At 45.2% G+C, this 57,671-nt stretch carries 54 protein-coding genes, 1 tRNA gene and 1 pseudogene (2 of these 56 running past the window's edge); 31 read left to right on the top strand and 25 right to left on the bottom strand.

Annotated elements, in window-relative coordinates:
- The 5 genes from V7M78_RS04690 to V7M78_RS04670 form a co-directional block, all read right to left on the bottom strand.
- A protein-coding gene (locus tag V7M78_RS04690) for a glycoside hydrolase family 88 protein (protein ID WP_333646923.1) crosses the window boundary here: on the bottom strand, positions 1-872 show its 5' portion. It extends 241 nt beyond the left edge of the window; only the first 872 of its 1,113 coding nucleotides appear in the window; it begins with the start codon at positions 870-872; its stop codon lies beyond the left edge, outside the window.
- A gap of 17 nt (positions 873-889) precedes the next feature.
- Positions 890-1,771: a carbohydrate ABC transporter permease gene (locus V7M78_RS04685; RefSeq protein WP_333646921.1), complete on the bottom strand. Its 882-nt coding sequence runs from the start codon at positions 1,769-1,771 to the stop codon at positions 890-892.
- Positions 1,772-1,784: 13 nt separating this feature from the next.
- Positions 1,785-2,732, bottom strand: coding sequence for an ABC transporter permease (locus V7M78_RS04680; protein WP_333646918.1), 948 nt, complete (start codon positions 2,730-2,732; stop codon positions 1,785-1,787).
- 40 nt (positions 2,733-2,772) lie between these two features.
- Positions 2,773-4,416, bottom strand: a complete 1,644-nt coding sequence (locus V7M78_RS04675; protein ID WP_333646916.1) for an extracellular solute-binding protein — start codon at positions 4,414-4,416, stop codon at positions 2,773-2,775.
- 175 nt (positions 4,417-4,591) lie between these two features.
- Entirely contained in the window at positions 4,592-6,826 is a 2,235-nt protein-coding gene (locus tag V7M78_RS04670) for a helix-turn-helix domain-containing protein (protein ID WP_333646914.1), read from the bottom strand.
- 257 nt (positions 6,827-7,083) lie between these two features.
- Here V7M78_RS04670 and V7M78_RS04665 point away from each other — a divergent pair, with 257 nt between their 5' ends.
- The gene (locus V7M78_RS04665) at positions 7,084-8,199 is read left to right on the top strand and encodes an alginate lyase family protein (protein WP_333646912.1); all 1,116 of its coding nucleotides are present in this window, start codon (positions 7,084-7,086) and stop codon (positions 8,197-8,199) included.
- Positions 8,200-8,345: 146 nt separating this feature from the next.
- Here V7M78_RS04665 and V7M78_RS04660 read toward each other — a convergent pair whose 3' ends face one another.
- Positions 8,346-8,612: a hypothetical protein gene (locus V7M78_RS04660; RefSeq protein ID WP_333646910.1), complete on the bottom strand. Its 267-nt coding sequence runs from the start codon at positions 8,610-8,612 to the stop codon at positions 8,346-8,348.
- 290 nt (positions 8,613-8,902) lie between these two features.
- Here V7M78_RS04660 and V7M78_RS04655 point away from each other — a divergent pair, with 290 nt between their 5' ends.
- From V7M78_RS04655 to V7M78_RS04645, 3 genes are all read left to right on the top strand, one after another.
- Entirely contained in the window at positions 8,903-9,868 is a 966-nt protein-coding gene (locus V7M78_RS04655; protein ID WP_333646908.1) for a helix-turn-helix transcriptional regulator, read from the top strand.
- Between the two features lie 243 nt (positions 9,869-10,111).
- Positions 10,112-10,561 (top strand): hypothetical protein, encoded by a 450-nt coding sequence (locus V7M78_RS04650; RefSeq protein ID WP_333646906.1) that lies wholly within the window; start codon positions 10,112-10,114, stop codon positions 10,559-10,561.
- 607 nt (positions 10,562-11,168) lie between these two features.
- Positions 11,169-11,375, top strand: coding sequence for a hypothetical protein (locus tag V7M78_RS04645; protein ID WP_333646903.1), 207 nt, complete (start codon positions 11,169-11,171; stop codon positions 11,373-11,375).
- On the opposite strand, the pseudogene V7M78_RS04640 reads toward V7M78_RS04645, so the two are convergent.
- Positions 11,344-11,711 (bottom strand): annotated as a pseudogene (locus tag V7M78_RS04640) (glycoside hydrolase); the annotation flags it as partial. The gene V7M78_RS04645 and the pseudogene V7M78_RS04640 overlap by 32 nt on opposite strands.
- 462 nt (positions 11,712-12,173) lie before the next feature.
- On the opposite strand from V7M78_RS04640, the gene V7M78_RS04635 reads away from it, so the two are divergent.
- Both V7M78_RS04635 and V7M78_RS04630 read left to right on the top strand, forming a co-directional pair.
- Positions 12,174-12,653, top strand: coding sequence for a Panacea domain-containing protein (locus tag V7M78_RS04635; RefSeq protein WP_333646901.1), 480 nt, complete (start codon positions 12,174-12,176; stop codon positions 12,651-12,653).
- A gap of 2 nt (positions 12,654-12,655) precedes the next feature.
- Positions 12,656-13,846 carry a hypothetical protein gene (locus tag V7M78_RS04630; protein WP_333646899.1) on the top strand — a complete coding sequence of 397 codons (1,191 nt, stop codon included), beginning with the start codon at positions 12,656-12,658 and terminating at the stop codon, positions 13,844-13,846.
- A 212-nt stretch (positions 13,847-14,058) separates the two neighbouring features.
- Here V7M78_RS04630 and V7M78_RS04625 read toward each other — a convergent pair whose 3' ends face one another.
- A complete protein-coding gene (locus V7M78_RS04625) occupies positions 14,059-15,198 on the bottom strand; it encodes a glycosyl hydrolase family 18 protein (RefSeq protein ID WP_333646897.1) in 1,140 nt (379 codons plus the stop codon).
- Positions 15,199-15,338: 140 nt separating this feature from the next.
- On the opposite strand from V7M78_RS04625, the gene V7M78_RS04620 reads away from it, so the two are divergent.
- Together V7M78_RS04620 and V7M78_RS04615 are read left to right on the top strand one after the other, a co-directional pair.
- On the top strand, positions 15,339-16,034 hold the full coding sequence (locus tag V7M78_RS04620) for a response regulator transcription factor (protein WP_333646895.1): 696 nt from the start codon (positions 15,339-15,341) through the stop codon (positions 16,032-16,034).
- A gap of 8 nt (positions 16,035-16,042) precedes the next feature.
- A complete protein-coding gene (locus V7M78_RS04615) occupies positions 16,043-18,310 on the top strand; it encodes a sensor histidine kinase (protein ID WP_333646893.1) in 2,268 nt (755 codons plus the stop codon).
- On the opposite strand, the gene V7M78_RS04610 is transcribed toward V7M78_RS04615, so the two are convergent.
- Positions 18,300-19,661 carry an MATE family efflux transporter gene (locus tag V7M78_RS04610; RefSeq protein WP_333646891.1) on the bottom strand — a complete coding sequence of 454 codons (1,362 nt, stop codon included), beginning with the start codon at positions 19,659-19,661 and terminating at the stop codon, positions 18,300-18,302. The two genes, V7M78_RS04615 and V7M78_RS04610, sit on opposite strands and share 11 nt — an antisense overlap.
- 15 nt (positions 19,662-19,676) lie before the next feature.
- Positions 19,677-21,200 (bottom strand): peptidoglycan-binding protein, encoded by a 1,524-nt coding sequence (locus V7M78_RS04605; RefSeq protein WP_442914626.1) that lies wholly within the window; start codon positions 21,198-21,200, stop codon positions 19,677-19,679.
- Between the two features lie 172 nt (positions 21,201-21,372).
- Here V7M78_RS04605 and V7M78_RS04600 point away from each other — a divergent pair, with 172 nt between their 5' ends.
- The 4 genes from V7M78_RS04600 (at position 21,373) to V7M78_RS04585 (ending at position 24,329) form a co-directional block, all read left to right on the top strand.
- On the top strand, positions 21,373-22,179 hold the full coding sequence (locus tag V7M78_RS04600; protein WP_333646886.1) for a ZIP family metal transporter: 807 nt from the start codon (positions 21,373-21,375) through the stop codon (positions 22,177-22,179).
- 193 nt (positions 22,180-22,372) lie between these two features.
- Positions 22,373-22,747 (top strand): GntR family transcriptional regulator, encoded by a 375-nt coding sequence (locus tag V7M78_RS04595; protein ID WP_333646884.1) that lies wholly within the window; start codon positions 22,373-22,375, stop codon positions 22,745-22,747.
- Positions 22,744-23,451 carry an ABC transporter ATP-binding protein gene (locus tag V7M78_RS04590; RefSeq protein ID WP_333646882.1) on the top strand — a complete coding sequence of 236 codons (708 nt, stop codon included), beginning with the start codon at positions 22,744-22,746 and terminating at the stop codon, positions 23,449-23,451. The genes V7M78_RS04595 and V7M78_RS04590 overlap by 4 nt, the downstream gene beginning before the upstream one ends.
- Before the next feature lie 17 nt (positions 23,452-23,468).
- The gene (locus V7M78_RS04585) at positions 23,469-24,329 is read left to right on the top strand and encodes a hypothetical protein (protein ID WP_333646880.1); all 861 of its coding nucleotides are present in this window, start codon (positions 23,469-23,471) and stop codon (positions 24,327-24,329) included.
- A 65-nt stretch (positions 24,330-24,394) separates the two neighbouring features.
- Here the strand turns inward: V7M78_RS04585 and atpC are convergent, their stop codons facing one another.
- Genes atpC through V7M78_RS04545 form a run of 8 tightly spaced genes read right to left on the bottom strand, consistent with a single transcriptional unit; the run spans position 24,395 to position 30,585 of the window.
- Positions 24,395-24,811 (bottom strand): ATP synthase F1 subunit epsilon, encoded by a 417-nt coding sequence (gene atpC / locus V7M78_RS04580; RefSeq protein ID WP_333646878.1) that lies wholly within the window; start codon positions 24,809-24,811, stop codon positions 24,395-24,397.
- Between the two features lie 16 nt (positions 24,812-24,827).
- A complete protein-coding gene (gene atpD, locus V7M78_RS04575) occupies positions 24,828-26,222 on the bottom strand; it encodes a F0F1 ATP synthase subunit beta (protein WP_333646876.1) in 1,395 nt (464 codons plus the stop codon).
- A 6-nt stretch (positions 26,223-26,228) separates the two neighbouring features.
- Positions 26,229-27,125, bottom strand: coding sequence for an ATP synthase F1 subunit gamma (gene atpG / locus V7M78_RS04570; protein ID WP_333646874.1), 897 nt, complete (start codon positions 27,123-27,125; stop codon positions 26,229-26,231).
- A 3-nt stretch (positions 27,126-27,128) separates the two neighbouring features.
- On the bottom strand, positions 27,129-28,637 hold the full coding sequence (atpA, locus tag V7M78_RS04565) for a F0F1 ATP synthase subunit alpha (protein ID WP_333646872.1): 1,509 nt from the start codon (positions 28,635-28,637) through the stop codon (positions 27,129-27,131).
- Positions 28,638-28,642: 5 nt separating this feature from the next.
- A complete protein-coding gene (gene atpH / locus V7M78_RS04560) occupies positions 28,643-29,146 on the bottom strand; it encodes an ATP synthase F1 subunit delta (RefSeq protein WP_333646870.1) in 504 nt (167 codons plus the stop codon).
- A complete protein-coding gene (atpF, locus tag V7M78_RS04555) occupies positions 29,127-29,627 on the bottom strand; it encodes a F0F1 ATP synthase subunit B (protein WP_333646868.1) in 501 nt (166 codons plus the stop codon). The genes atpH and atpF overlap by 20 nt, the downstream gene beginning before the upstream one ends.
- 46 nt (positions 29,628-29,673) lie before the next feature.
- Positions 29,674-29,898, bottom strand: a complete 225-nt coding sequence (gene atpE / locus V7M78_RS04550) for an ATP synthase F0 subunit C (protein ID WP_333647074.1) — start codon at positions 29,896-29,898, stop codon at positions 29,674-29,676.
- Positions 29,899-29,922: 24 nt separating this feature from the next.
- Positions 29,923-30,585 carry a F0F1 ATP synthase subunit A gene (locus tag V7M78_RS04545; RefSeq protein WP_333647071.1) on the bottom strand — a complete coding sequence of 221 codons (663 nt, stop codon included), beginning with the start codon at positions 30,583-30,585 and terminating at the stop codon, positions 29,923-29,925.
- Positions 30,586-31,206: 621 nt separating this feature from the next.
- Here V7M78_RS04545 and pta point away from each other — a divergent pair.
- From pta to V7M78_RS04530, 3 genes are all read left to right on the top strand, one after another.
- The gene (pta, locus tag V7M78_RS04540) at positions 31,207-32,178 is read left to right on the top strand and encodes a phosphate acetyltransferase (protein ID WP_333646866.1); all 972 of its coding nucleotides are present in this window, start codon (positions 31,207-31,209) and stop codon (positions 32,176-32,178) included.
- Between the two features lie 55 nt (positions 32,179-32,233).
- Entirely contained in the window at positions 32,234-33,040 is an 807-nt protein-coding gene (locus V7M78_RS04535; RefSeq protein ID WP_333646864.1) for an alpha/beta hydrolase, read from the top strand.
- Between the two features lie 261 nt (positions 33,041-33,301).
- Positions 33,302-33,802: a CarD family transcriptional regulator gene (locus V7M78_RS04530; RefSeq protein ID WP_333646862.1), complete on the top strand. Its 501-nt coding sequence runs from the start codon at positions 33,302-33,304 to the stop codon at positions 33,800-33,802.
- Between the two features lie 303 nt (positions 33,803-34,105).
- On the opposite strand, the gene V7M78_RS04525 is transcribed toward V7M78_RS04530, so the two are convergent.
- The 3 genes from V7M78_RS04525 to V7M78_RS04515 form a co-directional block, all read right to left on the bottom strand.
- On the bottom strand, positions 34,106-34,543 hold the full coding sequence (locus tag V7M78_RS04525; RefSeq protein WP_333646860.1) for an acyl-CoA thioesterase: 438 nt from the start codon (positions 34,541-34,543) through the stop codon (positions 34,106-34,108).
- Positions 34,544-34,719: 176 nt separating this feature from the next.
- Positions 34,720-36,141, bottom strand: coding sequence for a bifunctional diguanylate cyclase/phosphohydrolase (locus tag V7M78_RS04520; protein ID WP_333646858.1), 1,422 nt, complete (start codon positions 36,139-36,141; stop codon positions 34,720-34,722).
- Positions 36,142-36,176: 35 nt separating this feature from the next.
- Entirely contained in the window at positions 36,177-38,396 is a 2,220-nt protein-coding gene (locus V7M78_RS04515; protein WP_333646856.1) for a methyl-accepting chemotaxis protein, read from the bottom strand.
- Positions 38,397-38,725: 329 nt separating this feature from the next.
- Here V7M78_RS04515 and V7M78_RS04510 point away from each other — a divergent pair, with 329 nt between their 5' ends.
- The gene (locus tag V7M78_RS04510; RefSeq protein ID WP_333646854.1) at positions 38,726-39,346 is read left to right on the top strand and encodes a recombinase family protein; all 621 of its coding nucleotides are present in this window, start codon (positions 38,726-38,728) and stop codon (positions 39,344-39,346) included.
- A 59-nt stretch (positions 39,347-39,405) separates the two neighbouring features.
- Here the strand turns inward: V7M78_RS04510 and V7M78_RS04505 are convergent, their stop codons facing one another.
- From V7M78_RS04505 to trmB, 4 genes are all read right to left on the bottom strand, one after another.
- Complete coding sequence (locus tag V7M78_RS04505) at positions 39,406-40,383, bottom strand: helix-turn-helix domain-containing protein (RefSeq protein WP_333646852.1); 978 nt, start codon at positions 40,381-40,383, stop codon at positions 39,406-39,408.
- 341 nt (positions 40,384-40,724) lie between these two features.
- Positions 40,725-40,797: transfer RNA gene (locus V7M78_RS04500), tRNA-Lys, on the bottom strand.
- A gap of 106 nt (positions 40,798-40,903) precedes the next feature.
- Entirely contained in the window at positions 40,904-41,140 is a 237-nt protein-coding gene (locus V7M78_RS04495) for a hypothetical protein (protein WP_333646850.1), read from the bottom strand.
- Positions 41,141-41,144: 4 nt separating this feature from the next.
- Positions 41,145-41,783, bottom strand: a complete 639-nt coding sequence (trmB, locus tag V7M78_RS04490; RefSeq protein WP_333646848.1) for a tRNA (guanosine(46)-N7)-methyltransferase TrmB — start codon at positions 41,781-41,783, stop codon at positions 41,145-41,147.
- Positions 41,784-41,995: 212 nt separating this feature from the next.
- Between trmB and V7M78_RS04485 the strand changes: the two genes are divergently transcribed.
- The 15 genes from V7M78_RS04485 to V7M78_RS04415 all read left to right on the top strand — a co-directional run.
- A complete protein-coding gene (locus tag V7M78_RS04485; RefSeq protein WP_333646846.1) occupies positions 41,996-43,096 on the top strand; it encodes an SH3 domain-containing protein in 1,101 nt (366 codons plus the stop codon).
- A 158-nt stretch (positions 43,097-43,254) separates the two neighbouring features.
- Positions 43,255-43,566, top strand: a complete 312-nt coding sequence (locus V7M78_RS04480) for an ATPase (protein ID WP_333646844.1) — start codon at positions 43,255-43,257, stop codon at positions 43,564-43,566.
- 4 nt (positions 43,567-43,570) lie between these two features.
- On the top strand, positions 43,571-44,614 hold the full coding sequence (locus V7M78_RS04475; protein ID WP_333646842.1) for a V0D/AC39 family V-type ATPase subunit: 1,044 nt from the start codon (positions 43,571-43,573) through the stop codon (positions 44,612-44,614).
- 16 nt (positions 44,615-44,630) lie between these two features.
- The gene (locus tag V7M78_RS04470; protein ID WP_333646840.1) at positions 44,631-46,553 is read left to right on the top strand and encodes a V-type ATP synthase subunit I; all 1,923 of its coding nucleotides are present in this window, start codon (positions 44,631-44,633) and stop codon (positions 46,551-46,553) included.
- A 24-nt stretch (positions 46,554-46,577) separates the two neighbouring features.
- A complete protein-coding gene (locus V7M78_RS04465) occupies positions 46,578-47,009 on the top strand; it encodes an ATP synthase subunit C (protein WP_333646838.1) in 432 nt (143 codons plus the stop codon).
- A gap of 2 nt (positions 47,010-47,011) precedes the next feature.
- Complete coding sequence (locus V7M78_RS04460; RefSeq protein ID WP_333646836.1) at positions 47,012-47,320, top strand: V-type ATP synthase subunit F; 309 nt, start codon at positions 47,012-47,014, stop codon at positions 47,318-47,320.
- A gap of 16 nt (positions 47,321-47,336) precedes the next feature.
- Complete coding sequence (locus V7M78_RS04455) at positions 47,337-47,939, top strand: V-type ATP synthase subunit E (RefSeq protein WP_442914624.1); 603 nt, start codon at positions 47,337-47,339, stop codon at positions 47,937-47,939.
- Positions 47,932-49,698: a V-type ATP synthase subunit A gene (locus V7M78_RS04450; RefSeq protein WP_333646832.1), complete on the top strand. Its 1,767-nt coding sequence runs from the start codon at positions 47,932-47,934 to the stop codon at positions 49,696-49,698. Before V7M78_RS04455 ends, V7M78_RS04450 begins: the two co-directional genes overlap by 8 nt.
- A gap of 14 nt (positions 49,699-49,712) precedes the next feature.
- On the top strand, positions 49,713-51,116 hold the full coding sequence (locus tag V7M78_RS04445) for a V-type ATP synthase subunit B (RefSeq protein ID WP_333646830.1): 1,404 nt from the start codon (positions 49,713-49,715) through the stop codon (positions 51,114-51,116).
- Positions 51,117-51,127: 11 nt separating this feature from the next.
- The gene (locus V7M78_RS04440; RefSeq protein ID WP_333646828.1) at positions 51,128-51,748 is read left to right on the top strand and encodes a V-type ATP synthase subunit D; all 621 of its coding nucleotides are present in this window, start codon (positions 51,128-51,130) and stop codon (positions 51,746-51,748) included.
- Between the two features lie 136 nt (positions 51,749-51,884).
- The gene (locus V7M78_RS04435) at positions 51,885-52,496 is read left to right on the top strand and encodes a TetR/AcrR family transcriptional regulator (RefSeq protein WP_333646826.1); all 612 of its coding nucleotides are present in this window, start codon (positions 51,885-51,887) and stop codon (positions 52,494-52,496) included.
- Complete coding sequence (locus V7M78_RS04430; RefSeq protein WP_333646824.1) at positions 52,496-54,976, top strand: phosphoenolpyruvate synthase; 2,481 nt, start codon at positions 52,496-52,498, stop codon at positions 54,974-54,976. The genes V7M78_RS04435 and V7M78_RS04430 overlap by 1 nt, the downstream gene beginning before the upstream one ends.
- A 117-nt stretch (positions 54,977-55,093) precedes the next feature.
- Positions 55,094-55,951, top strand: coding sequence for a MurR/RpiR family transcriptional regulator (locus V7M78_RS04425; protein ID WP_333646822.1), 858 nt, complete (start codon positions 55,094-55,096; stop codon positions 55,949-55,951).
- Positions 55,944-56,843, top strand: a complete 900-nt coding sequence (murQ, locus tag V7M78_RS04420) for an N-acetylmuramic acid 6-phosphate etherase (RefSeq protein WP_333646820.1) — start codon at positions 55,944-55,946, stop codon at positions 56,841-56,843. Before V7M78_RS04425 ends, murQ begins: the two co-directional genes overlap by 8 nt.
- A 33-nt stretch (positions 56,844-56,876) precedes the next feature.
- Positions 56,877-57,671 carry the 5' portion of a PTS transporter subunit EIIC gene (locus V7M78_RS04415; RefSeq protein WP_333646818.1) on the top strand. The gene runs 636 nt beyond the window's last position, so the window shows 795 of its 1,431 coding nt (coding positions 1-795); the start codon lies at positions 56,877-56,879; its stop codon lies beyond the right edge, outside the window.

The raw sequence follows: 57,671 nt of genomic DNA, 5'->3' as shown, positions 1-57,671 counted from the left end.
AGCAGGCCGCAAGCCGCACACGCTCCTGCAGTGGTGTCCCAGCTGACCGGCTCCTCAGGTGCCCTGAAATCCGTAAGGGGCACATATCCGGTAAGAGCTATATTGGACAGGAAATAATGGGCGGTCCGTTTGGCAGCATCCAGATATTCCTGCTGCCCCGTATGCATAAACGCCAGTGCAAAGCCGTAAATGGCCCACGCCTGGCCTCTGGACCAGGATGATCCGGGCCCGTACCCCTGCCCTCCCGGGCATTCCAGCATCTCTCCGGTGGCGGGGTCAAAAATGGCGATGTGGTTGCAGGAGCCGTCTTCTCTTTGCAGAACCCTGATAGCAGTATGGGCATGACGGTCAGCAATATCTGCATACCTGGGGTCATTTAACTCATTTCCCGCCCAGTACAGCAGGGGAATGTTCATCAGACTATCCACAATCATCCAGCCGGACCGATCTAAATTCCAGGCGCGAAGGTATTCTCCCGTCACATTGAACCTTCCTGCCAGAAGATTGGCGGCATGAAGCCCCGTAACTTTTGCCTTCTCCTTTCCGGTCAGCCGGTAATCTGCCACTGCCGTATGGAGAAACTGAAAGCCTACGTCGTGATGAAGCCCTACGTATCTTTCCATGGCCTTGGAAAGAGCAGCCTCCGAATATTCCGCTGTCTTTTTATAAGCTTCATTTCCCGTACTTTGATACATCTGCCACAGCATACCGGCCCAGAATCCATTGGTCCACCAGGAATCGTTTACCTCCCGCATATCCTTCCGGTAACGTCCGTTTTCAGGGATATAAGGAATGCTCTCCCCCACTCTGGCGCATTCTGCCTGGAGCTTTTGATCCAGTTTTTCGTAAATATCCTGCAATTTCTCCTTCATTGTTCTCTCCTTTTTATTTATTCTTTTACTGCTCCCACCATGGTTCCCTTTGTAAAGTGTCTCTGCAAAAATGGATATACACACAGAATGGGCAGAGTGGCAACGATAATAGTGGCATATTTGATGGTCATTCCAATGGCTTCCGTATCCATAGCCCCCGCACCTGCTGTCATGGAGCTGACATCATTCTGCATCAGGATTTCCCGGAGGATGACCTGGAGCGGATACATTTCTCTGGTGCGGATGATAGCAGACGCCCAGAACCAGGAGTTCCAGATGCTGACACCGTAATACAGAACCATAACCGCCAAAATGGCCTTGGACAGCGGAATCACAACCTGAAGCAGAATAGTTAAATGCTCTGCCCCGTCAATCTGAGCCGCCTCAATGAGACTTTCCGGTATGCTCTCAAAAGAAGTCCTTAAAATAATCAGATTATAGGTGCTGATCATAAAGGGAATTATCAGTCCCCACAGGGTATTAGTCAAGTGCAGATCCTTTAAGTTCAAATAAAACGGAATCATGCCCCCTGAGAAAAACATGGTGAATACAATGAGCATCATAATAGGTCTTTTAAACATCACCCTTTTTCTGGACAGGAAATAAGCGCCCAGAGATGTCATCACCAGATCCAGAAACACGCCGATAACCAGAATGAATAAGGTATTTAAATAGCCTTTTCCGATCATGGGATTTTGAAATACCTTTTTATATGCTTCAAAGCTTAAGCCTATGGGCTTTAACAGAAGGCCCGTATGCTGTGTCAGAAGGTTGCTGTTGCTGATGGAAGCCACTGCCACATACCACACCGGGTAGAGACACATGATGATGATTCCCGTCAGAAATATATAATTAAACAGGGAGAAAACCTGCTCTCCTTTTGATCGTTTCACTTTCATTCTTAAGTCCTCCTTACCATAAGCTGGTCTCGCTGTAACGTTTGGACAGCTTGTTTGTAAGCAGCAAAAGTCCGAAGTTAATCACCGAATTAAATAAACCGATTGCCGTGGAATAACTCCAGTCCTGCTCTAAAAGGCCGATCCGGTAAATATAAGATGAAATAATATCGGCTGTTTCATAGGTGGACGGATTGTATAACAAAATAGTTTTTTCGTACCCCATATTCATCAGAGAGCCCATCTTTAAGATGAACATGATGATAATAGTGGGTGCAATACCCGGTAGGGTCACATGAACTAACTGCTTCCATTTTCCTGCTCCGTCAATCTGGGCGGCTTCATAAAGCTGGCTGTCTACGCCTGCAAGAGCGGACAGATAGATGATGGAGCCCCAGCCCACCTCCTGCCAGATTCCGGATATAACGTAAATGGAGCGATACAGCTTGGGATTTTGCAAAAGCGGAGACCTCTGGCCGCCGAATATTTCCACTATGTCGTTAAACAGTCCTGTGGTCATGCTGAAATCCGTCAGCATTCCTGTCACTACGATGAGAGAAATAAAGTGGGGCAGATATGTAATGGTCTGGGTCACGGTTTTAAATCTTCTGTTTCTCACCTCATTTAACAGCAGGGCAAGGATGATGGGAGCTGGAAATCCCACCGCCAGATTGTAAAGACTCAACAAAATGGTATTCTTAATCAGTCTGATAAAATAGACACTCTTAAAAAACCTGGTAAAGTTATCAAATCCCACCCAGGGGCTTCCGGCAATTCCCAAAGCCGGACTGTATTCCTTAAAGGCGATGATTGCCCCATACATGGGCTTATAATGAAATAAAATATAAAATGCCAGAACAGGAAGTATGATTAAATACAACGAGCGGTTCCTGGCCCAGTCCTTTTTTATGCGGTAGCTTAGCTTCATGCCGGTCTGCTCCTTTTCTCTTTCTTCTTTCATCATAAAGGACTGTTGCTTCCAACAGTCCTTTATGGCTTTGCTTTTATCTTGAATTGTAGCGTTCAAAAGCCGCATTTTGAATTTCCAGTGCACGGGCCAAGCCCATGTTTTCGATATTCTTGACATAGGTATCAAAGTTATCCAGACTCTCTGTGCCGAACATGAATTTCAGAGTCATTTCATCACGGTAGGTGTTGATTTCATTCATGATGGTGGAAAATTCCTTGCTCTCCTCTGAGGTAGGTGTAATCGGAGGAATGATGTGGGCACTTCCATTGGACTGACCCCATACAGTAGGAGTTTCTCTCTGCTCATCCAGAGTATAATACTGCTCCAGATAACGCACATCCTGTACAAATGGTCCGTTGTAGTTGCCGCGGATGTAGGCGGACATGGCCTGGGATACGGGAAGTCCGTCAGGATTCTTCATAACCTGGTCGGTATAGGTCGGATAACCGTTGACCAGGGTGTAGGATTCCCCTTCAATACCAAAGTTAAAATACATATGTCCTTCTTCGCCGTAAGCATAATCCATCAGTCTTGCCGCACGCTCTACATCCTCGCAGGAGGAGGTAATCGCCACACTGGCTCTTCCTGAATAGGGAACCTCGATCTGTCCAAACTCTGCCTTTTCTCCTTTTACCAGAGTTGGAGGCGGAGCTGCCACCAGCTTAAAGGAAGGGTTTGTCGACCGGGCTGCTTCCGTCCAGGTTCCCATACGGCTTCCTGCCTGGCCCATAGAGGCTCCGGAAAGACCATTGGTCATCTTGGCACTTACCTGGTCGCCTTTTAAGGTGGCAAGGTCTTTGTCAATCAGCCCTTCGCTGTACCACTGATTCATGGTTGTCAGAAACTGTCTGTAGCCTTCTTCTACTGCTCCGAAATGAATCGTTTTGTCACTTCCCACATAGAAAGAGCGGTTTGTTCCGTAAGCATAAGCAAATGGATCACTGGTTAAGTAAGGTGTATTGGTATACTCAAAGGTATATGGAGCTTCGGCTCCATTTTTCTCCTTAAATGCCGTAAGTACGGTATGCCATTCATCCATGGTGGTGGGAACCTCCAGGCCCAGCTCATCCAGCCAGTCCTGACGAAGCATCAGTCCAATGGTATTGAGCAGCATTTCATCTCCTCTGACAAATGGGAATGCATAATAATTACCGTCATCGGTTTTGATCATGCCGTCTATGACCGGATTTGCTTCCAGATAAGCCTTTAAATTGGGGCAATACTTGTCAATGATATCATTTAAGGGAACAATCACTCCATCCTTGATGGCCTTTTCCGGTCCGCCGGGATAATCCGTTACCCAGTTGTATTCCATTAAATCCGGCAGGTTTCCATCTGCCATAATCAAGCTGAACTGTTCCTTTAACTGGCCTGACGGCGGATGCAAAAATTCGATGTCCGCTCCTGTCCGATCCATCCAGCCCTTTCCAAAAGGCGTATCTCCTAAATTTGCATAGTTTGCAGAAACTGTGCTGGTCAGTTCGCACCAGTATTGAAGCTGATCTCCCTTATCCATTGGATAAGAAAAGCTTACTGCCTCTGCCCCCGTCTCTCCTGCCGCCGCAGTAGTCTCTGCCGCAGGTGTTGTCTCGGGTGCCTGCTTTGCCGTACTGCAGCCCGCCAGTGTTCCGGCTGCCATTGCGGCTGTCAGCAGCAATGATAATCCTCTTTTCTTCATTGCCTCCCTGTCTCCTTTCGATCATACAGTTATTTTGGGCCGGGGAATTTACGCCCCAGCTTTTGTGCCCCTATCATAGCATTGGACAATGCCAGGAAGATATAGAAAAAATGCAAACTCCATTGGCAAAATCTCCAATTTCCATTTGCATTTTTTCAAGTCAATGCGTTATTTCTCAAATTTTCTTCTTTAACTGCCCCGGTGTAATGCCGTATTTCTTCTTAAAAGCCCGGATAAAGGTGCCACTGTCCCGGAAACCTGTCTGCTCTGCCGCTTCCACCACACTTTTTCCTTCTTCCAGCAATCCTTTGGCATGTTCCAGCCTCATGGTATTGATATAATCCAAAAGACTTTTTCCAGTCTGCTTCTTATAAATCGAAGAAAGGTAATTAGGGGTCATGTCAAAATGCTGGCTGGTCAGGGAAATGTTCAAATCCGGGTCCATATAATTTTCCAAAATATATTTTTGGACCTTTTTGCTCAAGGTTCTGTCCTGGCTGGTTTCCTTTTCCAGAAGCAGAATTTTTTCACATATTTTCTCCAGGAGACTTTCAAACTGGCATTTCACCTCTTCTACAGGCTGCCGCACCTTGGATTGGTCCGGAAACTCCAATTCTCCTGCCGCCTCCCGGTAGCCTCCTGAGTTGGCACCCTTTAAAAGGGTTCCGATCATGTCATAAATCAGGCACCGGTAAATATTGGCCGACACATGGCCGGTTAAATTCCGGTCAAATACCTGGCGCATGGTCTGCCCGGCCTGCCGGCTGTCTCCTACCTTCATGGCATTGATGATCTTTTCTTCCATTTCCGTCGGATAATCGTATTCAGGCTGAATATTTTTCACTTCATCATAAAGGATAAGGGTGGTATCCAACAGGTTTAAGTACTCCTCCATATCCCTGGCCTGAAGATAGGATAAATGGATTCCCTCCAGCCCCTTGGAAATGGAACCGGCAAAAATCCTCACTGTAAATCCAAAGGATTCCTCTGCCATCTGCTGGAGATTTTCTGCCATTTCCTTCACCGTCTGAATGTGCCGGATTTCCTCAGTAGGAAGGTTGATGATTGCCGCCGTCCGTTCACCGATTTCCACCATTTCCACGCCAAAATGGTTTAAGCACATTTCTTCAAACACGTTGGTAACAACAAATTTTTGCAGGGCATTTTCTTTTGCATCATCTTTTTTCATCTCAGGCTCAAACAGCATGACCATGTTGTATTCCATGTGCAGATGGATTCCGTAGGGCTCCATAGGTCTGCCGTTGTAATAATCCTGAAGAAGCTGGATTAAATAATAATTCTTAAGATTCTTCCTGTTTTCAGCCAGAAGCCGCTCTGAGTTCACCTGCTCCTGGAAAAACTGGTTGATCTGGCGGTTCAGCCATTGGTATTCGTTCTCATTTTCATCCATTTCCCTGCTGCCATGATTTTTTACGGTTTCCAGAAGCATTTTCACCGGATTATAGTTCTTTTTGGTCAGATAACCGGAAATGGCAAATCCTGAAATAATACAGAGAAACAGACCAGCCATCGCTATGTTTTGAATCGCCCTGGCCTCTTTCTCAATCAGAGCCACGGGAGCTGCTGCCACGTATTTCCAGGCAGTCTTATCCGAATCCAGGACAGAGATCATATAGGGCTTTCCCTTGCTGTCCTTTTCAATCCTGCTGCCTTCCGGCAGACTGTCATAAGTCAGTCCATGGCTGCGGGCGTTCTCTCCTCCGGCAGAAATAATATCATTGTGCTCATTGATTACCAGAATATCAATCCCGCCATCCCAGCGCATGGATTCCAGCCTTTGGAGGATCGTATCATAGTCCACCGCAATTCCCACAGTAGCAGACTTTCTTCCTACGGCGTAGTCCAGCACCGTCATGGTGAAAATCAACCGTTCTCCTCCAGCCTTTTGGTAAAAGGAAATCATGTCATTATAATGAGGAAGTGCCATGTATTCCCTGAATACATCAAAGGGAAGCTTCTTGCTGTCATAGTAAAGATCATAATACATATTTGAAGACATATTTCCATTGATGCAGGTGACTCTTTGGGTATTGTTGAAATAAATGAATACATCTTCAATAAATTCCTCCGACATGGCAATGGACTGTAAATCATTGAACAGGTAATATAAGGTCATCTGGTCTTCATTGCCAAAGCTTCCCTTTACCTTGCTTGCTAACTGCACTCCCGTATCCATAGCCATCCTTGCTGAAATCTTCTGTATGTTATCAATTTCTTTGTCCAAGTCCCTTTGGATCATGGTCAAAAGATTGGTGTTCATCTTCTCTTCCTGACGGCGCACTGAACGGAATGAATAACCGTAAATAACAGTTCCTAAAAGAATGGGAACCAGAAAAATCACCAGATATGATAAAAACAAGTGGAGATACACCTTTGAACGTTGCTTCACGATTTTCCTTCCCTTTCCTTTTGTTTAATTTCCTGATGTATTTTGATGGATTAAATATCCTGCTGCTCAGGATAACTACCTATGAAATATCGGTTTTTTACATTAAAACTTTACAAAAAACCGGGATGTTTTAGGAATTATGTACAAATTGCTAATGGTTTGAGGGTTTTGCCTATTGGTTTTTTCTCCTGACTGCCTTAAGCTAAGACCATATGAACCAACAGCATAAGCAAAATTTTAGACGAGGTGAACATTCCATGACAAGCAATCCGAAATGCTCTGCCTTCTTCTTGTCCTGTCCGGACAAGAACCAGATTCTCAAGCAGGCAAAAGCAGCTCTTGACGCACCCATACCCCATATCACCGATGCAATCTGTCCTCAAAGCCCCGGCTCTGTCCACGACTACTGTTCCAACGGGGACTACTGGTGGCCTGACCCGGCATCCCCGGACGGTCTTCCCTATATCCGCCGGGATGGAGAGTCCAACCCGGACAACTTCCATGAACACCGACGGCTGCTGCGCCGCATGGGTGATCTGGTTGTATCTCTTTCCTCCGCCTACTCCCTGACAAAGGAAGAGCGGTTCGCCCGGCAGGCAGTTACGGTGCTGAAGGAATTCTTTCTGGATGAGGACACGAAAATGAACCCTCATCTTTCTTATGCCCAATCCATTCCAGGGATATGTACCGGGCGGGGAATCGGTATTATTGACACCATTCATCTGGCGGATATTCCCTATGCCTTTCAGGCTTTGTGTAAAAGTCCGTCTGTTACGGAAGAAATCCGGCATGGGATAAAGGACTGGTTTTCACAGTATCTGGGATGGATGCTCACAAGCGAAAACGGAATCGAAGAAATGAATACCAGCAATAATCACAGCGTCTGTTTCTTTATGCAAGCCGCTGTATTTTCCCTATTTACGGGTAATGAATTGCTGGCCGGTCTTTGCCGCAGACATTATAAGGAGGTGCTGTTAAAGCAGATGGAAGTCAATGGGGCATTTCCGCGGGAACTGGACCGAACCAAGCCATATAATTATTCCATATTTATTGTAGATAATTTAGCCGCCATTTGTCAGGCCTTGTCCACGCCTGAGGACAATCTGTGGGAATATGAGGACTCTGACGGGAGAAGCATGAAAAAGGCGGTATCTTTCCTGCTTCCTTATTTGCTGGATAAATCCCTCTGGCCCTATCCTCCGGACGTCATGCATTTTGATGCATTTCCGGCCCGGGCCTCTTTTATGATGTTTGCCGGATACAGGCTGGGCATTCCCCAACTGGTTAAGCTGTATGAGAAGCTTCCATTTGAATCGGATAATGAGGAAGCCAGGAGAAATGCGGCTATCAGGCAGCCGTTTTTGTGGATGTAAATAAAATTTTAATCGGGTGTAATGTGAATCATCATAACTGCAAACGGGTGCTGTCCCACAATCCTTGACAGCACCCGTTTTAGTATTCTCTTATACTCTTAATTTCAAACATATCATCAAACCTGGCTTCGTGTTAAGTTTGATTATTATTTGATTTTCCCATTTATAATTGCATTTGCCTTTTCATAGTCTATCTTTTTAACGTATATAATATATTCGTATGCCAGCTGTAAGTTCTCTCCAAATGTCCCGGTTCTGGCTCTGGAACCCGCACTAAAGGGGGACGGGCTTCTTCTATTAATTACTTTGTATGAATAGGGGATCTTATATCGTGCCATCAGGTCCCGTACCTCAGCCTGTCTTTTCATATCAAATGTACTAGTCAATTGCTTACGGTTAAATATCGTAATCATTCTTGAGCCGCCTCCTTATTCTTTTTAATATCATAATACATGAAAAGCCGGCAGCTATCAATAAACAATCTTAATAAATTACCCTCTGTTATCTTCTGAATTCAAGCAGTATAACCTTGATGTCTAAAAACATACAAGGCATTGCGGAAGGAATAATCTGTACTTTCTCTATTTGTTGCCACAAACTAATCTTCCGTTTATAATACGAATAAGAGCAAGTAAAATCAAGCAATCATCTCTCTATTTCTTTATAATAAATATAGGGTGGTCGAAATGAGGTAAACAGGCGCATGTATGAGTGGCAAAAGCAAATTCAAATAATTGTTGATGAAATTGACAAGTGTATTAAAAATTATAAAGGCGAAGACTTGACACTACGCGTTCTTTCTCACAGTCTGGGTTATTCCGAGTTTTATACAACCAGAAAGTTCAAAGAAATATCGGGTATGCAATTCAGGGATTATCTTCGGCATAGAAAATTAGCCTTTGCACTAAAGGAAATTCGGGATAGTGAAAAAAGCCTTTTAGATATTGCTTTTGATTATGGCTTTTCATCACACGAAGCTTTTACCAGAGCTTTCAAGAGAACATATGGTATAACTCCAAGTGAATATCGAAAAAATTCTAAACCTGTCGTTCTTCGTACAAAAATAAACCCTTTTGACCGCTACTTTTTAGGATTAGGAGAGATTGGAATGATGAAATCCGTGGATGATATTAAAATTTATTTTGTAACCATTCCCAAACACAAATTTTTGCATATTAAAAATTATGAGAGTAATGGGTATTGGGACTTTTGGGAAAAACAAAGTCTTATTCCAGGGCAGGATTGCGAAACAATTTCCGGACTGCTTGATAGTATTAAAGGCAAATTGGATGATAATGGCGGGAGTGAATGTAACAGCGGCGGCGGTCAGATTATGGCGTACATTAACGACCCAAACGGAAGGCTCTGCGATTGGGGTATTCCGCGTACAGAGTGTTATGGTGTACGGCTTCCTTTTGATTATAAGGGTGAGATACCACCACAAATGCTCATGATTGATGTTCCCGAAGACGAGTATATTGTTTTTGAACATGGAGCATTCAATTATGAGCAGGAAAATCGCAGTGTGGAAGAAAAAATTGAGAAGGCAATGGCAGCTTTTGATTTTGCAGGCACTGGTTACTGCTTTGATACCTCCCCCGGTAGAATCATTTACTTTTATCATGATCCGGAACGGTTTTTCAAGTATATCAGGCCAGTACGGAAGTAAATAAAATTAAACACTATGATATAATTGTGCATCTGTATTTGCCGGACTATCATTAATAACCACCGGATGAATTGGATAGCAAAACAAATTTTCTTTAGTTACCGGGATGTTGGCATTGGCATATCCGACCTGGGGCAGAATCAGTCAGCCACTGTTATTTTCTGACTTCTCGTAATATAATGATATTGTAAATAGCATGAAAATATTGATAATGAACTCATCGAAATCAAAGGGAGCAGGAAGATGCGTAAATCTAAAACAGGAAAAATTATAGGGTTTGCAATTGCATTACTGTTGGTGTGTGGCATTTTTTCAATTCCGCTGGTAAATAACTACAGTGCAGTCAAGGTAAGTAAAGAATTGCGTGAATTACCTTTGCCAGAGGGAACAGAATTGATAGAATCTGTTTCAAAGGCAGGCAAGCTTGTTGGAAACGGAAATGGGATGCAGTTTTGGGGAGCAATGTTAATTAAAAGCACATTATCCATTGAGGAACTTGATAACTATTATGCAGATTATCGAAAAAATGATTGGGACTGTATTGTTGAAAAGCAGGAAGGAAAGGCCATTGATGTGATTGAACATGGAACTCTTGAATTTTCGGAAGAAATCCAAGACAGTGGCTATTATATTGTCTATTCATGGGGAAGCGGTATCAAGTTATTTGAGGAATTGGATATTCGGGGGCATTGATATAGTTTAAATATAGAAATGATTAGGGGGCGCTTTATGATTACTTATTTTGCGATATTTCTGCAATTATAGAAATCTTCAAATATATTGTTTACTTTATGGCCTTCCTGTGCTACATCAAATATTTAAAGAAATAGCATATTTCAAACAGAGGAACTTTGCTGCCCATGATTATTGTACCAGCTTAAGGTTCAGTCTGAGCCGGTTTCTTCTGGTGTAAATATGACACCCGCTTTTCTTTATGGTTTAGCTTTCTGAATTCGTTTCATTTTGTTTCATTGTGATATTGCGCCTTCTCAACACTCGTGATATGATGAAAATATCATAGACACTAATAATCTTTTAAAGGGGATGCCATGCAAATAATATACAAAAAGTCTGCCTCAAAATTCTTGAAATCAACCGATAAGGTTACTGCGACAAAAATACTGTACAGCTATTAAACGGTTTAACCAAAATCCCTCCAGAAGGGGACATTAAGGTTCTGTAGGGAAGAATCGATGAATATAGACTGAGGTAGGAAAATATCACATCATTTATGGATATGAAAATAATAATATTAGACATTGGCTCACGCGGCGACATATATAAATAGGAGGAATAGGATATGAGCGAACAAATCACTAAAACACTTGAATTATTAGAAATGCTTCCCGAAGCAGACCAGCTTTTTGCATATGAATTTGTTAAAAAACTCGTATTGGCATTGGACCCTGATTATACAAAGTTAACAGCTGCAGAGAAAACAGCATTAGAAAATGCATTAAATTATAATAGCAGCATCACCCATGAGGAATTAATGAAAGAGCTTTGATCAACTTCCAATAACCAACCCCTGTAGTCCATATTCCTTAATTAATTCGAACTTAGCTTTATAGCTTCTCACATCCTCAAACCACACCTCATGCTGAACTCCGTACTGCCAGTAGCGAAAGTACGGACTCATGGCCACTTCATCAAACTGAATCTCCGCTCCATGGTCAATGGCAAGACGGACAGCCTCCAAATTGCTGATAGTCTGGGCCACTGTGGTTCCTCTTTCATAAGGCAGGGGTCAGTCATAGCCGTAGTTGGGAATTTCACTGAGAGCATACTCCAACCCTTCTGACCGTGTTGATGGGGCTACGGCCATGGGAGAGTCGTATGTATATGGGCCAATAAGCTATAGGCATTCTCACAGTAAGCCTGGAACCGTAGAGGGCTCTTTATTATCTTATTTAAATTGTGCAAATGCAACACTTTATAGCACAAAATATAGCAACTTTACTATTTACTCGAGAACATACGTTCTGTATAATATCATCATAGGAATATACAAACATATTATTATTAAGTTCATAATAATATAATAAAAAATATAAAATCAAACAAAAAAGCATTGCGCATATTATATAAATTGACAATAGTTTTTTGTGCAATATGCCGTATAATATAATTATTTATTATATATTATTTTAATACGCATATTGAAAAAATTTCACTCTTAATTTATTGAATATCGTTCTATTATATGAAAAGACATTATCACTTATCAATTCTATAAATAGTAAAAATCTAATTAAACTTTTTTGATGACTTTCTATTTTAAAATCTAATGAAAGGTGGTGTTTTTATGTATAAAGTCATGGATGTGGCACGATACATTATTAATTACTCTTATGAAATAGGAAGGCCTGTTAGTAATTTAAAGTTACAAAAAATATTATATTTTATACAATCAGACTTTCTTGCTAATACAGGTCTTCCATGCTTTTATGAAGAGATTGAAGCTTGGGACTTTGGCCCTGTAGTTCCAGAAGTGTACTATACATACAAAAAATATGGTAGTTCTATTATAACTAAGATAGAGAACTACATAGATTTTTCTAAAGGATCATGGAATGCAAACAAATTTAATTTCACTAAAAACAATATATCATCTGAAGCTGATCGAATTCGAATAGAGAGAATGGTAGAACTTTGTTCAAACTATACCGCATCTCAATTGGTCGAAATTACTCATAATCAATTACCTTGGAAGAAAGCTCGCCAATCACTTTACAATAAAATTATAAGTAAAGAATCAATTGCACGATATTTTACAGAGGGATAGATATGACAAATGATACTCTCACATCTGTATTAGATAAACAAGACAAAATTAAAATACAAGATCCCAGGCCTATAGATCCTGAATTTGATATTTCAACGATGTCTGCAGAAATAATTAAAATTTGCAAAAACTTATCTGAAGAAAATGATAGTTTTGATAAAGTCCAGACCACTATATTAATTGAAAATTATATACTTTGTTACAAAAGATTTTTATATAACGTTATCAGTCATCATATATTTAGTGGCAATGACCCTGGTACTATTCACTCCAATATTGAATCTTTACTCTCATATGTAACCAGTAACGACTATAAAACAGCTTTTAATAGTCGCAATAAAAGCAGTAATCAAACTGACGAACTATACTGCATCAAAAAATCAGTAATAAAATTATTAGATCACGCAAATCTGGCAGAAATTCAATATGTAAATTTGAAACAATCCGATAATGATTATAAAGATAAATTTAATCTAAATATCATACCTGTAAAAAATGATATTGAAAAACAACTTTCTGGGTTCACTAGAGATATGACTTCGCAATTAATATCACTAATTGGTATCTTCACTGCTATGTCTTTCTTAGTATTTGGAGGAATTAACTCACTAGATAATATATTTAAAAGTGCTGACAATATCCCTATACTCAAATTAATGATTGTGGGTTGTATATGGGGGATTTGTATATTAAATTTAATTTTTGTATTCATGTTCTTTATTTCTAAAATGACTCAGCTTAATATAAAATCAGCACCTGAAGGAAACCTAATTCAAAAATATCCGTTAGTTTGGTGGAGTAATTTAATTATCTGCACCATTTTACTCTTAACCATATGGCTATTTTACATTGATTATTACAATATAGGCTCCTGGTTTTTAAGTCTAAACAAAGATAATACCTATACCAGCACTTTAGGGTTCATTATCATTATACTTTTCTTTGTTATTAGTAGCCGCTTTATATTAAAAAAATATAGTGAAATTCCAGGCTCTGTTAAACCAACTACTAATGAAAATCAGCCAATAGTAGACGATTTTCAAGATGCAATACAACCTATCATAATTGGCGATTCACCTCTGATCACCCAATCTTCTAATATAAATCATGAACTTGCAGCGACGTCTACTAATAAAAAAGCGAAACAGCGAAACGGAAAAGTATCTCATAATAAAAATAAGAAGAAAAAGTGATACAATTAACTCTAGGTTTCATATAAGAGTTGTGCTATAGAGGCATAAAAATGTGAAAGTAATAATTGGTGGAACCTACTGCAATTGGATACCGCCTTATTATTTTCCCCCGCCAGTATAAGATATGAAATCTCAGCCCAGTCTAACATCAGTATCCTTCGTCGCAAACGGGTGCAGTCCCTCAACTCTTGACAGCACCCGTTTTAGTATTCTCAAATCCGCTCAATTTCAAACATATCATCCAACAGCAGCCAGTTGCTGCGGAAAAACTGCATCAACTGCCAATAACCGGCCCCCGTCAGTCCATATTCCTTAATTAAATCGAACTTAGCTTTATAGCTTCTCACATCCTCAAACCATACCTCATGCTCAACTCCGTACTGCCAGTAGTGAAAGTACGGACTCATAGCCACTTCATCAAACTGAATCTCCGCTCCATGGTCAATGGCAAGACGGACAGCTTCCAAATTGCTGACAGTCTGGGCCACTGTGGTTCCTCTTTCATAAGGCAGGGGCCAGTCATAGCCGTAGTTGGGAATTCCAAGGCTGATTTTCTCTCTGGGGATTTCAGTCAGGGCATATTCTACCACCCTTCTGACCATATTAATAGGAGCTACGGCCATGGGTGGGCCGTAAGTATACCCCCATTCATAAGTCATCAACAACACCCGGTTGGCTGCCGCTCCCAGCAATCCATAGTCAACTCCCTCATACAAAAGCCCCGTCTGTGTAGCCGAGGTCTTGGGAGCCAGGGCCACTGATACCTGATAACCAAACTGGTTCATCACTTCAGTGGTCCGCCTCACAAATTCAACATAAGCCAGCCTGTCTTCTGCCATAATATATTCAAAATCAATATCCAGCCCCCCATATCCTTTCTCCGCCATTTCAAGGCCCAGGTTCCAGATAAGCCGCTGCTGGACTTCCATGTTATGGACTGCCGTTGTAACCAGGTTGTTATTAAAATGCCCATCAGGCCCTAAAGGCGTCAGCGTCAAAATGGGCCTGACTCCAAACTCCAGGGTCCGCTGTATCATCCATTCCGGCGGGCTTTCCGGAGGGACCAGCTCTCCCTCCTGGGTAAACCCGTAGGAAAAAACATAAAGCCCCGTCAGAAATGGCAGGGTGTTGTTGAGATTTTCTGAAGTTATAAAGGGATAAGCGTAGCCAAACACATAAAGAGGCGTTCTGTCTTCTGCAAAAGTCCCATCATCAATATAGAGAGCCTGACCAACTGCCAGGCGGTACGGAGGTGCAATTTGATTATCAAATACCAGCGTTCCCACAGGAATTCCCTGAGACCGGGCAATGGAATCCACATCATCCCCCTGCTTTACCACATAAATTTTCATAGCAGTATCCTTTTTCCGGAATTGGTAAAACATATGTGGAAAAAACATGAAATATTCAAGTACCTTTTTGTTTCTTCAGAAAAAAGTAATATGCTTTTTGACCGTCTTCGTTGTATAATGTTGAAAAAGGAGGTTTTGGTATGCAGAATATTTTAGTATGTGATGATGACAAACAAATTGTAGAAGCCATTGATATATATTTGACTGGAGAAGGTTTTCATGTGATCAAGGCTTATGACGGCTTTGAGGCCCTGGAGCTTTTGGAAGACAATGAAGTGGACTTAATGATCCTGGATGTGATGATGCCTGGCCTTGACGGCATCCGCACCACCTTAAAAGTGAGGGAAACCAGCAGTATTCCCATCATCATCCTTTCCGCAAAATCTGAGGATACGGATAAGATTCTGGGATTAAACATCGGGGCGGACGACTACATTACCAAGCCCTTTAACCCTTTGGAACTGGTAGCCAGAGTAAAATCCCAGCTTCGCCGCTATACCCAGCTTGGCAATATGAACCAGCAGCCTTCCGGGCAGGTCTACAAATGCGGCGGCCTGGCTATTAACGACGACAACAAAGAGGTTTTTGTGGATGGAGAGCTGATCAAGCTGACCCCCATTGAATACAACATCCTTCTGCTTCTGGTGAAAAATGCCGGAAAGGTATTTTCCATTGATGAAATATATGAACAGATCTGGAATGAGGAAGCCATTGGAGCGGACAATACTGTGGCCGTTCACATCCGCCACATCAGGGAAAAAATTGAGATCAATCCCAGAGAGCCCCGCTATTTAAAAGTGGTATGGGGAGTTGGTTATAAGATCGAAAAACAATAGGAGTGCCCATGAAAAAGAAAAAAGAAGCTGCGGTTTTCCTGCATGTGCTTTTCTCCCTTTTTATTGTCATCGGTGTCACCATCATGTACAACAATGTACATTACGGAGAAGGCATCCGCTGGATCACCCAGGAGACCTATGAAGACACCCCAGCCTTCACCCGGCAGTTTAAATCTGACATCGATGAAATTTTCAACTATGTAAAATATAAGGAAGTGTTTGAAACCGACGGAAAACTGGATTACACAAAGCCAATCGTCCAGGTCACGGAAGGCCCCGGAATGGTCAAGCAGTATACGGTGGATGAAATGATCCGCCGTGCCAAGTCCCTTGGCCTTTATCTCAATGAGCAGTTTAAGGTGAGCGGCAGCCGCCCTGCCTCCGAAGAGGGAAACTTAGACGTAAGGGTGGATTACAGGGCCTATGAACCTGATTTTCAGGCCGCAGAGCCGGGAGATTCCTTTCTTTCCTTAGACCAGCTTTCCTATGAGGTCCTTTCCCACCTAGGCAATTACTATTCCTTTTACTACCGGTTTATCCAGAATCCCAGTAACTTAAAATTTGAAGTCCGCTATGAGAACACGAACCAGGATTTTAAGCTCTACAGCAATGTGTCCGGGAAAACTTTAGGGGATTTCAAGGCCATGGGAAAATATATTTACGTCACCGGGGAAGCCCTTTACGTGGACTCTAACCTGACCATTGTCCCTAAAAATATTTCTTCCCAGCTGGAAAACAGAAACCCCTATAACAACAGCAACTACCACATGACCGCCGCAGTGGATACTTCTTATCCTTACACAGATGCTTATACCAAGGCTGCTGCCGATTATGAGCATATGCGCCTGCTGTTCATCATCGGAATCATAAGCCTGTGCCTGGGAATATTAGGCTGTATGGCCACTTTATACAGTTTGGTGGGTTTGACCATCCAACAGGTCCGCAGCCAGGGTCCGGGCCAGCTTGGCGCCATGGACCGGCTCCCTGGAGAAAGCTTTCTCCTTCTTCTCCTGGCGGCCGCCGCTCTTGCCGTATTTATTTCCCGGTTTCTGGCCTATAAAATCATCCACCTGTTTCTCTCTGATGAACAGTGGCATTACGGAGAGCTGGTGCTGCAGGTCTTGATTTATTACACATCGGGCCTGATTGGGGCTTTGAGCCTTTTAAAGAGATATCACGCCGAAACCCTTTGGAGCGGCAGCCTGACCTTCAGAATCCTTAAAAATATGTCCCTCTATGTGAAGGACCGGCGCTTTACCGCCCGGATCATGCTTTTTTACAGTCTGTTTATGGTCTTTAATACGGTTATGGTCCTGGCCTTTTCTTCCCTTTTATTTACCTATGACAATCTGCCCTCCCGAATCCTCATGGGTGCCATAGCCCTGGTTTTTCTTTCCCTTAATTTTCTGATTTTCCACCAGATGTATAAAAACGCCTGGGAAACAGACCAGATCAACGAAGCCCTGATAAACATTTCCCAGGGCCAGACTGCTTATAAAATCGATACGGAAAAATTTAACGGAAAAGAACGGGAGCTGGCGGAAAATATCAACCACATCAGTTCCGGACTGGAAACAGCCCTTCAGGAAAAGGTACGGAGTGAGCGGTTAAAGGCGGATCTTATCACCAATGTATCCCATGATATTAAAACCCCTCTCACCTCCATCATCAACTATGTGGACCTTATCAAGAGGGAACAGATTCAGGAGCCCAGAATTCAGGGATATTTAGAGGTTCTGGAGCAGAAGGCACAAAGGTTAAAGACTCTGACCGAAGACCTGGTAGAAGCCTCCAAAGCCAGCTCCGGCAACTTAAAGCTGGAAATGACTAGCATTGACTTTGTGGAGCTGATCCATCAGACCAACGGGGAATTTGAAGAAAAATTCGCCCTCCGGCATTTGGATCTGGTATTCTCCCTTCCCGATGAGTCCATGCTGATTGAAGCTGACGGAAGATATTTATGGAGAGTCCTTGAAAACCTCTATAACAATGCCTCCAAATACGCTATGGAACGAAGCCGGATATATGTGGATATGAAAAAAGAAGAAGACATGGCAGTTTTTACCATGAAGAATATTTCTGAAAATCCATTAAACATCCAGGCGGACGAACTGACTGAGCGTTTCGTCCGCGGTGATGTTGCCCGGACCACAGAAGGAAGCGGCCTGGGAATTTCCATTGCAAAGAGCCTGACAGAGCTTCAGGGCGGAACCTTTAAGCTTTATATTGACGGGGATTTATTTAAGGCAGAGGTGGCATTTCCTATTAAGAAATGAGCCGTATCCTCTCCCATTTTCCCGTAAGATACCTGAAAAATGAAATGAGATAATTAGCCAGCCAGCCGATGGGAACTGCAAACCATACAGCCTGGACTCCGATGACAGGGGCAAACACCGCCGCAAAGGACACGCGGATAGCCAGGTTCACCAGATTGGCCACCGTAAATACGGCAACATCTCCGGCTCCCCTTAAAAGTCCGTCGGTAACCGACTTAAGCCCTATGAGAGCATAGAAAAATGAAATGAACCGGATATAGTCCATTCCCGTTCCAAAGGAGGCATCTCCGCTGCCTTCCTTTAAAAAACTGCGGACCAGAACATCTCCCCAGAGAATCATCAGCAGACAAATCACCACTGCAAAAACGCCTATCATGGCATAGCAGTACCGGTAACCCTTTCTCACCCGGTCCGTTTTCCCTGCTCCCATATTCTGGGCCGTATAGGTGGACATGGCGCTTCCCAGGGCCAGCATAGGCACAATACAGGTGGATTCAATGCGGGTACCTGCTGCAAATCCTGCCATGACCGCAGAGCCGAACACATTGACCACCGACTGAACCAGAAGCATTCCCACATGGACGATGGACTGCTGCAGGGTGGAGGGGATAGCCACCCGCATCATTTGAAGAGTGGTACTCCAGTCATAAAGCCGGAAGGGTTCTGCCGCCTTATAGGATTTTAAGCGTTTTCTTAAAACCGAAAAAGACAGCACAGCGGACATCCCCTGGGCAATGAGAGTTGCAATGGCGACCCCGGGAACGCCCATGGAAAAACGGATTACAAAAACCAGGTCCAAAACCACGTTTAAGGCCGAGGAAAAAATCAGCAGATACAAAGGTGTCCTGGAATCTCCCATTGACTGAAAAACCGATGCCTGCACGTTGTAGAGGAATAAAAAAGGCAGGCCCACAAAGTAAATGCCCAGATACATGGCCGCATCATAAAAGACATTTTCAGGAGTGTTCATCCACCTTAAAATATGAGTATTAAAAAGAAGCCCAAGACCGCCCAGCACCACTCCCACAACCAGAAAGTTGATGAGAGTGGTGGATATGGCGGTCTTCATATTTCCAATCTTCCCTGCCCCCAAAAACTGGGAGACAACCACAGCGCTCCCGATGCCTCCTCCTACTGCAATGGCAATAAAAACATTGGTGATGGAAAAAGAGGCTCCTACAGAAGCCAATGCCTCCTCGCCTACAAAACGTCCCACCACCACTGAGTCTATAATATTATAAAATTGCTGGAACAGATTCCCAAGGATCATGGGAAGGGCGAAGAGGAGAAGGGCCCTTCCCGGAGGATCTGTTATCATATTGATTGTTTTTTTCTGCATTTTCATACCCATTATTCTTAACCGTTCTTATCCGAATATACGCCAGCCGCAGATAAAATTGTTTCTCCACCAGGAGCTGAGAGAACGCTCCACCACCCGCCCGTGGCTGGAGGATGCGTCGATAACGGTTCCCCCTCCTGATACAATTCCCACATGGCCGCTGACCACAATGATATCGCCTGCTTTTAAGCTGCCAAAGCTGGTGATTTTCGTGTATTTTCCAACATTTCTCCAGCCGGAGGAGGTTACATAGCTCTGTCTCACTCCTGCCTGATTTAAAGCCCAGTACACAAAACCGGAGCAGTCAAAGGAGCTTGGCCCCTTGGCTCCCCATACATAGGGCCGCCCCAGCTTAGTCCTGGCTATGGATAAGAGACCGCTGACCCCGGAGCCGCCTTTAACGGTTCCGCCTTTTTCTGAGCCGCCTGAAGAGCCGGAGGAACCTGCAGACTTAACGCCGCTTCCCGTAAGTTTGCCCATGGTCTGCTGGCCCACAGAACCGTCTGCCTGAAGTCCGTTTGCAGCCTGGAAATTCTTTACGGCTTTTTCCGTCACTTCTCCGTAATAGCCCGTCACATTGGCGGAAGCCAGATATCCGTATTTATTTAAAAGCTGCTGAATTCTGGTAACAGCATCTCCCTGCTCTCCCAAAGACATGCCGTTTGGCTGGGCCTGGGCGCTGGTTAAGGTAATTCTGGTGGAAGGCCCCAGATAGCCATCTACCACCAGGTCATTTCGGGACTGGAACTGCTTGACCGCTATTACCGTATCAGCTCCGTATGCACCGTCCGGCTCTGTAGTCAGATACCCCAGCTCCTTAAGGCGTTTCTGGGAGGATAAGACCACCTCACTCTTCTCCCCGTAGGCCAGGAAGTTGGGCTTTATTTCATCGCTGTAAAGCAGGTTTGTGGTCTGACGTCCCACCTTGCCGTCTATTGTAAGGCCGTTGATCTCCTGAAGCTTTTTAACAGCTCCTTCGGTTTCATCTCCAAAGCTTCCGTTTACCTGACCGGAGGCGGCCAGATATCCCAGCTCATAAAGGCGGGTCTGGATTCTTAAAATATCATCACCTTCCACGCCCTTTGATACGGCGTAGTATTTGGCAGAAGGGGACATAATGGCGCTTAAGGTCTCAGGCCCGACGATTCCATCCTGAGCCAGGCTGTTCTGGCGCTGGAAGGTCCGTATGGATGCCTCCGTCACATTTCCAAAGTAATGGGTCGGTTCATCATTGTCCATAAAACCCAGAGTCATCAAGCGCTCCTGAAGGCTCGCCACAATGGGGTGTTCTACTCCGTTTCTCAGATACTCAGGAATGGGATTTTCCTTTAAATCCGGGACGTCTTCTATTTCCGGCAGCAGCCCTCCGCTCTGATCCAGGATGCGGATCGGCTGTTCTTTTTTTTCTTCTGTTATGGTAACAATGGAAGGCGTGGCTTCCTGGCCGGAAACTGCCGCTTGATCCGTCTTTTCACAGCCGGATAACAGTGTCATGGCCGCTGCCGCCATCAGGGCGGAGTGGGCAAAACGCCTTTTCCATAATATATTAATATCCATTGAACTGATTCCTTTCCTATGTAAAATCAGGTCTATTTTACCACAAATATGTCGAAAAAGGAAAGAGAATTTAATGTCATTGTACTATATGGAAGATTGTGCTATATTAAAAAAAGAAAACTCTCAAATGAAAATAGATTGATTAAATGCAAAAAGGAGGATTTATATGACACCAATTTTATGGGCTGCCGGAGGCACCGGCTTCACATTTCTTATGACAACTTTAGGGGCTGCACTGGTATTTTTCTTCCAGAATGAGGTAGGTCAGTCCATCCAGAAAATATTTCTGGGCTTTGCCGCAGGAGTTATGATCGCGGCTTCCGTCTGGTCCCTTCTCATTCCGGCCATTGAAGAAGCAGAGGCTATGGGACAGATCGGCTGGATTCCGGCCGCAGGAGGGTTTATTCTGGGAGTGGCATTCCTCATTATTTTAGACTCTCTCCTGCCTCATCTCCATCCGGATATGAGCCAGACAAGGAACAATGAAGCGGAGGGAATCTCTTCCACCTGGAAACGGACTACTCTTCTTGTTATGGCAGTTACCCTTCACAACATTCCGGAAGGCATGGCAGTGGGCCTGGCCTTTGCCCTTGCCGCCCAGCAGGGAGGCGATTCTTCCGGACTTTCTGCCGCCATTGCTCTGGCAATCGGAATCGGAATACAAAACTTCCCGGAAGGAGCCGCCATCTCCCTTCCTTTAAGGCAGGAGGGTCTTTCCTCAGGAAAAGCATTTTTCAGGGGAAGCATGTCCGGCCTGGTAGAGCCGGTATTCGGCATTCTTACGGTAATTATTGCAGGAAGTGTGGTGCCTCTCATGCCATGGCTGCTGTCCTTTGCCGCCGGAGCCATGATATATGTGGTAGTAGAAGAACTGATTCCAGAAGCCCACTTAGGGGAGCATTCCAATGCTGGAACCCTGGGAGTAATGGCAGGATTTTTGATTATGATGATTTTAGATGTGGCTCTTGGATGAGCCGGAATAAAACCGCTGAAAAGACGGAGGTTTGGCAGTTCAAAAAGCTGCCGGACCTCCGTTTCTGTATAAAAAAAGGGAATTTGCTTAAAGTAAAAATAAAATTTTTTTCTGATATTTGTTGACAAATAAATAAAAAGATCATATTATTGTATTAATCACCTAATACAACAATACAGAAGGAGGCGGCATTATGATCTGGAAACTGACCGATGACCGGCCAATCTGGATACAGCTTACAGAGCAGCTCACGCTGCACATCGTATCCGGAATATATGCTCCCGGCGCAGCCGTACCAACGGTACGGGCTTTAGCCGCTGAAGCAGGCGTTAACCCCAACACCATGCAGCGGGCTCTGGCGGACTTAGAAACCAAAGGGCTGGTGGAAACACGGCGTACCGCAGGGCGGATGGTGACAGAAGATCTGTCCCTGATCCATGACGTGCGTCAGAAGCTGGCCTATTCGCGGATGGAGGAATTTCTTGCTTCCATGCGGGCTCTGGGCTACACAGACCAGCAGACCTATGAACTGCTTGCAGAGCAGAATAAAAAGGAGGAATATGTATGAATCAGGAACTCATTCTCGCCCAGAACCTGACCAAGACTTACGGTGCAAAACCTGCCCTTAACCATATTGATCTGACCGTGGGAAGAGGCCGCATTGTAGGCCTTCTGGGACCAAACGGTTCTGGAAAAACCACTTTTATCAAGCTTTTATGCGGACTTTTACAGCCCAGCTCCGGCACCTTACAAATCGGAGGGAATGCACCCGGCGTGGAAACTAAATCAATTATTTCCTATCTGCCAGACCGTATGTACTTTGCCGACTGGATGAAGGCCAGTGATTTAACGGATTTCTTTGCGGACTTTTATGCAGACTTTGACCGCCCAAAGGCTATGGAGATGTTTCAGGCCCTGGGAATCGGGCCTAAGGACCGTCTTAAGACCATGTCTAAGGGCACCAAGGAAAAGGTGCAGCTGGCCCTTATTATGAGCCGCAAGGCCCAGCTTTATCTTCTTGATGAGCCCATCGGCGGCGTTGATCCGGCGGCGCGGGACTTTATTTTAAATACCATTTTAACCAACTACAACGAAGACGGCACAGTCATGCTGTCCACACATTTGATTTCCGACATTGAGCGGGTTCTGGACGAAGTTATTTTTCTCAAAGACGGCCAGGTTGTACGCCATGATACCGTAGACAATATCCGCGAGCAGGAAGGCAAGTCTGTGGACCAGCTCTTCCGTGAGATCTTTGCCTACAGCAATTGAGAAAAGGAGGAAATAACATGTTCGGCAAACTTTGTAAATATGAATTCAAATCCATTGTGCGCACCCTTGTGCCCATTTACCTGGCGGTAATCGCCGTATCCATACTCAACGCATTTGTGGGTATTGGCTCCCTGTTCACGGATTACCTTAACGACCTGGGATTTGTCAGCAGCCTTCTTGGCCTGATCCGGGGAATTTCCATATTCGTCTACTTCGGCGTTATGGTTGCCTTAAGCGTTCTGACTCTGATCGTCATTATACAGAGGTTTTATAAAGGGCTTTTGTGCGATGAAGGCTACCTGATGTTCACCCTTCCCGTAAAGCCCTGGCAGTTAATCGCTGCAAAGGGTACGGCGGCATTCGTAATGTCACTGGCCAGCGGCTTGACAGCCATCATATCCATTGTCATTCTCATACTGGGCTCCGTAGGTCCTGCAGATTTTTTTAAAGCAATTACTTCTCCTTATGTGTGGGATTCCATTGGCCGTGTGCTTTCCGAAGTCCCCTCCTGGCCCCTGCTTTTACTGGAGCTGATCCTTATGGTCATCATCAGCGGAATGATCCAGCTTTATCACATGTACTTTTCCATGGCTTTAGGCCATTTATCAAGCAGTCACCGGATCATGATGTCTGTTGTTGCTTATATCGCAATATCCATGGCGGTCAGCTTTATCAGCGGATTTTTAATGATTATAGCAAGCGTTACACCTTTTACAAGATCACTCCTTGATCTCCTTAATACCATGCCCGCTGCGGAAAATATAACCTATGTATTTCACTTTGCATTTATTTATTCCATTATTTTCAATGGAATTCAGTTGGCGGTGTTCTTCTTCGGAACGGAACGCATTCTGTCAAAAAGACTTAATCTGGAGTAAAAATAAAAACGGCTGGAAAAGACAACACTCTTTTCCAGCCGCTTCTAATTTATACTATTTCCTCATCATACGTGATACTTCTCTTTAGCCCGCAGTCTTGCCAAAGATCTTGCCAGGGACGCTTCAAAATGAGAATGTTCCTGCATGCTCTTCCCCTGTCTCAACTGCTCCTCTGCCCTTTCTCTGGCTTCCCGGGCCCGCCGTTCATCGATTTCATCGGGATGCTCGGCGGTGTCCACAATCATGGTCACACGGTTGTTGACAATCTGTACAAAACCGCTTCCCACCACCCCGTAAATCCACTGCCCATTTTCATCAAGCAGACGGATTTCTCCGGGAGTCAGGGCAATTACCATGTCCTCGTGGTGGGGAAGAATTGCCTTTTCCCCGTCTTCCAGAGGCAGAACCAGGGTCTGGCAGAGGCCGTTGAAGAATTTCTTGTCACTGGCAATCACGTGAAGGTAAAATGTTTTTGTACTCACAGACAGCACCTCCGGCCTAAGCCTCTAAACTTCCCGCTTTTTCAATGACCTCGTCAATGGTTCCCACATTAAAGAATGCCGTTTCCGGATACTGATCCATGTCACCGTCCACAATGGCCTTAAATCCCCGTATGGTCTCCTTAAGAGGGACGTATTTTCCTTTTACTCCCGTAAAGTTTTCCGCTACCGTAAAAGGCTGGGATAAGAATCTCTGAATCTTTCTGGCCCGGTAAACCGTGGTCTTGTCATCATCTCCCAGTTCCTCCATGCCCAGAATGGCGATGATATCCTGAAGCTCCTTGTACTTCTGAAGGATTTCCTGCACCCTGCGGGCCACCTCATAATGCTCATCACCCACCACGTCGGGCTCCAATATACGTGAATTGGATTCCAATGGATCAACAGCCGGGTAAATACCCTGCTCCACGATCTTTCTGGACAATACCGTAGTGGCGTCCAGATGGGCAAAGGTTGTGGCAGGAGCCGGGTCCGTCAAGTCATCAGCAGGCACGTAAACCGCCTGGACGGAAGTAACGGAACCATTCTTAGTAGAAGTGATTCTCTCCTGCAATTCTCCCATTTCCGTCGCCAGTGTAGGCTGATAGCCAACGGCAGAAGGCATACGCCCAAGAAGGGCGGAAACCTCAGAACCGGCCTGGGTGAAACGGAAGATATTATCAATAAACAGAAGCACGTTTTTATGCTCTTCATCACGGAAATACTCCGCCATAGTAAGACCTGTTTCAGCCACTCTCATACGGGCGCCCGGCGGCTCGTTCATCTGACCGAACACCAGGGCAGTCTTTTCAATAACACCGGACTCACCCATTTCAGTCCATAAGTCATTTCCCTCACGGGAACGCTCTCCGACACCGGTAAAAATAGAATATCCGCCGTGCTCTGTAGCAATATTGTGAATCAGTTCCTGAATGAGAACCGTCTTGCCTACACCGGCACCGCCGAACAAACCGATCTTTCCGCCCTTTGCATAAGGAGCCAGAAGGTCGATGACCTTAATTCCCGTTTCCAGAATCTCTGCAACCGGGCTCTGTTCCTCAAAGGAAGGCGGCTCTCTGTGGATGACCCATTCCGGGCCTCCTTCCAGCTTTTCTCCGTTGTCAATAGTCTCCCCAAGGACATTGAAAAGCCGTCCCAGGGTCTGTGCTCCTACGGGCACCTTGATTCCGTCTCCCGTGGCAGTCACTTCCATATCTCTGCACAGGCCTTCGCTGGAGGCCAGCATAATGCATCGGACCGTATTATTGCCCATGTGCTGGGCCACTTCCATAACGCAGCGCTTTCCCCCGTTATCCACCTCAAGGGCATCCTTCAAGCGGGGAAGGTCACTGCCTTCTAAAAATTCTACATCTACGACAGGTCCCAGGACCTGAACGATCTTTCCCTTATTCATAGTTGATTACGCCTTCTTCCTTTTCTTCTTCTGGGCCTTTGCACCGCTGATCACCTCAGTGATCTCCTGGGTAATGGCCGCCTGCCGGACCCGGTTATAGGTAATAGCCAGATCGTCAAGCATATCCTGGGCGCTTTTTGTAGCAGCCTGCATTGCCATCATTCTGGAGTTCTGCTCGCTGGAATAGGATTCCACCAGACCTCCGTAAATAAATCCCGCGATGTAATTGGGCACAATGGAATTGATAACTGCCTGGGGAGAGGGCTTCATGGCAATCTCCTCCAGATGAACGTCAATGGGGATAGGCAGGGTCAGACGCTGTCTGGGAATGGGGAGAAGCTGGATGATTTCAGCCTCCATCTTCATGGCATTGACCATTCTGGTGTAAATTAAATGCACCTCGTCAAGCCTGCCTGACAGAAAGTAATCTACCACATCTTCCTCGATGATCCTGGCCCGGCTCATATTGGGATTCTGCACCGTATAGCGGAAATTCTGCTCCATGGGTATGCCCTTTTTGGCAAAATACTGCCGTCCCAGATCACCTACCACAAACAGGAAAGGTTTTCCCCCCTTGTCAATCTGCTCCTGAGCCAGCTTGAAAATATTGTGATTATAAGCCCCTGCCATCCCTTTATCTGCGGTTACCACAATGTACCCGATTTTCCGGTCCTCTTTCTTGATTTCCGGCCTGGTATCCAGATAAGGGTCCTCAATATCAGGAGTATGCCTGATAATCCGGTCAATGGTTCGGTGAAGGGCGTAGAAGTAAGGCTCCGTATCCGTCAGAGCCTTTCTTGCTTTTTTTAGCTTTGACGAGGAAATGGTATACATGGCATTGGTTATTTTCATGGTGCTTTTGATGCTGTTCATCCTGCTTTGTATTTCTCTCGCATTTGCCATATCCTACACCCGCTTCTCTTTAAATTCAGCCACTGCCTCAAGAATTTTCTGTTTCAGATCATCAGACAGGGCCTTGCTCTCTTCGATTTCCTTTCCGATTTCCGGATGGGACTCCTCAAAGAAAGCCAGCATTTCCCTCTGAAACTCCTTGATCTTTGGAATCTCCACGTCAAGAAGCATCCGTCCTCCTGCCGCAACCAGGCTGATCACCTGATCCCGCAGACTTAAAGGATGGTACAAAGGCTGCTTTAACAGCTCTGTAAGGCCTCTTCCATATAAAATTTGCTCTCTGGTAGCCGCATCCAGATCAGAGCTGAACTGAGTGAATACCTCCATCTCACGGCACTGGGCCAGATCAATACGAAGGCTTCCTGCCGCCTTTTTCATCGCCTTGGTCTGAGCCGCTCCGCCCACACGGGATACGGAAAGTCCCACATTGACCGCCGGTCTCATACCGGAGAAAAACAGGTCGCTTTCCAAAAAAATCTGTCCGTCAGTAATGGATATAACATTGGTGGGAATATAAGCTGAAACATCTCCTGCCTGAGTTTCAATAATGGGAAGAGCTGTCAAAGATCCGCCTCCCAGTTCATCCTTTAACCTGCTGGAACGCTCCAAAAGCCTGGAATGGAGATAGAATACGTCACCGGGATAAGCCTCACGGCCCGGAGAACGCTCTAACAGCAGGGAAAGAGCACGGTAAGCCACTGCATGCTTCGACAAATCATCATAAACGATAAGTACGTCTTTTCCCTTATGCATGAAATATTCTGCCAGAGCCGTTCCCGAATAAGGCGCAATATACTGCATGGGAGCCGGTTCACTGGCTGTCGCTGATAACACAATGGTGTAATCCATGGCTCCGTGGTGGTTTAAGGTGTTCACCAGCTTTGCCACTGTAGAAGCCTTCTGGCCTACAGCCACATAAACGCAGATCACATCTTTTCCCTTCTGGTTCAATATGGCATCCACTGCGATGGAAGTCTTTCCCGTCTGCCTGTCTCCGATAATCAGCTCTCTCTGTCCCCGTCCAATGGGAAACATGGAGTCAATGGCGAGAATTCCCGTTTCCATGGGCACAGACACACTTTTCCGGTCAATAATGCCGGGAGCTTCATTTTCAATGGGACGGTAATCATCGGAAATAATATCTCCCTTTCCATCCACCGGGGCTCCCAAAGCATTGACCACCCTTCCCAGGAAGCCTTCTCCCACCGGAATTCCTGCCCGTTTTTTCGTTCTGGTCACCTTGCTGCCTTCCCTTACCTCCCGGTCCGGTCCGAACAGAATGCAGCCGATATCCTCTCTTCTGATATCCTGCACCATGCCCTTTAAGCCATTTTCAAAAATAACGATTTCGCCGTACATTGCATGGTCAATTCCATAGACCGCTGCAATGTCGTCGCCGACGCTGATGACAGTTCCCACTTCCTGGTCCCTGGCATGAGTGTCATAATCTTCAATTTCACTTCTTAATATAGAAATAATTTCATCTGAATTAATAAAAGCCACGATTTTCACCTCCCCGTGATTTTCTGCTCCAACTGCCTGATACGGCCCTTTAAGCTCCAATCCGTCTCCACATCTCCCACCCGGAGAATGAATCCGCCGATTAAGCTTAAGTCCTGGACCAGGCTAAGCCTGACATCTTTTTTCCCGTATTTCTTGCACAGCATAGCTTTGATTTCCCGAAGCTGTTCTTCTTCCGGCTCTGTCACATAGAAAAGGGAAGCTTCCAAAATCCCCTTCTGTTCACAGACACTGGCCTGCCATGCTTTAAAAATATCCTCTGCCAAATCCATACTCTGATGGTCTGCCAGAACCTTTAAAAAGTTTCTGATCTCCGCCGGAAATACCCGGTCAATGATCCGGCGCCTGCTGTTTTTTCCTACCACCGGACTGCAAAGGGCCTCCTTAAGCTGAGGAACCGTTCTTAAGATCAGGGCTGTTTCTTCTACCGTCTCTTCCGGGATAGAAAGCTCATACAGCACCTGCCCGTAATTAATGGCTGCCTGTGTCATAAGAATCACCTGCTTCTGCTAAAAACGAGTCGTAAATGGCCTGATTGGTCTTTGCACTCACTTCCTGGTTTACCACCCTGGCCGTTGCAGCCAGAACCAGCCCTGCAATCTGGGCCTTTGCTTCCCGCATGGCCCTTTCCTGATCGGCTTCCGCCTTTTTCCGGGCATCCTCCATGAGGCGTCCGGCATTCTCCTGGGCCTCCTTTAAGATGCGGTCATACTGCACCCCTGCCTGGGTTCTGGCGTCTTCAACCAGCTTCCGGCCTTCCTCTGAGGAAGCTGCCAGCTTTTCTTCGTAATGTTTCTTAAGAGCCTCTGCCTGCCCTTCTGATGCTCTGGCATTTGAAATATTCTGCTCAATCATTGCCTGCCGTTTGTTCATCACATCCATGACCGGCTTCAGCAGAAAATGCTTCAGCAAAAGATACAGGACTATGAGATTTATGATGTTCCATACCAGATTCATATCCAGTCTAAGCATCCCTGCCACCTGCCTTTCTTTCTGATTCCTTCACTCCCGGTACTTATTATTTCAGGAATAAGATGATAAGAAGGGCGATAACGAAACCATAGATGGCAGTTGCCTCTGCAAGGGCGCAGCCTAACAGCAATGCCTTGCTGATCTTGCCTTCTGCCTCCGGCTGTCTTGCAATGGCATCCACTGCCTTAGAGGTTGCCATACCAATTCCGATTCCTGCTCCAATACCTGTAAATACTGCGATTCCTGCTCCAATTGCTATTAACATAATAATCTCTCCTTTTAATTTACGTTTCGTTTACTCCACTGACTCTTTAATGAAAAGAGCGGTTAAAAATACAAATACATACGCCTGGATCAATCCGTCAAAAATATCAAAATAAATGGAAAACGGAATTGGTACAAGGGGGGCGGCCAACTGTTTCAGCAGCTCCATCACAACGAAGGAGGCTAACACATTGCCGAACAACCGCATGCACAGAGAAAGCGGTTTAACAAATAACTCCAGGATGTTGATGGGAGTTATAATGGCTGCCGGCTCTGCAAAGCTTTTAATAAAGCCCTTTGTTCCTTTCTTATGAAATCCCGCATATTCAATCAGAACAATGCTCATAACAGCAAGCGCTGCCGTGGCATTCAAATCCTTGGTTGGCGGCTTAAAGCCCACCAGGCCGATCAAATTAGCCACTCCAAGATAAATTGCCACTGAGATCAGATAAGGAATATACCGCTTTCCTTCTTCTCCTACCAGATCTTCAAAAAAACCATACATTCCGCTGACTGCTGTTTCCAGGGCCATCTGCTTCTTTCCAGGGTTCTCTACTTTTAAATTTCTTACCAGGACGATGGAAAGGAGAGTCAGGGCAGCCATGATGATCCATGTTACCACTACGGACTCAGAAATGGGAATGCCGCCGAATAAGGGAATGGTAAACACTGTTTCGCAATTCAGCTCTTCCATCAGCTTTTCTGCCAAATCCTCCGTAACGCTCACTTCCTTTCTTAATATAAAATGGTCTTTCCTTAGGTATATCATGCCAGCTTTTTAAAATTGTACTCGTAATAATACAATTGCGCTGTACAGAATGTATCATACGTTCATCTTTTTTAAATGTCAACTTTTCGGGAAAATCACGGCACCATGGGAAAAAGCGTAATTGTTTGAATAATTGGAACAATTTATACGGTCATATTTTTGAAATTCCTGTTCAATATTTAACCCTTCATGGGGCACAATCCTATGGACATCCATTTTCAGAGGTATTTTTTCAGGTTTTTTCATTTAAAAAAATATTATAATTTGTCACTTTGCACATAGTTTTTCTTTACACCTTTTCATTTCCTTGTAATTACTGACTAACAGGCAGGGAATTATTGCAGAATTAATGAAAAAAAGGAGCTCATACACCCCTCACTTTTGTTCTTATGTCAACAAATTCTACAAAACGTTTAAAACCCTTTTCGGTTTTTGTATTTTTTTAGGACCAGTCCTGAAAAAGAGGAAAACTTTGTTGATTTATATATGTCTTTAGGTATATACTTTAATAGTATAAACACTATTTGAATAACGGAGGAAAAAAACATGTTTGAGCATATGATTTCCAAACTGAAAGAGCAGGAAAGAAAAATCGTCTTCACGGAAGGCACTGATCCAAGAATCCTGGAAGCAGCAAGCAGACTGCATAAGGATGGCATTCTGGCCCCTATTCTTCTGGGAAAAGTTGATGAAATAGACGCAGCAGCTAAGGCTTGCGGCTGGTCTGTCGACGGAATCGAAAAAATAGATCCTGAACAGTATGAAGGATTGGACAAGATGGCATCAACAATGGTTGATTTAAGAAAAGGAAAGATGGACAAGGAAGCTTGTCTGGCAGCTCTGAAACAGGCCAACTATTTCGGCACCATGCTGGTTAAAATGGGGCTGGCAGACGGCCTTCTCGGCGGTGCTACCTATTCTACTGCTGATACCGTAAGACCGGCTTTACAGCTGATTAAAACAAAACCGGGCAGTCAGATTGTTTCCAGCTGCTTCATTCTCTCCCGCCCTGCTGAAAACGGCGATGAGCTGCTTGCCATGGGCGACTGTGCCATTAACCTGGACCCTAGTGAGGACGAACTGGTTGAGATCACTCTGGAAACAGCCAGAACAGCTAAAACCTTCTCTATTGAGCCAAAGGTAGCTCTGCTTTCCTACAGTACTCTCGGTTCCGGAAAAGGAGAAACCGTTGATAAGGTCCGCAATGCTGCTAACCGTTTAAAACTTATGAACCTGGATTTTGCAGTAGACGGAGAGTTCCAGTTTGATGCTGCCATCTCCCCTGAAACAGCTAAGACAAAAGCTCCTGATTCTCCAGTAGCAGGACAGGCCAACACCTTTATCTTCCCTAACATCAACGCAGGCAACATCGGCTACAAGATCGCTCAGCGTTTAGGAAACTTCGAAGCTTTCGGTCCTATTTTACAGGGTCTGAACGCTCCCATTAATGACCTTTCCAGAGGCTGCAATGCGGAAGAAGTTTATAAAATGGCAATTATTACGGCAGCTCTGATCTAAATCTGCCGGGTTTCTATAGAAGGAAAGACGATTCTTATATGAGGGAGGGTTATATATGGGCGAAATGATTTCTTCATTTGACGGAACAAAGTTATTTTTAAACAGAGAAGTACCTGATGGAGCCCGTGCCGCCGCCGTTTTAGTACACGGCCTATGCGAGCATCAGGGACGGTATGACTACGTTGCAGAAATGTTTCACAAAGCCGGAATAGGAACCTACCGCTTTGACCACAGGGGACACGGCCGTTCAGAAGGGGAGAGGACTCATTACGAAGACTTTAACCAGCTTCTTGACGACACAAACGTGGTGGTCGACATGGCTTTGGAAGAAAATCCAGGCATCCCTGTATTCCTTATCGGACACAGTATGGGAGGCTTTACCGTCTCCTTATACGGTTCAAAATATCCGGGCAAAAAGCTTCGGGGCATCATCACCAGCGGAGCGCTGACAAAGGATACCGCAGGCCTGATCACCGGTGTTCCCAAAGGTCCGGACCCCCACATGCCTCTTCCCAATGAACTGGGTGCAGGTGTGTGTTCTGTGCCGGAGGTAGTGGACTGGTACGGAAAAGACCCCCATAACTCCAAAACCTTTACTGCAGGCTTATGCTACTCCATCTGTGACGGTCTGTCCTGGTTTGAAGAAAAGGTAAAAGAATTCCAGTTCCCCGTTCTCATGCTCCACGGCGAAAAAGACGGCCTGGTAGGTGTTCAGGACACCTATGACTTCTTTTCCAATGCCTCATCGGCAGATAAGCAGATGAAAATTTACGGCGGGCTGTTTCATGAGATATTCAATGAATACTGCAAAGATGAAGTAGTTAAAGATGTGCTTTTGTGGATGGAAATGCGGATTTCCTGATGATGATTTAAGAATGCTTTTATATGGGCGGGACCGGAATACCGGATACCCGCCTTTATTCAATACAATCGTATTGGGGATCATTTATCACCGCTTTTATTAATTAGTCCTTAATATAACCGTTATCTTTGGAGAACATTACCGTATAATTTCATCTGTAACTGTGCTATAATAGAAATAGTAACTGTGTGGTTTGCTTTGCGGGTATGTAAGCCCGGTTTTAGTGAACCACTCTTTTTTATTAGAAAGAGGTGAAATATTATGAACATAGGTGATGTCATCATATACGGAAGTCATGGTATTTGTGAGGTTACCGGATTACAGGATATGTGCATGGATGAAAAAATCCGCCCATATTTTATACTCAAACCCGTTTACCATAGTACCTCGACAGTATATATCCCAGCTATAACCAGCAAAAGAAAAACTAAAGTTCGCCGCCTTCTCTCTGCCGATGAAATTTTCTCTCTGGTCAGGAAAATGTCAGGGAATGATTTCGTTTGGATTAAGGATAATCGTGAGCGCAAAGAATTGTACAGCAAGATTCTTGCAGATGGTAACCATTCCGAACTTGTAAAAATGATAAAAACTTTACGTTGGCACAGGCAAGAGCTAAAAAACACAAGTAAAGACAAGAAACTGCAGATTTCTGATGAAGACTTTCTCAAAGATGCTGAAAAAACGCTTTGCGAGGAGTTTGCTTACGTATTGAATATTAAGCGTGAAGAAGTTATTCCATTTATCTATGAGCAGAGAATTTAACCCATTTTATTATCATTCCTTATCAGCATGTCAAGACCACTTCAACTCCTATAAATCAACCACTATTTTAGTTATTTTCCCCTACAAATAAGATCTCTTAGTGATCTGCGCAAACAACCCCGATTATTATATCTACAATTTTTACAAGCTTCTTTTTTGTTACAATCTGGCCTTAAATTAAAACGAGTGCCTGCTCCACAGGTAAATGTGGGGCAGGCACTTGTTAAATCACTCATAAGTAAGATCATTAGAGGCAATAATAAATTAGAGATTTATTGGACGTTTTACTTATAAAAAGCGTTCTTAAACGATACCAGACTCTTCTGCGCAAAGGGAAGCAAATAAATCATACAACTCCGGCAGAACCTTTTTCAAAGAAACCGGGCGTTTTTTGTTTGCATCAAAATAGCAATGTCTGCTTTCTCCCACGGCCCGCAGCTTGCCGCTTTCCGCATCAGTGATCTGATATTCCACGGTCATTTTAGCCGGCGTCAGAGAGGTTATGGAGACCTGGATGTTCACTGTCTCGCTAAACCGAACCATGGACTTGTATTCGCAGGATATGCCAAGCAGAGCAAAGTCAATTCCGGAACTGACGGCACGGTCATAGCCAAAGCCCATCTGCTCCATAAAATCTACCCTGGCCTCTTCAAGCCAGTGAATATAATTTGCATGATGAATAATTCCCATCTGGTCAGTTTCATAATACTGTGCTTTTCTGGAATATGGTTTAAGATTCATAAAGTATTTCTCCTTCTTAAATGCAGCTTTTCCTGGATCATATAACATTCATTCTTCCATAATATCACACATTTATATGCAAAAAAAGACATACCTTCCTTTGGCGGAAAATATGTCTTTTGGTATGCCCTCCGAAACCGGCCCCGGAAAAGCATGTTTTTGTACTGGAAAGCACCTCACTTCATAACATGCTTTAAAAATACATCTGCAATCTCAGGATCAAACTGGATACCGGAATTTCGTTCAATTTCCCTTAATGCATCTTCTTTGCTCATCCCCTTGCGGTACACACGGTCATTTGTCATGGCATCAAAGGAATCTGCTACAGCAAGAATCCTGCACAGCAAGGGAATTTCTTTGCCCTTTAACCCGTAAGGATATCCCATTCCATCCCATCTTTCATGGTGGGAAAGTATGAGGTCGGCGACCATAGTAAGCTCCGGATTTGCCCGGGCAATGCGATAGCCGATTTCCGGATGGCGCTTCATTTCTACCCATTCTTCTGCTGTAAGGGGCCCTGGTTTTTTTAGTATATTGGAGTCAATTCCAACCTTTCCAATGTCGTGAAGCTTTGCCAGCAAGGACAGCTCCGCCATCTCCGTTGACGAAATCTCCAGCTCCCGTCCGATCAAATGGCAATGCTCTTCAATCCTGTCCGAATGGGTCTTCGTTTCATTGCTGTTTTCATAAAGGGTTACCAGAAGGGTATTGATAGTCGCATTGCGGTAGCTCTTCCCATTTAACAGCTTATGTCTGTACATAAATTCTTCAGCTTCCCGCAGAGTGTCTGCAATACTTTCATCCAGATAATTTTTTATGGAACATCCAAGAGACAGGCTGCATGGAAGACCTCTCTCCTTAAGAGACATAGAGGTACTTCTAATCTGCCACATAATTTCCTCAGCTTCACCCAGATCTGTCCGGGGCAGAAAAGCAACCAGCTCATCACCGCCCCACCGTGCAATAAAGGCATTGGGTTTACAGTTTTTCTGAAATAGTTCAGCCGCATCCTTTAACAGCTTATCTCCGACCTTATACCCAAATGCATCATTTGCAATTTTAAGCCCATTAATATCCCCCATGATAACAGCAAGGGGAAGATTTTTCGGCTGATTTAACTGTGAGCTCATTTCTTCCATATACTCCCGGTTATAAAGGCCTGTAAGGGCATCGTGATAGCTTAAAAACTCAATACGCCTGCGGTACTTTTTTTCCGTACTGATATGCAATTCTCTCTCATGAAAAAGCTCCTCCCGGTAACGCTCCCGGTCTGTCACGTCAAAGAGCGTAGTACAGAGCAGCCGGCAATTTTCTCCCAAAGGTGCAGAGGGGTAGACGTCAAAAAGTCTCACCTCACCATTTTTCAAAAGATAAGGGGCTGCAGAAAACAGTATCCCGGATGAATTTTTTCTTTGAACCTCCTGATGCTGTACCTCCACCGGCAAAAGGTTAAGTTCCTCAATCTTACGGCCTATTATCTCATCAGGGGAATATCCCAAATACCTGCATAAAGCCGGATTTACCTCTGTAATTTCTCCGCTGACTGTATCAAAAGTCAGATAGAACAGGGAGTCAAACAGTTCCATGATCTCTGTCATATGCCCCCTCCGTACACTCATACCCGCACCTTTCATTAATATTTGTCAAAAGCTGTTCCGGAAGATTGGGTAACTTCTGTATTCACTGCAGAAACGGCATTGGAAGCCGCCCTATCCTCTCTCAGCCGGAACCGTCCCACTAAGTCTCTCATAAGTTCTGCCTGACCGCTTAATTCTTCGCTGGCTGCAGCGCTTTCCTCTGCCGTTGCAGAATTGGTCTGAACAACAGCAGATATCTGCTCAACACCTGTTGTAATCTGGGCAATGGCCTGGGACTGTTCCTCAGAAGCCTTGGCAATGTGCTGAACCGCTTCATCCACTGTTTCCGTCTTTTTTACAACAGCCCGCAGGGAAGCAGCAGTCTGGGAAGCGTGTTTTGTGCCATTTTCAACAGCATGGATGGCGCCTTCAATCAACCCGGTGGTACTCTTCGCTGCCTCGGCACACTTTCCGGCAAGGCTGCGCACCTCGTCTGCCACCACTGCAAAGCCCTTTCCGGCTTCCCCTGCACGGGCTGCCTCCACCGCTGCATTCAGCGCCAGGATATTTGTCTGGAAGGCAATATCATCAATGGTTTTAATAATCTTACCGATTTCAGAGGAAGCACCTGCAATTTCCTCCATAGCCGACATAAGGGCCTCCATGTGTCCATTGCTCTCTTTCACCCCTGCACCGGATTCGTTGGAAAGACGGCTTGCAAGGGTGGCATTTTCCGCAGTCTCACCTATATTCTGAGAGATTTCCAGAAGAGTGGCCGATAACTCCTCCACGGAGCTGGCCTGCTCTGCGGCTCCCTGACTAAGGGCCTGGGCACTGCTTGATACCTGTTCGGAGCCTGCCGACACCTGATTGGCTGCCGTATTGATTTCAGTAAGAGTCTGGCTTAAATTGTGGTTAATGCCGCGCATGGCAAGGAGAATATTGTGGTAATCTCCCACATATTTGTCTTCATACTGAGTTGCAAGGCGGAAATTTCCCTCTGCCATCTCCCCCAGCATATAATTTACATCTGAGATAATGATTTTCAGACGCTCTGACATTTCTCCAAATGCTCTGGCAAGAATTCCTATTTCATCCTCTGACCCGGCTTTGACTTGAATGTCCAGTTCACCGCGGGCAATCTGCTCTGCCGCAGTTACAACGCCATTGATGGGTCCCAGCATCCGTTTCAGGAGGATGGTTATTGCAGCAATAACCAGTGCGAGAATCAAAACAGCCAGCCCAACCATCATGATGCTTAAACGAATCACAGCTTTATTGAGATCGGATTCATGAACTGCGGTAATTGACCACCAGGTTTCCTCTCCGGCCTGAATTGGGAAATAATACTCCACCAGGTCCACACCATTGTCATTGGTTTCCATTCGGAAGGAGACACCTGCTTTTTTCTGCTCACTGATACGGCCTGCCTGCTGGACCCCCAGAACATCGCTTAAATTCTTTCCAATTAGATCTGCTGACTGGCTGTCATATACAATGGTGCCGTCATTGGTAACAACTTCTGCAAACATGGTGGGATAGTCCTCATTGGAAGATCTCAGTTTTGCAAAGTTGTCCACATTGATGTCCACCAGAACCACTCCCTGTGTTGCTCCGTTGTGGACAATTGGAAATGCTGCCGAGATCATGTTTATATTCATGCTCTGTTCAAAATATGGATTGGTAAAAAGATTTTTCTGAGTTGATGCCGCCTGTGTGTAATAATCCATGGTGCTGTATTCAGAATGCTTGCCATACTGTTGTACTGTCTGATTTGCCGCATTATTCCGGTCCACATAAACAGCATAGTCCTGGATATTGTCGTCAAAAGCATAGGGTTCGAAAAAGGTGCCGATTCCGGCAATATCAGGATTGCTGTTTATGGCTGACCATGCATTGCGCAGAATATAGTTTTCCGCATCTTTATTTATTTCATCAATATCCACATGATAGGCTAAGCTTTTCTCCTTAGGAAAAGGAATTTTGCTGCCTTTTTCATCTGTTGCCTGTGTGGCAAGCATATTGTCGTATTCTCCATAGGCAATTTTTAAGTAGTCTTGAAAATTCTTCGAAACTGAAGTTGCGGTATCCATTACCCCCTGCACAATAATACCGTTTTCATCGGCCATACCTGAAAACTCCTGATCAACCGCCCTGGTCATTTCTCTTCTGACAGATATGACGGATGTAAGGATGAGTATGGTGAGTAAAGTTGTCAAAATGATTGCGATTGCCAGAGATGTTTTTGCAGCTAATTTCATTTTTTTCAGATTCACACTATTGTCCCCTTTTCATTTGTTATTTTTTATTAATCCAGTGACGGTTATAAAAATATGTAACATGAGGGAGACTATTATTTATCATAAAGGTACACTTATGTAGCATCGGATTTGTTTTTTATTTTATAATATTTATTTGGAAGAATTTCTCAAATAAATACAAGGGCAGATTTATTTTTTGTTGTAATTTGTCAAATTTTGTTATACACTATATTGGTTACAATATGCGGGAACTATTTGTCAAAAAGGTGTACCTTTATAACAAATAGATTTTTATAATAAATTCTATCATTCCCTGCCATAATGAGTGGTAGGGAGGTTTTTTTATGAAAAATTTTTACGGATACATGCGTGTATCATCATTGGATCAAAACATTGAACGGCAGAAAAAAGAACTTTTGCACTGGGGAATCATTGAAAAGAATTTATATCATGACAAGCTGTCAGGAAAAGATTTTAACAGGCCCCAGTATCAGAAACTGAAGCGCAAGCTGAAAGAAGGCGATGTTCTCGTTGTGAAGAGCATTGACCGCTTGGGCAGGAACTACGATGATATTCAAGAAGAATGGCGTGAAATTGTTAAAAATAAAAAGGCTGATATTGTGATTTTAGATATGCCTATTTTAGATACCAGAACCAACAAGGACTTAGTCGGCACCCTGATTTCTGATATTGTCCTTCAGCTTCTCTCCTATGTTGCCCAATCCGAGCGGGAAAACATCCGGCAGAGACAGGCAGAGGGAATTGCCATTGCCAAGGCCCAGGGAAAGCATTTGGGACGGTTTCCCTCCCCCATTCCCGAGGAATTCTATCCTGTCTATGAAAAATGGACCCAGCGCCTCTACACTCTGGAAACTGCAAGCAAGGAATTGGGCATCACGGTCAGCCAGTTCCGCACCATGATTAAAAAACATATGAAATCACTTTCGGATAAAGATTCAGAGTAAGTAAGAGAACAAAAAGCAAACCCCTGAGGATGGCCGTCTCCAGGGGTTTGCTTTTTATACTACTTCTTATCCTTTACCGATTCTCCTATTAATGCTATAACGCCGCCAAACAGTGCACCTGCAACCGGCCACACAATCCAAGTGATGTGCCAGTCATTTGTAGTAAAGCTCCAGCCCAAGTAAATCGCTGTCGCTACCGGCCAGTAAATGCTTGCAATTTTTTCAGTTTTTCTAGCGCTTTCTCTCTCCTCTGGTGTATATTCTCCTTCGCCGAGAAGGAGGTCATAGGAATTTTTCACTGTACCGGCATTGATTAACAGGTAAACTCCTATGGCAACCAGAATTAATAGGAGTACGACGAATTCTATAAGAATAATTTCCGGCGCCTCCATGGCACCTCCCACAACCAGCGGCAACGCGGCAAGAATACACAAAATTACACCAATGGCTGTGTTTTGCACATATTTCGGTTTGAATTTCTCTTTTCGCTCATTCAATATCCCATTGAGTCCATATTCCAGCTCAAATTCATTATCATCTAAGTATTTGTACTGCTCCATCTTTGAACTGCTGATTATGAAAATACCTACAGCAGTTGAAACCATAATAAGAATTACAGCTATGCCAAGTCCGATGGCAAGACTCTCACCAATGCCCATGTTGTTGTCTGCTAAACCTGCCAGCAAAATCAAAAGTGCCGGTGAAAGAATGCAAAGCACCACCCCGCGTGAGGTCCATTTGCCATGAATTGCTTTATCCTTTATAAATTCGTTTGCTGTCTGAAGGGATACCTTCACATAATCGTCGCTTTCGTCTGTTTCGGAATAAGCGAGGGATTCCATCTCATCTTTTAATAGGTAGTCTGTGGTTACGCCAAATACTTTTGATAATTCCAGTATACGGTTCATATCTGGAATTGCGGCTGCACTTTCCCATTTGGATACGGATTGCCTGGACACCTTCAGCTTTTCTGCCAGTTCCTCCTGGGACCAACCGTTGCTTTTTCTTAATTCCAGTATTTTATCTGCTAAGATCATTTTTTGCCTCCTCTTTTTATAGAACAATTGAATCATGTTTGAAACACTTTCAGTAAGATATCTTAAGCAAATTATAGCAGTTATTGAGGTTGCATGCTATCAACATCACTTATAAATTGCGCAACTGACGGTTGCAACTAAGGGTTACTATACCCTGGACAACGGGATTACACATCAAATACTTAAATTATCTTACAAAAAAATAAAGCGGATACCTCTCCGGCATCCACTCCTTCATTTGTCCCGTTCATATTAAATAAAAACTTATAAACTTTCCTAAATTTACGCAAAATAAAAGCCCCAACCCCACAGCTCTCTGTCTGCAAAACCGGAACTTTTGATGCGCCTTCAGGGACTCGAACCCTGGACAAATAGATTAAGAGTCTACTGCTCTACCAACTGAGCTAAAGGCGCTTGCTTGTCTTTTGTTGTGCCATGTCTGAGGCACGTGTGTAATTATATATCTCTATCCGTCAAAAGTCAACACCTTTTTTACAAAAATTTCACAAGTATTTTAAATTTATTTATTATTCTTATTTTTCTTTGAACTTCCGCCCAGGGTTTTGTTCACTTCTACAAAAGATTTGTTCAAAATGAGCATTTTCCGGTTCAGATCTGGCTTATCGCTGGTTGCCTGGAGAAGTTTTCCAGTAATTTTATGTTTCATTCCCATAGCCACAGCTCCATGTTCGTTTCCTTTTGCCTTATTATATGCAAAACCGGCGTCCAGGTTTATAGTCTTGACGCCGGTTTTCATAAAATCAGACTCTGCCTGCCACCAGCTTGTAAATGGGATTTCCTTTAGAAGAGAATTTTTCCTCATATTCCGTCATCACATTTCCTTCTCCCATTTCACTGTGATGTAAGTCAAAGGTATGTTCCTTGATCTTCCACCCTGCCCGGGGAATGGATTCCAGAGAATATTCAAACAGTCCTTTGTTGTCGGTTTTAAACTCCACAACTCCCTCCGGCACTAAGACGGTGTCATAAACCGCCATGAATTCCTCAGATGTCAGCCTGCGCTTTGCATGGCGGTCCTTGGGCCAGGGATCGGAAAAGTTTAAGTATATCTTCTGTACCTCTCCCTTTTCAAAAATATCTCCCAGGTTCCTGGCATCCACGCACATAAAATAGATATTGTCAAGCTCCAGTCCTTCCCGCTTTTGAAGCCCTCTCAAAAGCACGCTGGGATAACGTTCAATTCCTACATAATTAATATCCGGGTGAAGGGAAGCCAGCTCCATGATAAAACGGCCCTTTCCCATTCCTACCTCTATTTCTATGGGATTTTCATTTCCAAACACTTCCTTCCAGTTCCCCTTTTTTTCAGAGGGATTCTGGACCACATATGGGCTGCCTGCGATTTCTTCTTCTGAGCCTGGTATGTGACGTAACCTCATATTGTAACTCCTCTTTTCGTTTCGTCTTTTAAAACTGCCTTGGCATTTTCAATTGATTGTATCATATAAAACAGATTCATGGCAAGACAGCTATTTTTTACTTTTTTCTTTCGAATCAATTTTCGACAAAATAACAGGTGCGCAATTCGTAATAATCTAGTATAATGTCTGTATATATGGCATATAACCGTTTTGCAAAGGAGGAAATATATATGGGAACTGCAGATAACAGTTTTTGGGCCAGAGTCCAGCAGGGCTTAAGGGAGACAGAAACACTCTTGAGCCAGAAACAGCATAATATGTCCATGATCAAAGCCCGCCAAACCCTGGAATACATGGTGAACTTTTTAGGAGAAAGAGCCCTGATCGTGGAAGGCGACTTAGCCGACAGCATTGACCAGTTATTTGAAGGACGTTTTATTTCCCAGGCCACTAAGGATCACTACCATCGAATCCGTATGCTTGGAAACAAAGCCGTTCATGAAGGCGATGACAGCCCTTATGATGCCAATGAAGCTTGTCAGCTTCTGGGCCAGGAAGTCCATACCCTTGGCGGCCTTCTGGGACTTGGCAGACAGAATCCGTCTTCCATGAGCCATCAGCCAGGCTCTGTCAGCACGGTACCCATCACCTCCCGCAGTGCCTCTTCCCGAAGGGCTCCGGGAAGCGAGGCGTCCAGGACCGGAACCCCAAGAAGTACGGGCACAAGGCCCGCCTCCCAAAGAACGGGAGAGCGGCAATCGGCCGCCAGACCCGCCGGGACAAGGCAGACAGGAACCAGATCTTCTCAGAGACCTCCCCAGAGGGCGGTTTCCCGTAACGGCCAGAGAATTTCCTCTCAAAGCAGAAGCAGAAGGCGTTCCAAAAACCGTGGCTTTGATCCCTATGATTTATTAAAGCCGGCACTTATCTTCCTGGCTCTTTTAGTGGTTGTAATGATATTTGTAAAGCTGGTGCCCGGAAAAGGTGATAAAAAGGAAACCACCGCCTCCCAGACTTCCACAGAGGTGTCAACAGAAGCCATGGTTCCTACGGAGGCACCGCCGGAGACTGCCGCACCGTCAACAGAGGCTCCTAAGATTTACACCACAACAAGCAAATTGAATGTGCGCTCAGAACCGTCTACGGACAGCACCCGTCTGGGCAGTCTGGCAAGCGGCACAGTCATTGATTATGTAGATACCTACGATGACAAATGGACGGTCATCACGTTTGAAGGCAGAGAGGCTTACGTTGCCACTGAATTTTTAACTGTATCAGAATCTGAAACCGAAGAAACAGAAGAAACTTCCTCGGTTTCGGAAAGTTCTTAGAAGCACCCCCTGACATTCCCTGCAGGTTTAAAAGCAGAGGCGCCGGAGGATACTCCGATGCCCCTGCTTTTTTTTATATTTTTATAGCTTTTTTTAAAAATAGTAGTATTATGGGAGTTATGAGTCAATGATGTATGTAAAGGAAAGGAGGGCACGATATGGATGCTGTGATTGAAAAAATATCCGAGATCGAATCGTCTGCAACCGCTATTATGGAAGCAGCCGCCCAGAGAAAAAAGACATTTTTTAAAGAAATGGAAGAACGCACCGCTGAATTTGACGCTCAGTTGGAAAAGGAAACGGAAAAAGAGCTGGAGCAGTTGAGAGCCGGCATGGAAGTTTCCATGAATGAGCGTTTAAAAAAGCAGCAAAGCGATTCCCAAAAGCTTCTGGAAACCATGGAGAAGCGATACGAAGAGCACCATACCCAATATGTTGAGGATTTATTTCACATTATAACAAAGGAGTGATCCCATGGGAGACCTGCTATCTTACAGCGGCATTACCACCAAGGTACGTGCCATGGAAAGCCGCTTAATTACGGAAGGCCATTTCCGGGACATGGCGTCCCTTGAAACAGTTTCCGACGCAGTGGAATATCTGCGGCGCCTTCCCGCTTATGAAGGCGTGTTTCAAAACCTGGAGGGGGAACTTCACCGGGGAGCGATTGAGCAGCGCCTGATTCTTTCTCTTTATCAGGATTTTGCAAAACTCTACCGGTTCGCAAACTTAGACCAGCGCAAATTCCTCGACCTGTATTTTATGCACTTTGAAATCAGACTTATTAAAAAATGCTTCCGCAATGCCATGGGCCACAGCCGCCCAGACATCGATCTTCTGGCATTCCGGGAGTTTTTTGATGAGCATTCCCGGCTGGATTTGGTGAAGCTTTCTTCCTCTTCCGATATTCCTTCCTTTATTGCAAACCTGGAAGGATCTATTTATTACAGTCTTTTGGCTGAACTGGAAGATGGAAAACAGCCCGCCTTATTCGATTACGAGGTCCGTTTAGACCTTCTGTACTTTAAAAGCACCTGGAAGGTCATGGGCAGGCATTTAACCCGGAAGGAAAGAAAAATTCTTTCCCGATGCTTTGGAAGCCGGATGGATTTACTGAATATCCAGTGGATTTACCGTTCAAAAAAGTATTACCATCTGCAGCCCGCAGACATTTATTCCCTCCTGATCCCCATCCATTACCAACTGACCAGGGAACAGGTTACAAAGATGGCGGAGGCTGCCTCAGACGATGAGTTTTACGGCGCTTTAAGATCCACCTTTTACGGCCGCCTCACAGACTTAGAGGCCAGGGACCGGCCGGACTTAGAGAGCCTTACCCAAAAGGCTCTGAACAAGATTTACCGCTTAGCCAGCCAGCAAAATCCTTACTCCATTGCTGTGCTGAATTCATATCTCTATTTTAAAGAAGAAGAAATTCAAAAAATCATCACACTCATAGAGAGTATCCGGTACAGCGTAAATCCGGAAGAAATTATCTCTTATGTAGTGGCACAGTAAAGGAGGCTTCCATTTCGTGATAGAAAAGATGAAATTCTTAAGTATCACCGGACCGAAAGAGGACATTGACCGGGTTATTGACACCTACTTGTCAAAGTATGAGATCCACCTGGAAAATGCCCTGTCGGAATTAAAGACGGTCAAAAACTTAAGGCCTTATATTGAAACAAACCCTTACCGGGATGCTTACCAGAAAGCCGCAGAGCTGGCAAAGCTGCTTCCGGCCCTGGAACCCTCGCGCAGAGAGATTTCCGTCCAGCAGGCCGCTGACATGGTGGAGGAAATTGACCGGCAGGTACAGGACTTTACAAAGGATGAACAGGAGCTTTTATCCAAACAGAATTCCCTTCAGGAATCCTTAGACCGAATTCTGCCCTTTGTAGGACTGAATTATGACTTAAGCGCCATCCTTCATTTTAAGTACATCAAGTTCCGCTTTGGACGGATTTCCCATGAATACTACAGGAAATTCCAGGACTATGTCTACGATACCATTGATACCGTCCTTTACAAATGCCGGGAGGACCAGGATTATGTGTGGCTGGTTTACTTTGCACCAGAAACCATATCCCACCAGATCGACGCCATTTATGCCTCCATGCATTTTGAGCGTTTCTTCCTGCCCGATGAATACAAGGGAACTCCTACTGATGCCATCCACTCCCTTCAGGAAGACATAGATGCCATCCAGTCAGATTTAGACCGGCTCCGCAGCCAAAGAGCACAGATGCTTTCTGAACGGAAAGAGGATTTATCCGCTGCTTTACACAGGCTGGAGACTTATTCTGAAAACTTCAACGTCCGGAAGCTGGCAGCCTGCACCAAAAAAGATGTGAACACCTTTTACATCCTCTGCGGCTGGATGAGCAGCCGGGATGCGGCGGCATTTCAGAAGGAAATTGCCGATGACAAACAAACCTTCTTCTTTGCGGAGGATGACCACAACAACATTTTAAGCAAGCCGCCTACCAAGCTGAAAAATCCCAAGCTGTTCCGGCCCTTTGAAATGTTCATCGGCATGTACGGTCTTCCCGCCTACAACGAAATCGACCCAACAGTTTTAATCGGAATCGTCTATTCCTTCCTGTTCGGGTTCATGTTCGGAGATGTGGGCCAGGGACTCTGCCTGCTGCTGGGAGGCTTATTCCTCTTCCGGAAAAAGAAGCTGAACCTGGGAGCCATCATCTCCTGCTGCGGCTTTTTCTCAACCATATTCGGCTTTCTGTTCGGCAGTATATTCGGGTTTGAGCACATCATAGATCCGGTCTGGCTCCGCCCCATGGAGCACATGACCAGCCTGCCCTTTATCGGAAAGCTGAACACAGTGTTTATCACTGCGGTTTCCCTTGGCATGGGAATCATCCTCATGACCATGGTTTTAAATATCATAAACAGCGTCCGCTCCCATGATACGGAAAAAATCTGGTTTGATACCAACGGAGCGGCGGGCCTTGCCTTTTATGCCAGCCTTGTGCTGACCATTGCCCTTTACATGACAGGAAGACCCCTTCCGGCCACCTTGCTTTTAATCATTCTCTTTGTCATTCCTTTGGGACTCATGTTCTTTAAGGAGCCGCTGACCCATCTGGCGGAGAAAAAGGCCCATACAAACCATGGAGGCAAGGGCATGTTTGTGGTCCAGGGCTTTTTCGAGCTGTTTGAAGTACTTTTAAGCTATTTTTCCAACACCCTTTCCTTTGTCCGTGTAGGCGCATTTGCAATCAGCCACGCGGCCATGATGGAGGTGGTGCTCATGCTGTCCGGAGCAGAGGCAGGAAATCCCAACTGGGTGGTTGTGGTTCTTGGAAACTTATTTGTCTGCGGCATGGAAGGGCTGATCGTGGGAATTCAGGTCCTTCGTCTGGAATATTACGAATTATTCAGCCGTTTCTACCGTGGAACCGGCCGTGAATTTAAGCCTTACGGAAAGAAAAATTAAAAAACCATATTGGAGGTAAATCCTATGTCTAACTTAGTAAAAATCATATTTGCAGCTGCATTAACCTTAAGCATTGTTCTTCCTCTCGGCGCCTTTGCCGCAGGAGAAAAGACAAAGGGCCGTTATAAAACCGCCCTGGGTGTCAATGTATTCTTATTCTTCGGAACCCTTATGGTATCCAGTATCTTCATGTTCAACGGCAGCGCTTTCGCTGAGGAAACTGCAGTTGCCGTATCAGGAACAGTTGCCGGTATGGGATATCTGGCAGCCGCTCTTTCCACCGGCCTTGCCTGCATCGGAGGCGGAATTGCCGTTTCTGCTGCTGCCAGCGCAGCTCTGGGAGCCATCAGCGAGGATGGTTCTATTCTCGGTAAATCACTGATCTTCGTTGGCCTTGCCGAAGGTGTGTGTCTCTACGGATTGATCATCTCTTTCATGATCTTAGGAAAGCTGTAATTATGAAGATGTATCTGATCAGTGACAACGTGGATACCTGGACCGGCATGAGACTGGCCGGGGTAGAAGGTGCAGTTGTCCATGAAAAGGCTGAGTTAAAAAGTGAACTGGATAAAGTCCTGGCCAACAGGGACATTGGAATCGTCCTTTTGACGGAAAAATTCGGAAGAGAGTTTCCGGACATCATCAATGATGTGAAGCTGAACCGGAGACTTCCGCTGATCGTGGAAATTCCGGACCGCCATGGAACAGGCCGCAAGCCGGACTTTATTACTGATTATGTGAATGAAGCCATCGGATTAAAACTATAGGAAAGAGGTGGTCATCTTGACAACTGAGGAAAAACTGCAGCATTTCCTAGGCTTCTGTATGGAAGACGCCAGAACCCGCAGCGCAAAGATGCTTGACGAATATACGGCTGCCCTGGAGGAAACCTTTGCCGAGCACCAAAAAGATGCAAAGGCACGGGCCAGACAGCAGGTAGCCATGGAGCGGGAACAGATGGAACGGGAAATCAACAAACGGCTTTCTCTGGAGCAGATCGGCATGAAACGGGAGTTCGGAAAGAAACAGGATGAACTGAAGGAAAAGCTGTTTGCTGAATTGAAGGAGCGGCTGTTAGAATTTATGAAAACGACCGAATACGGCCGTCTATTGGAAAAACAGGTACAGGAAGCAACAGAGCTGGCCGGTAAGGAGTTCATGACCATTTACTTAACTCCTGAGGATGAAGAAAAGGCCAGAAGCCTTAAGTTTCCTGCCAGCGCTGATATACGGATCAGTGAATATTCATTTATGGGAGGAATCCGGGCAGTGATTCCCTCCAGGCATATTTTGATTGACAATTCCTTTGAATCCAAACTGGAGGAGGAAAAACGTGACTTCCGGTTTGATATCAGGGAAATGATGGGAGGTGGGGAAAATGGCTGATACAGGAGTAATTTCCGGAATCAACGGCCCTATTATATACTTAAAGGGAAACCCCGGTTTCCGGATGAATGAAATGGTTTACGTTGGAAATGACCGTCTGGTCGGCGAGGTCATTGGTCTAACGGACCGCCGGACCACAGTTCAGGTCTATGAGGAAACCAGCGGCTTAAGGCCGGGTGAAACTGTAACCGCCACCGGCTTTCCCGTGTCTGTCACACTGGCTCCGGGTATCTTAAGCAATATTTTTGACGGTATTGAACGCCCTTTAAAGGAAATTTCAAAGACAGGCGGTGCCTACATTGACCGAGGCATCCAGGTGGATTCTCTTGACAAGTCAAAACTTTGGAAGACCCATATAACTGTAAAAAAGGGAGAGCACTTGTTCCCGGGCGCCATCATTGCAGAGGTTCCTGAGACTCCCGCTGTGATTCACAAGGTAATGATTCCTCCGGATATGGAAGGATATGTTCTGGACGTCGTAGAGGATGGGAAGTACACCATATCCGATCCCCTGCTGACCCTGCGCCTGTTAGACGGCTCAGAAACACAGGTCACCATGACCCAGAAGTGGCCCATCCGCATTCCCAGACCGGTTTTGAAACGGTATCCTGCCACAAAGCCCCTGATTACCGGGCAGAGGATTATTGACACCTTATTCCCCCTGGCAAAGGGCGGAACCGCCTGTATTCCGGGAGGGTTCGGAACAGGAAAGACTATGACCCAGCATCAGGTTGCCAAATGGTCTGATGCGGATATTATCATTTACATCGGCTGCGGAGAGCGCGGAAACGAGATGACCCAGGTTCTTGAGGAATTCTCTGAACTGATCGATCCCCGTTCCGGAAATCCTCTTATGGACCGTACCACACTCATTGCAAACACCTCCAACATGCCGGTTGCCGCCCGTGAGGCCAGCCTTTATTCAGGCCTTACCCTGGCGGAATATTACCGGGATATGGGGTATCACGTGGCAATCATGGCAGATTCCACCTCCCGCTGGGCGGAAGCCTTAAGGGAATTATCAGGCCGTCTGGAGGAAATGCCTGCTGAGGAAGGCTTCCCGGCTTATTTGGCCTCCCGCTTATCCGCCTTTTACGAAAGAGCCGGAATGATGCAGAATATGAACGGAACCGAAGGCTCCGTCACCATTATCGGAGCCGTATCCCCTCAGGGCGGTGACTTTTCAGAGCCTGTAACCCAGAACACAAGGCGTTTTGTACGCTGCTTCTGGGGATTGGACCGGAACCTGGCAAATGAGCGCCATTTCCCGGCCATCCACTGGCTCAGCAGTTATTCGGAATATTTGATGGATTTAGCCCCTTGGTATGTGGAGCATGTGGATAAGAGGTTCGGGGATTACAGAAACCGTCTGGTCTATCTGCTGACCCAGGAAAGCAGCTTAATGGAGATTGTGAAGCTGATCGGCGGGGATATGCTTCCCGATGACCAGAAGCTTATTTTAGAGATTTCCAAGGTTATCCGCATCGGGTTTTTACAGCAGAACGCATTCCACAAGGAGGACACCTGTGTGCCCATGGAAAAGCAGTTTTTGATGATGGATCTGATTCTTTATTTATACAAGAAATCCCGTTCTCTTATATCCATGGGAATGCCCATGTCCGTATTGAAGGAGGACCCGATTTTTGACAGGATCATTTCCATCAAATACGACGTTCCTAATGACAAGCTGGAAATGTTTGAAGATTATAAAAAACAGGTCGATGCATTTTACGATTCCGTCATCGAGCGAAACGCATAAGAAGGAGGCAGACTATGGCAATCGAATATTTAGGATTAAGCGCAATCAACGGACCCATGGTGGTTTTAGAAGGCGTCCAGAATGCTTCTTTTGATGAGATCGTGGAAATGACCGTGGACAGGAAGACGAAAAAGCTGGGACGCATCATTGAGGTTTATGAAAATAAGGCCATCATTCAGGTATTTGAAGGAACTGACGGCCTGGCTTTAAGAAATGTTCACACCCGGCTGACAGGCCGCCCTATGGAGCTGGCTGTATCAGAGGATATGCTGGGACGGACCTTTAACGGCATAGGAGAGCCTATTGACGGGTTAGGGGATATTAATTCCAGCCTCAGGCTGGATGTCAACGGAAAACCATTAAATCCGGTGACCCGGGAATATCCCAGGGATTATATCAGAACCGGAATTTCGGCCATTGATGGACTTATGACCCTGATCCGGGGGCAGAAGCTTCCCATTTTCTCAGGAAACGGCCTTCCTCACGACGAGCTGGCGGCCCAGATCGTACAGCAGGCTTCTCTTGGAGATGATGGAGAATCGGGCGAAAAGTTTGCCGTTGTATTTGCCGCCATGGGAGTAAAGTACGATGTGGCAGAGTTCTTCCGCCGTACCTTTGAGGAAAGCGGCGTTTCCGACCATGTGGCTACCTTTATCAACCTGGCAAATGACCCTGTTGTGGAAAGACTGATCACCCCAAAGGTGGCCCTGACTCTGGCAGAGTATCTGGCCTTTGAAAAAGGGATGCACATCCTGGTTATATTGACGGATATGACGGCCTATGCGGAAGCCCTCCGTGAAGTTTCCTCTTCTAAGGGAGAGATTCCCTCCAGAAAGGGCTATCCGGGGTATTTGTACAGCGACCTGGCCTCTATCTATGAGAGAGCCGGAATTGTAAAGGGCAAGCATGGCTCTGTGACCCAGATTCCCATTCTGACCATGCCAAACGACGATATCACCCATCCTATCCCGGACCTTACGGGATACATTACGGAAGGTCAGATCGTTCTGGACCGGAGCCTTCACGGGCAGTCGGTTTATCCGCCCATCAATGTGCTTCCTTCCTTAAGCCGTCTGATGAAAGACGGCATTGGAGAAGGCTTTACAAGGGCCGACCATCAGGGCGTGGCAAACCAGCTTTTCTCCTGCTATGCCAAGGTGGGAGATGCAAGAGCCCTGGCTTCGGTTATCGGTGAAGATGAGCTGTCTCCCCTTGATAAAAAGTATCTGGTTTTCGGCAGGGAATTTGAGGACCGCTTTGTGGGCCAGGGAAACCATGCAAACCGGAATATTATAGAAACCCTTTCCATTGGCTGGGAGCTTTTAGGACTTCTTCCAAAAGGAGAGCTGGACCGTATCGACACCAAAGTTTTAGACCAGTATTATAAGCCAACTGACCCGGACCATAAGGAAGAATAGGAGGGGTATTTATGAATCCTAATTCATTTCCCACCAAAGGAAATTTAATCCTTGCAAAGAACTCCCTGGCCTTAGCCAGCCAGGGATACCAGCTGATGGATAAAAAACGGAACATCCTGATCAAGGAGCTGATGGGCTTAATTGAGGAGGCCAAGGGCATTCAGTCAGAAATCGACGTGACCTTCACCTCCGCTTACAAGGCTTTGCAGCGGGCCAATATTGAGCTGGGCATCAACTACGTCCAGGACATTGCCATGGCCGTTCCTGTGGACCATACGGTGAAGATCAAGACCCGCAGCATTATGGGGACGGAAATTCCTCTGGCTGAGTACGGGGAAATGCCTTTGAACCTGACTTATGCCTATTACAGCACAAGAGAATCCTTAGACGAGGCCAGAGAGCAGTTCGAAAAGGTGAAGAAGCTGACTGTCAGGCTTTCCACAGTGGAAAACTCCGCTTACCGTCTGGCAAACAGCATCAAAAAGACCCAGAAACGGGCCAATGCTTTAAAGAACATCACCATTCCCCGGTATGAAGCCCTTACAAGGAATATCAACAACTCTTTGGAGGAAAAAGACCGGGAGGAATTTACAAGGCTTAAGGTGATTAAAAGAAATAAGAATCATATATAAGCAGCTATAGAAAGAGACATGTAAGATGCCTGGCAGCATTTTACATGTCTCTTTTTTATTGACCGAATCGGTTTATCATGTTATACTCACACCATAAACCGATTCGGTCAATAATGTTGTTTTAAAAGGAGAATATATGGAAAAATTTAAAGAGCTTACAGAAGAAAAGCAGCAGCCCATTATTGAAGCAGCCTTAAGGTGTTTCGGCAAACACGGGTATAAAAAAGCATCCATGAACGATATTGCTCAGGACAGCGGAGTATCCAAGCCCATGCTGTTCCACTATTTCGGGACAAAGAAAGATCTGTATTTATATCTGTCGGAATATGTGAAAAAAGTGTTGCTTGAGGGTTATATGTCTAATGAGATTAAAGCATGTGACGATTTCTTTGAACGCATCATTGCAGCTTCCAAAGTGAAAATGGGCATACTGGAAAGGTGTCCCCATATATTGATCTTTATCATCAGCGTGCTTACGGAAACCGATCCTGCAGTCAGAGACATTGCAGGAACAATCACACCAGATGCACAAAGGTTCTCCAATAACCTGGTGATAAAAGAAGGTGACAGGAAAAAATTTAAAGAAGATGTGGATATTGACATGATCTTGCGCACCATATTCCTTTTAGCAGAGGGATATGCCCATGAAGCCTGTACCGGGCGATGTGATTACAGTACAGTTGCTGAAGAACTGGAAAAAATTATGTATATGCTGAAAAACAACTTATATAAGGAGGAATACCTGTAATGTTTATACTGAAAATTAATGATAAAGAAGCGGCTTCTCTCAGCCTGTCAGGCGGCAAAGGCGCAAGCCTTTCCAGGCTCTCCCGGCTGCCCCTGGCAAACGTGCCTCAGGGATTTATTATCACAACGGAATTTTTTAAAAAGTATATTTCCCCTGTGGTGGAAGAGGCACAGGGTAATATCAAAGCAGCCATAGCCGCAATGACTTTGCCTGCTGAGGCGGAAGAACTGATTGAATCCGCATATATTGACATGGGGGACCAGGTTTCCGTTGCCGTCCGTTCGTCTGCCACAGCAGAGGATTTGCCCGACACTTCCTTTGCAGGCCAGCAGGACACTTATTTAAACGTTTCTGGTCTGGAGGCCCTAAAAAAAGCGGTGATTGGCTGTTTTGCGTCTTTATATAATGACCGGGCGGTTTCCTACCGCTTAAAAAACAAGTTTGATGAAAGTGAAATCCGGATGGCGGTAGTTGTCCAAAAGATGGTGGATGCAAAAGCCGCTGGTGTTATGTTCACCGCCGATCCAATGACTTCAGATCGGTTTACCATGGCCATTGAAGCGGTGGAGGGCCTGGGTGAAGATTTGGTTTCCGGACATAAAACTCCTGTTACGTGGACCTTCCGGGACAGCATAAAGCAGAAGAGCGGCGGCACTGCCTTCCTGACCAAAGCCCAGTTAACCACCCTTATAAACATTGGGAAAGAGATTGAACGCGAATATGGCTGTCCTCAGGATATTGAATGGTGTTTTGACGGCAGACAATTTCATATTGTTCAATCCCGGCCAGTCACCACATTATTTCCCTGCCCTCCTTCTCCTGATGGATTCAAACGCTGTTTCATCTCTGTCGGCCACCTTCAGATGATGACCGATACCATGCTGCCCCTTGGCATATCCTTTTGGAAACTGATGTCAAAAACTGTGAAGGTTACGGAAATCGGCGGCAGGCCCTACATGGAGATCACCCATAATCTGAACAGTCCGGTAGGTAAGGCACTGGTGCGTCAAAAGCTGTCCAATTCCGATGAACTGATGGACAGTGCATTCAATCAGGTCTTATCCAGAAAAGATTATATCAGGTCCATTCCCAAAGGGCAGAAAAGTGAATTTTCCATACCCAGGGACATTGGAAAAATCATTCTGGGAGGATTTAACGTATACCGGAAGAATGATCCGGCTATTATTGACGGCTACAATCGGCGCATGGAAGCAAAAATTAATAAGGTAAGAAAGGATCTTTCAAAACTAACCGGCAAAGCGGTGATTGACTATATTATCAAGGACACGGATTATTTAATGAAAAGCCTCTTTGACCCGGAAGGCATGGGACCGCTTATGGTTGCGTTCTATCTGACAAAATCCATTGATAAAGCAGGAAAGGACCTGCTTGGACGGGACCATATAAGTGCTGATGTGTCAAAATCCATAAAGAACAACATCACCTCGGAAATGGGGTTTTACGTCAGCCGCATAGCCGACTCAGCCAGGGAATTTCCTGAGGTTGTGAACTATCTGGAAACCGCAGGGGATCTATTCAGCCTGCGCCAATTGAGGGAAATACAAGGCGGAGCAGAAACTGCCAAAGCCTTTGAAGCCTTTTTCTCCCGGTACGGAATGCGCTGTCCCGGAGAAATTGACATCGCAAAGCCACGGTTTTCCGAGGATCCGTCTAAAATTACCCCCACTGTGCTGGCTGACATAAAGCTTCCAAAGGGCCATGCCGAGCAAAAATTTTTGCAGGGAAAGCAGGAAAGTGATGAAGCAGTGAAATCCCTCATTTCCGCCGCCAGAAAAAAATGGGGCATAAAAAGGGCAAAGAAACTGGCAAAGCAGCTATCCTTTTTCCGCAACTTTTCAGGTCTGCGGGAATCCCCCAAATACTACTGGATGAAACGGTACTGGGAGTATAAACAGGCCATTATGCGGGAATGCGAAAAACTTGTCCTTGCGGGACGGCTGAGATCTATGGAAGATATCCTCTATCTGCGCCTTACGGAGCTGGGCCGTCTGCTGGCCGGGGAATACCAACCTGATTATGAAAAAATTGACAGGCTGAAGAAGGATTATGAAAAGTATGCCTCCCTGACTCCTCCCCGCCTGATCTTTTCCGACGGAGAGGTTGTGGAAGGAGAATATAAGCGTGAGGTTCCCAAAGGAGCGCTGCCCGGGCTTGCCGTATCCAGCGGCGTGGCACAGGGACGGGCACGGGTTATTCTCGACATAAAAGAAGCCGGGAAAATAGAAAAAGGCGATATTCTTGTAACAAAATTTACCGATCCAAGCTGGACTCCTGCATTTATATCCATCAGCGGGCTTGTTACGGAAGTGGGCGGAATGGCTACTCATGGTGCGGTTATCACCCGGGAATACGGTTTACCCGCTGTTGTAGGTGTATCCGATGCCACAAAACTCATCAAAGACGGGGACCTGATTCGGGTAAACGGCGACATGGGGTATGTAAAATGTATCAAGGGATGAAAATAAGTTTCATAAATCTTTGGACATATTGAAAAAATAGTGCAACAAGGCTAGAATAATATTAAGTAAAATATTATGCAACATTTCTTCCGGCTTTACAGAGAGGAGAAGAAATACATGAAAGGTTTACTTGTAAGGATAGACAGTTATATGCAAGATGCCGGGGAAGCGGAAAAAGAGCTGATAAAAAGGCTTCATAAAAACCCTGAATCTGTTCTCCGAAAAAGCATTAAGGAAATTGCCAAGGAAACTTATACTTCCCCGGCAACGGTTGTAAGGCTTTGTAAAAAGCTGGGCTGCAAGGGCTATAAAGATTTTCAGAACACCTTAGCCTATGAAGTCGCCTTATTCCGGGAAAGCAGAGAAATTGCTTTTGAGAAAATCACACGGGAAGATTCCATGGAAGACATTATTTATAAAGTCACCAGGAAAAACATTGAATCCCTGGAAACCACTCAGAAGCTCATTGAACCAAAGGTTGTGGCAGAATGCGTAAAGCTTCTGGAAAACTGCAGGACCGTCACCTTATTCGGTCTGGGAACCTCCCTTTTAGCGGCAAGAGACTTGTACTTAAAGCTTCTTAGGGCGGACGTCATATGCAATGTCTGCGATGACTGGCACACTCAGCTATTGGCCGCCAGGAACTTAAGAAAGAATGACCTGGCCATTGCCATCAGCTATTCCGGTCTTACAGATGAAATTCTTCAATGTGTAAAAGAAGCAAAAGGTAATGGAGCAAAGGTAATCGCCATAACCAGGGCTGTGGAATCCCAGCTGGCGGAAGAAGCTGATTTTGTCCTTCCTGTAGCGGCAACAGAGCTGATATACCGCAGCGGTGCCATGTCCTCCCGCATCTCGCAACTCAATGTAATAGACATCCTTTTTACGGCTTATGTGAACAGAAATTATGATCTGTGCATGAATCAGTTTTCAAAAAACCAAATACAGAAGAAAGGAAAAAAAGAGCATGATTGATTTGTCAATTCTGACAACAGAAGCCCGCAACCCGGATACCATGAATCTGGATGAAATGACTCCTCTTGAAATTGCGTCTATTATGAACCAGGAGGATGAAAATGCAGTAAAAGCCGTGAAGGAGGTGCTTCCCCAGGTAGGAACAGCCATTGAATGGGCAACAGAAAGTCTGAGGGAAGGAGGCCGCATCATATACATTGGAGCAGGTACCTCCGGGCGCCTGGGAGTGCTGGATGCAGTGGAATGTCCGCCCACCTTCGGTGTCTCCAGGGAAATGGTGGTAGGCTTAATTGCAGGAGGAGAAAAAGCCTTTGTGGAAGCTGTAGAAGGTGCTGAGGACAGCGAAACCTTATGTGAAGAAGAATTAAGGGCAATCAACCTCACCTCAAAGGACATTGTCATCGGCCTGGCTGCATCAGGCAGAACCCCCTATGTGATCTATGGCCTTGACTATGCAAATCAAGCCGGCTGCCATACGGTAGCCATTGCATGCAATAAAGGGTCTGACATCGGAAAAACAGCAAAGCTGGCCATTGAGCCTGTAACCGGACCTGAGGTTCTGACCGGTTCCACCCGGTTAAAAGCAGGGACCGCACAGAAGATGATTCTCAACATGATATCCACCGGAAGCATGGTAGGAATCGGCAAGGCATATGAAAACCTCATGGTAGATGTAAAGCAGAGCAACGAAAAGCTGGTGGTAAGGTCCCAGAATATACTGATGACAGCCACAGGCTGCAGCCGGGAAGAGGCCAAAGAGGCATTAAACCAGGCAGAGGGGCATGTTAAAACTGCGGTCATCATGGTTTTATCAGGCTGCGGGCCCGATGAGGCGAGACAAAAACTGTCACAAGCCGGAGGAAAGATCCGGGAAGCTTTGAAATTCTTTTGAACCACCGAAACCTAAATATAAAGGAGGGCTATCATGAATTACAAACAAATCAGTGAACAACTATTAACCCTGCTTGGAGGAAAAGCCAATATAACCTCCAATGCCGCATGCATGACAAGGCTTCGTGTCGGCTTGAGAGATACATCTAAAGCTGACATAGAAGGAATTAAAAAAGTAGAAGGTGTTCTGGGAGTGGTGGAAAGCGATACGCTCCAGATCGTCTTCGGGCCGGGAAAAGTAAACAAGGTTCTGGACGAATTTTACAAGCTTACGGGACTGGCAAAAGGCCAGGCTGAAAACGGACCGGAGCCGGACATTAACGAGGTTGCAAGGGAAAACAAGGAACTCCAAAAGTCCAAATACGATAAACCCCTGCAAAGATTTTTAAAGAAAATTTCCAATATTTTCGTAGCCCTGCTTCCCGGTATCATTGCGGCCGGACTGATCAATGGTATCTGCAATGTTATTAACTTTTCCACTGACGGAGCACTTTTAGGTGTATGGTGGTATCAATGCATCCGAACCATGGGCTGGGCCATGTTTGCCTTCCTGCCTGTTTTAGTGGGCTTCAATGCGGCAAAGGAATTCGGCGGTTCAGGAGTCCTTGGAGCCATTGCAGGAGCCATGTTCATTGCAAACCCTGCTATGCCCCTGCTGACAAAAATAAATGACGTTCCTATTCTTCTCCCAATTACCAATGCAGCATTTAATCCGGCGGCCGGCGGCCTTTTAGCTGCTCTGATTGCAGGTGCGTTTTTTTCCTTTCTTGAAAAAAACATCAGAAAGCATATGCCGGATTTAATTGATACTTTTATCAGCCCTCTTTTG

The organism is Lacrimispora sp. (genome assembly GCF_036758025.1).
Lineage (GTDB): Bacteria > Bacillota > Clostridia > Lachnospirales > Lachnospiraceae > Lacrimispora.
Note: the sequence above shows the minus strand (reverse complement) of the source record. Positions and strands in the feature narration are given on the sequence as shown.

Coding starts and splice junctions, on each gene's coding strand:
- V7M78_RS04535 (WP_333646864.1), top strand. CDS start 32,234: ATGGGCGAAATGATTTCTTCATTTGACGGAACAAAGTTATTTTTAAAC.
- V7M78_RS04425 (WP_333646822.1), top strand. CDS start 55,094: ATGAAAGGTTTACTTGTAAGGATAGACAGTTATATGCAAGATGCCGGG.
- V7M78_RS04685 (WP_333646921.1), bottom strand. CDS start 1,771: ATGAAAGTGAAACGATCAAAAGGAGAGCAGGTTTTCTCCCTGTTTAAT.
- V7M78_RS04655 (WP_333646908.1), top strand. CDS start 8,903: ATGTATGAGTGGCAAAAGCAAATTCAAATAATTGTTGATGAAATTGAC.
- V7M78_RS04595 (WP_333646884.1), top strand. CDS start 22,373: ATGATCTGGAAACTGACCGATGACCGGCCAATCTGGATACAGCTTACA.
- V7M78_RS04520 (WP_333646858.1), bottom strand. CDS start 36,141: ATGACAGAGATCATGGAACTGTTTGACTCCCTGTTCTATCTGACTTTT.
- V7M78_RS04665 (WP_333646912.1), top strand. CDS start 7,084: ATGACAAGCAATCCGAAATGCTCTGCCTTCTTCTTGTCCTGTCCGGAC.
- V7M78_RS04445 (WP_333646830.1), top strand. CDS start 49,713: ATGGCAATCGAATATTTAGGATTAAGCGCAATCAACGGACCCATGGTG.
- V7M78_RS04465 (WP_333646838.1), top strand. CDS start 46,578: ATGTCTAACTTAGTAAAAATCATATTTGCAGCTGCATTAACCTTAAGC.
- V7M78_RS04545 (WP_333647071.1), bottom strand. CDS start 30,585: ATGGAAGAGCTGAATTGCGAAACAGTGTTTACCATTCCCTTATTCGGC.
- V7M78_RS04660 (WP_333646910.1), bottom strand. CDS start 8,612: ATGATTACGATATTTAACCGTAAGCAATTGACTAGTACATTTGATATG.
- V7M78_RS04475 (WP_333646842.1), top strand. CDS start 43,571: ATGGGAGACCTGCTATCTTACAGCGGCATTACCACCAAGGTACGTGCC.
- V7M78_RS04625 (WP_333646897.1), bottom strand. CDS start 15,198: ATGAAAATTTATGTGGTAAAGCAGGGGGATGATGTGGATTCCATTGCC.
- V7M78_RS04600 (WP_333646886.1), top strand. CDS start 21,373: ATGACACCAATTTTATGGGCTGCCGGAGGCACCGGCTTCACATTTCTT.
- V7M78_RS04510 (WP_333646854.1), top strand. CDS start 38,726: ATGAAAAATTTTTACGGATACATGCGTGTATCATCATTGGATCAAAAC.
- atpG (WP_333646874.1), bottom strand. CDS start 27,125: ATGGCAAATGCGAGAGAAATACAAAGCAGGATGAACAGCATCAAAAGC.
- V7M78_RS04485 (WP_333646846.1), top strand. CDS start 41,996: ATGGGAACTGCAGATAACAGTTTTTGGGCCAGAGTCCAGCAGGGCTTA.
- trmB (WP_333646848.1), bottom strand. CDS start 41,783: ATGAGGTTACGTCACATACCAGGCTCAGAAGAAGAAATCGCAGGCAGC.
- V7M78_RS04615 (WP_333646893.1), top strand. CDS start 16,043: ATGAAAAAGAAAAAAGAAGCTGCGGTTTTCCTGCATGTGCTTTTCTCC.
- V7M78_RS04680 (WP_333646918.1), bottom strand. CDS start 2,732: ATGATGAAAGAAGAAAGAGAAAAGGAGCAGACCGGCATGAAGCTAAGC.
- V7M78_RS04645 (WP_333646903.1), top strand. CDS start 11,169: ATGAGCGAACAAATCACTAAAACACTTGAATTATTAGAAATGCTTCCC.
- V7M78_RS04505 (WP_333646852.1), bottom strand. CDS start 40,383: ATGATCTTAGCAGATAAAATACTGGAATTAAGAAAAAGCAACGGTTGG.
- atpH (WP_333646870.1), bottom strand. CDS start 29,146: ATGACACAGGCAGCCATTAATTACGGGCAGGTGCTGTATGAGCTTTCT.
- V7M78_RS04495 (WP_333646850.1), bottom strand. CDS start 41,140: ATGAAAACCGGCGTCAAGACTATAAACCTGGACGCCGGTTTTGCATAT.
- V7M78_RS04635 (WP_333646901.1), top strand. CDS start 12,174: ATGTATAAAGTCATGGATGTGGCACGATACATTATTAATTACTCTTAT.
- V7M78_RS04435 (WP_333646826.1), top strand. CDS start 51,885: ATGGAAAAATTTAAAGAGCTTACAGAAGAAAAGCAGCAGCCCATTATT.
- V7M78_RS04525 (WP_333646860.1), bottom strand. CDS start 34,543: ATGAATCTTAAACCATATTCCAGAAAAGCACAGTATTATGAAACTGAC.
- V7M78_RS04675 (WP_333646916.1), bottom strand. CDS start 4,416: ATGAAGAAAAGAGGATTATCATTGCTGCTGACAGCCGCAATGGCAGCC.
- murQ (WP_333646820.1), top strand. CDS start 55,944: ATGATTGATTTGTCAATTCTGACAACAGAAGCCCGCAACCCGGATACC.
- atpF (WP_333646868.1), bottom strand. CDS start 29,627: ATGCTTAGACTGGATATGAATCTGGTATGGAACATCATAAATCTCATA.
- V7M78_RS04440 (WP_333646828.1), top strand. CDS start 51,128: ATGAATCCTAATTCATTTCCCACCAAAGGAAATTTAATCCTTGCAAAG.
- V7M78_RS04530 (WP_333646862.1), top strand. CDS start 33,302: ATGAACATAGGTGATGTCATCATATACGGAAGTCATGGTATTTGTGAG.
- V7M78_RS04590 (WP_333646882.1), top strand. CDS start 22,744: ATGAATCAGGAACTCATTCTCGCCCAGAACCTGACCAAGACTTACGGT.
- V7M78_RS04460 (WP_333646836.1), top strand. CDS start 47,012: ATGAAGATGTATCTGATCAGTGACAACGTGGATACCTGGACCGGCATG.
- V7M78_RS04630 (WP_333646899.1), top strand. CDS start 12,656: ATGACAAATGATACTCTCACATCTGTATTAGATAAACAAGACAAAATT.
- pta (WP_333646866.1), top strand. CDS start 31,207: ATGTTTGAGCATATGATTTCCAAACTGAAAGAGCAGGAAAGAAAAATC.
- V7M78_RS04480 (WP_333646844.1), top strand. CDS start 43,255: ATGGATGCTGTGATTGAAAAAATATCCGAGATCGAATCGTCTGCAACC.
- V7M78_RS04650 (WP_333646906.1), top strand. CDS start 10,112: ATGCGTAAATCTAAAACAGGAAAAATTATAGGGTTTGCAATTGCATTA.
- V7M78_RS04430 (WP_333646824.1), top strand. CDS start 52,496: ATGTTTATACTGAAAATTAATGATAAAGAAGCGGCTTCTCTCAGCCTG.
- atpD (WP_333646876.1), bottom strand. CDS start 26,222: ATGAATAAGGGAAAGATCGTTCAGGTCCTGGGACCTGTCGTAGATGTA.
- V7M78_RS04620 (WP_333646895.1), top strand. CDS start 15,339: ATGCAGAATATTTTAGTATGTGATGATGACAAACAAATTGTAGAAGCC.
- V7M78_RS04610 (WP_333646891.1), bottom strand. CDS start 19,661: ATGGGTATGAAAATGCAGAAAAAAACAATCAATATGATAACAGATCCT.
- V7M78_RS04450 (WP_333646832.1), top strand. CDS start 47,932: ATGGCTGATACAGGAGTAATTTCCGGAATCAACGGCCCTATTATATAC.
- V7M78_RS04585 (WP_333646880.1), top strand. CDS start 23,469: ATGTTCGGCAAACTTTGTAAATATGAATTCAAATCCATTGTGCGCACC.